The sequence below is a fragment of the Campylobacter hyointestinalis subsp. hyointestinalis genome (assembly GCF_013372145.1).
Lineage (GTDB): Bacteria > Campylobacterota > Campylobacteria > Campylobacterales > Campylobacteraceae > Campylobacter > Campylobacter hyointestinalis.
On sequence record NZ_CP053827.1, the window covers coordinates 455414 to 513084 of the forward strand.

Consider the following 57671-nt stretch of genomic DNA (forward strand, 5'->3'; position numbering starts at 1 on the left):
GAATATAACTTTTAAATTTACAATAAGGTTAAGTAATGATAACAGCTATTGCAAAGAAGATCTTTGGTACTAGAAATGATAAAGAAGTTAAAAGATATTTTAAGCGAGTTGCTCTGATAAATGCTCTTGAGGGTAAGTATTCAAATTTAAGCGACGATGAGCTAAAAGCAGAGTTCGATAGACTAAAAAGTGATCTGATAAGCGGTAAAGTAACAAAAGACGATATTTTAAATGACGTATTTGCAATAGTAAGAGAAACAGGAAAAAGAACTTTAAATATGCGTCATTTTGATGTCCAGCTAGTCGGCGGTATGGTTTTAAATGACGGCAAAATAGCTGAAATGAAAACAGGTGAAGGTAAGACCTTAGTCGCAACTCTTCCTGTTGTTTTAAATGCTATGGACGGTAAAGGCGTGCATGTAGTTACCGTAAATGATTATCTTGCAAAAAGAGATGCTGAGCAAATGAGCGCTATATACAACTTTTTAGGTCTTAGCGTTGGTGTGATACTTAGTGGAGAGTATGACGATGAGAAGAGAAAAGAATCTTATAATAGCGATATAACTTATGGAACAAATAATGAATTTGGCTTTGACTATCTGCGTGATAATATGAAATTTGAGTTTAGCCAAAAAGTTCAAAGAGAGCATAACTTCGTTATCGTCGATGAGGTAGATAGTATTTTGATCGATGAGGCTAGAACTCCTCTTATCATCTCAGGACCTACAAATCGTACTCTTGATGGCTATATAAAAGCAGATGAAGTAGCTAAAGCTATGACAAGGGGCGAAGCTGCAGATCCTAAAATTCCAAATTCAAAAGCCACAGGAGACTTTGTAGTAGATGAGAAAAATCGTACTATAATGATAACTGAAGCGGGTATCGCAAAAGCTGAGAAACTTTTTGGGGTTGAAAATTTATATGATTTAGAAAATGCTATTCTTAGCCATCACCTCGATCAAGCTCTAAAAGCACATAATCTTTTTGAAAAAGACGTTCATTACGTAGTAAGAGATAATCAAGTTGTTATCGTGGATGAATTTACCGGACGACTTAGCGAAGGTAGAAGATTTAGCGAGGGACTTCATCAGGCTTTAGAAGCAAAAGAGGGCGTAAAAATTCAAGAAGAGAGCCAAACTTTAGCAGATATAACGTTTCAAAATTACTTTAGAATGTATAAAAAACTATCTGGTATGACAGGAACTGCACAAACTGAAGCTACAGAGTTTTCTCAAATTTATAAATTAGATGTTATAAGCATACCTACAAACGTTCCTATTAAAAGAGTTGATAAAGATGATCTTATATACAAAACTGAAAATGAAAAATTCAAAGCCGTTATCGAAGAGATAAAAAAGGCAAATGCAAAAGGACAGCCTGTTTTAGTCGGTACGGCTAGCATAGAAAAAAGTGAAGTTTTTCATAAAATGCTTGCTAAAGAAAAGATCCCTCACTCTGTATTAAACGCTAAAAATCACGAGAAAGAAGCTGAGATCATCGCAGAAGCTGGTGCAAAAGGCGCTGTAACTATAGCTACAAATATGGCTGGACGTGGTGTTGATATACGTATAAATGATGAAGTTAGAAGTCTTGGTGGGCTTTATATCATAGGAACCGAACGCCACGAAAGTAGACGTATAGATAACCAGCTTAGGGGTCGTGCAGGACGCCAAGGCGATCCAGGGCTTAGCCGTTTTTATCTTAGTCTTGAGGATAATCTTCTTAGGATATTTGGTAGTGATAAGATAAAAGCTATTATGGATAGATTAGGAATCGAAGATGGTGAAAGTATAGAAAGCAGGCTTGTCACAAGAGCAGTAGAAAATGCTCAAAAGAAAGTAGAGAGTCTTCATTTTGAAAGTAGAAAACATATACTTGAGTATGATGATGTAGCAAACGAGCAAAGAAAAACTATCTATAGATATAGAAATGAGCTTTTAAATCCTCAGTATGACTTGAAAGATAAGATTATATCAAATAGGGAAGATTTCGTAAAAAGCCTTTTAGATCAAGCCCTTATATATGAGAGTGGCATAAGTAGTGAATTTAATATAGAAGCACTTATAAACACTGTTTATAGTAATAGCGGAACAATGCTAACAAGCGATGAGTTAAGTGGGCTTGACTATGCTACTCTTATCAAAACTATCTGTTCTAAGCTTCAAAAAGATTATGAGGACAAGATGTCTGTGATAGATGAAGAGCAAAGAAAGAACATCGAAAAAGTTTTATATCTACAGATAGTAGATAATGCTTGGAGAGAGCATTTATACCAAATGGATATCTTAAAAACAGGTATCGGACTTCGTGGATACAATCAAAAAGATCCGCTAACAGAGTATAAAAAAGAAAGCTATAATCTTTTCATGGAGCTTGTAAGTAGGCTAAAAAATGAAAGCATAAAAACGTTGCAGATAGTAAGATTTAAAACAGAACAAGACGAAGCTTTAAATAACTCTATAGAAAAAATAAAAAAGAGCGAAGAAAGTCAAATAAGCGAAGTCCCAAAATCAAAAAAACCTACTAGAAATGAGCCGTGTCCTTGCGGTAGCGGAAAAAAATATAAAGATTGTTGCGGTAAGAGCGGTCCTAAAAAAGGAATGTTCGCCTAAATGGTAAAATATTTACTCTTAAAATATCTAAGGTTCGATAAAAGTCAGCCATTTATAACGCTTTGCTCGGTACTTGCTTTTTTAGGCGTTAGTATAGGGCTTATGGTTCTTATCGTGGCTATGGCGATCATGAACGGTTTTGATAAAGAATTTGAGAGAAAACTTTTTACTATGAACTATCCTATAACAGTGCTTAGTCATCTAAAAGGTAGTATATCAAGCTGGGAAGTTGATGAGCTTAGAGAAAAATTTCCAGAGCTTAAATTTAGCCCTTTTATCAGCTCTCAAACTATCATAAAGGGCGAAAATGCTATGGAGGGTGGACTTATTTTCGGCGTTGATTTTAATGATGAAGTGCTCATAAACTCAGTCGTAAATGAAGCTCTAAAAGGCAAAAGTATAAGTGGCTTTGAGATACTTGTAGGAAAAGGTATAAAAGATGAATTTATGCTAGGAAACAGTGAAAAAGTAACCTTGATATTTATGCAAAGCGATCCTACTGGATTTTCACTAGTTCCAAAAATGAAGAGATTTACTGCTGTGGCAGACTTTAGTTCTGGGCTTATCGCTTATGATAAAGCATATAGCTACACCGATGTCAATGCTTTGCGAAAGATACTTGGATATGAAGATGATAAATTTGATGGCATACACATATACTCGGTGACACCAAAAGAAGATATAGCTAGGATAAATGCAGTTTTGCCAGTTGGCAAAAAAGCCATAGGCTGGTGGGAGCAAAATGGGAATTTTTTTAGCGCTTTAGCTTTAGAAAAAAGAGCATTGTTTATAGTTTTGATGCTTATTATTTTAGTTGCTAGCTTAAATATCATAAGTTCGCTTCTTATGACCGTGATGAATCGCAGACAAGAGATAGCTTTACTTCTAGCCCTTGGAGCAAGTAAAAGTGAGATAAAAAAGAGTTTTTTTGCTCAAGGACTTAGCGTGGGTGGGAGCGGTATAGTATTTGGGCTGATCCTTGGACTTTTTGTGGTTTGGTTACTTGGAAGTTTCGATATAGTAAACTTACCAGCAGATGTTTATGGAAGCTCTAAATTGCCTATGGAGCTATCTTTCATAGATCTTTTTATGATAGTTGTAGGCGCTATCTTTATAGTAGGTTTTTCATCGTATTATCCTGCTAAAAAAGCTAGCAACGTAGATATCTTGACAACGCTTAGAAATGAGTAATCGCTAAGTTTATTTATAAATTTAGATAAATTAAATTTGATTTTTTGATTGATATTTTTTAAAATTGATATTTGATTAAATTTGAATTGCTTTGATAACTAATTTATACTAATTACTACCGCAATCTCTTATAGTAACATATCCTGTTTCTGGCTCTACGTTTATAGTGCAAGTTGAGTTATTTTTATGAGTAAGGATTATTGTGCAAGGCGATACTTTTCCAATTTCATTAACAAACCATTGTCCATATGGGATATCTGGATTTCCATTATATGGACGTCCAAGCTCATCAAATCTAATTTTTATACCAACGTTGTTTCTAGATGCCTGGCATCCATTTCTAAACTCTATTGTGTTTATATTGTATGTATACGTCAAATTTAGTTTTAAATTTAATTTCTTTAAAGCATCTTTAGTAAGAGAGCCAGGAGAGAAACCAGCGGTTAGTCTTTTTGATGAATTTTCGGGATCTTTTGCGGCTTGATCTATAGAATTTAGATTTGTACTACCACTCTCATCAGAGTATACGTTATATCTCCAACAATTAGTATTTTCACATACACCTTTAATTTTCTTTTGTGTATTTATATTTGTAAACTCAAAAATCCATCTTTTTTTATACCAATATGCATTTCCTGGATCGTATTTATCATCTATCATAGCTAAATGTTGGGTGTATCTGATGTGTGCGGCTATTTGATCTGCTGCGAGTCTTAAATCGTCCCTACTAAATTTTGGAGCAACAAATGCCGCCATGATACCTATAACAATGATAACGACTACTATCTCAAACAATGTAAATGCTTTTTTCATAGGTGTAAGTATATCATATTTATTTTATTTTACAGATATAATATCTATCTATTATTTTTTTAAATTTAACTATTCTTATCGCTTTATTTTCACAGTTTTGTTTTTTAAATTTATTTAGTTCATACTCATCTCCACTGCTAATACCGTAAAACTTAAGCCTTAAAGCCAACTCTTTGCTCGTTTTTACAGATGAGATACCAAATTTTTTTAGCCTATCACTAAGCTCTTTAGCGACGTCGTATTTGTATGCGAAGTGGCTTTGGGACTTGTCCAAAAAAAGATACAAAAACGTATGAAATATAGATGCTAATGAGTTTAAGAAAAGGGTGGATAAGATAAGAACGGCTGCTATCTTATGTTTTGTTCTAAACATAGGTAGCCTTACTCTATACGAGTTTAACATCACTTTTACGATAAGTGGCATAAATATGACGCAATATGGTAAAAATAGTTCTAAACTGAGCTTTTGTCTCATAGATAGTCCAAGCGCGAAAAAAAATGCCGTTATGCTGATAAACCAGAGTAAATTTTTCTCTTCTTTTATCCAAATTCTATAAGCGCTATATATAAAACATAAAAATACCAAAGGCGAAAAAACAGCCGCGAAAACACCTAAGGCGTCTATAAAATGCCCTTTTGGCTTTCCGTACGTTTCAATACCTTGCATATAAAACCATAGTAAGCAAAATATCACTCCGCTTATCTTACAATTTTTATCTTTTTTATATAGCCCAAACAACAAAATGGCTATATATAAATTTATAAATGATTCGCTTAAAAATAGTGTAGCTATCAGTGTAAAAACGCCTTTTAACGGCATTTTATTTTGTTCAAAAAATATAAATAAAAGCGTTAAAAATATGATAAATCCCGCCTCATTTACTAAGATTGCGCTTGCAAGGACACCAGGTAGATACATGTATAAAGTAGCGCATATCATTCTATCTATCTGTTTTCTGAGCATCGGTTTTGAAATTTTATAGATCAAGATAGTATTTAAAGAGTGTATAAATAAAAAAGGCAGTCTAAGTGCGTAGTCGTTTTGTCCAAAAACTCGCGTAGAAAATGTTATCACATTGTGTAAAAATCCACTACTTTCATAGTAGATCTTAGCTTCATCGTAGCTTATACTAAGGCTAGATATACTAAAACTAAGAAGAGCTAAATTTAAAAATATCAGTATAAACAGTAACACACGTTCGTTAGTACGCAGCTTTATCATTTTTTAGTACCAAAACCGATATAAGCGATATTATGCTTATCACGGTTATCAAGCTTAAAAATAGCCCCCAACCGCCAAGCATATATGCAAATCCGGGCACGAAGCTGCCTAAAGCTCCCCCTGCGTAATAAAAGCTCACATAAAGTCCGTTTGATATGCCTTTGTGAGATTCTGCCATTTTGTTTATAAATCCGCTTGCTATAGAGTGTGTTAAGAAATTTCCAAGGCAGAAAAGTAACATAGCCATAAACATTATCATAAAGCTTTCAAATCTAAAAATTTGAAGTGCTACTATCAAGATTATGATGCCGACTATCATAGCATTTACTTGTGTCCCCAAAAATGCAATTATCTTTTTTGAATTAAACGATATCAAAACGCCGATTATATATCCAAAATACATCATACCGGTTTTACTACCGCTAAACTCTTTCCCTAAATTTGTTAGTTCAAACGGTATAAAATTTAAAATAGCTTGAAATGAGAAAAATATACCAAATATCATTATATAAATGTGGAGATTATGCTTTATTTTTAGTATATTCAAGATATCGTTTAGCTTTGGTTTTATGAAACTTGCGCTTATTGTTTGGCTAAATTTAAATACTAAAAAAGTAGCCAAAAGCAAAAGCAAGCCAACCATAAAAAAGAAAAATCGCCAACCAAATAGATCTGTAAAAAATCCGCTAAGAAATCGTCCTAAAAATCCGCCTATTATAGTGACGCCTATATACGCTCCTATCGCGCTTGCTACGTTTTCTTTGCTTGAAATTTGAGATATATAGCTCATTATCCCAGTAAGTACGGTAGGGACGATAAGCCCTTGAAATCCGCGTATATTTAAAAGCCAAAAATACGAATCCGTAAAGCTAAATACTATCTCACTTATCCCAAGTAGTAAAAAAGCTACTATGAGTAGTTTTTTGATCTCTATTTTTTCTAGTAGATAGCCATAAATTATACTTGCAAATGCTAGGGGCGTCATTATCGCTGTAGTAAATAACGTTGCCTCGGTCCTTGTAATACCTAGCTCGCTTTCAAACAATGGAGCTATGGGTTGAGTTGCGTAAAGCACGCAAAGAGTAAGTCCGGTACAAAAATACATAACCAAAAGTTCTATTTTATTCATTTTATTTTCTTAAATTTAGTCTATTCTTTCCCAAAAAAACTCTATCCAGTCATAAGCTTCGGTAACGCTGTATTCTGGTAAAAGAAGAGCCTTTGACTTATAAAAGATAGTAGCGATCCTAAGCTCTAAATCTGGATATCTTTTCATAATTTCTTTTTTTATGGCGACTATACTTTCGCCGCTATCTATCATATCATCTACTAGTAAAACTTTTTTAAATTTACTAAGATCTGGAATATTAAAAATATTTATCGTATCTAGCTTTTTTGTATCTTCGTAATGGATCGAGTTTAAGCTAAAGCAATTTCTATTATTTAATCTCATACTAATGGCGTGAGCTAAGCTCAGCCCACCCCTAGCTACTGCTAAAATGGCTTCTGGATCAAAGTCTTTTTGAATTTTAGCAGATAAAATCTTAACATCTTTCGCAAAAGATGCGTAACTATAAAATACCATTCTAACTCCTTAATTTACGCCTAAAAGCTGTCCAAAGAGCTCTGGTGCAGATATGACTAAAAATGCTAATAAGCTTATAATAGTTAAGGTTATTATGCCCGAGTTTATATCTTCCAATTTTCTCAAAACCAACTTAACGATAAAGTATGAAATAAATCCTATGCTAAGTCCGACTGTTATAGAGTAAGTAAGTGGCATAAAGATAACTGTTAAAAACGTAGAAACGCAGATCGCAGGATCACTGTAATTTATCTTGCCAAGCTCGCTAAACATAAGTACGCCGACCATAACTAGTATAGGATATATTGCATTTGACGGGATTGAGTTAAATAATGGAAGTAAAAATAGCGTAAGTATAAAAAATATCCCTGTAAATACAGCTGTAAGCCCTGTGCGACCTCCTGCCTCTACTCCACTAGCACTTTCAGCAAAAGCTGTTATAGTACTAGTTCCTACTATAGATCCTGCGACGCTAGTTATAGCATCGCTTTCTAAATTCTTTGTTAGTTTGTGAGTCCCTTCTTCGTTATGTTCGTCAAATAAATTTGCTCTATTGCAAACTCCAGTTAGAGTTCCAATAGAATCAAAAAGGTGGGTAACGAAAAATGTGATGATAGCAGGAAGCAAAGCAAGCTTTAATGCCCCCATAATATCAAGTTCCATAAATATAGGCGACAAAGATGCAGGTGCTGAGAAAAACTCGCTAGGAGCCGGATACACTCCAAAAATCCATGCGATAACTGAAGTCGCTGCTACAGCTAAGATAAATCCGCCTTTTAAATTTAAAGACCAAAACGCTACTATAATGATAAGCCCTAAAGCTCCTATAAAGACTTTAGGATCAGATATATTTCCTATGCCGACAAGGGTTGCTGGATTATATGTTATTAGCCCCATTTGTTTAAGTCCTACAAAGCAGATAAACGCTCCTATACCAGCACTTATCGCGCGCCTAAGATCTATAGGTATGTTTTTTATTATCCATATACGGAAATTTGTAAAACTAAGTACTACAAAGATGATAGCACTGATACAAACAACACCAAGAGCTGTTTGCCAAGGTATCTTCATACCTATAACAAGCCCATAAGTGAAGTACGCATTTAGTCCCATACCTACGCTAAGAGCTACTGGCGTATTTGCCCAAAAACCGTTAAATATACATGAGATTATAGTTATAACGGCAGTCGCGGTGAGCAGGGCGTCTTTTGGCATTCCTGCGTCACTCATAATGAGCATATTTACAGGGACTATATACATCATTGCTAAAAATGTGGTAAGTCCTGCGTTGAATTCATTTTTTACAGAAGTATTATTTTCTTTTAATTTGAAAAAATTCACGCCTTCTCCTTAATTATAAATTTTGATTTCATTATATAAACTATCTCTTTGTACTGGGACAAGTCCACTAGTTTGGATAAGTTCTATAAAGTCGCTTTTGCTTTGTCCGTTTTTACTCTTTGCCCCAGCGCTACTTTGTATACTTTCGTTTTCTATGGTTCCATCTAGATCATCAGCTCCAAATTCTTGAGCTATGAGAGCTAAATTTAAAGTAGAAGTCGCCCAGTAAGCTTTTATGTGTGGGATATTGTCCAAAAGCAGTCTAGATATAGCTATCGTTTTTAAAATTTCTTGTGAGCCTAAAATCCCATCTATTTTTAGATAGTTATTATCTCTTTGATACACCAAAGGTATAAAAGCGTTAAATCCGCATTTTAGCTCATTTTTACCCAAACTTACTCCTTGCTTTGCACTTGTATCACTTTGCTTGTTTTGTAAAGAAATATCTTGCAAATTTCTTATACGCAATATATGATCTATCCTATGGCTGCGATCTTCTATATGCCCAAAAAGCATCGTAGCGTTGCTAAAGCGTCCTTTTTTATGCCAAAGCTCGTGGATTTTTAGCCAGTTTTCGCTACTTACTTTTCCTTTGCAAATTTTTTCTCTGATACTCTCGTCAAATATCTCGGCTCCACCACCTGGCATACTATCTACGCCGTAATTTATCATCAAGTCTATCGTCTGCTCATAGCTTAGAGCGTGTTTTCTTTTTAGATAGTCTATTTCTGCTGCTGTCATTGCTTTGATATGTAAAAATGGATATTTTTGTTTTATCATTTTAAAGATCTCAAGATACCACTGCGGGGTAACAAAAGGATTATGAGATGATACTATGTGTATCTCTTTTGTCCCGTTTTTTACGGTATCATCTACTATTTTCATTATTTCTTCGTGACTCATCGTGTAGGCGTTGTCGTTTTTACGATGAGCCGAGAATGCACAAAATTTGCAAGTATCGGCGCATAAATTTGTAGGATTTATATGTCTGTTTATATTGAAATATACTTTGTTTGAATTTAGTTTTTGGCGCACTTTGTTTGCATATTTGCCTAGCGTAAAGAGATCTAGATCATACAGAGCTAAGCCTTCATCATATCCTAGTCTTTGTCCATTTTCTAATTTATCTATCAAGCTCATTTTAGTATAACCGCCATTTTTAAAAATTTGAAAAAACAATTATATGCTAATGCCACTTAAAAAAGCTTTTTTTTTGAATTTTTTTGATAATATTTTGCTAAAGGAAATAGGTATGAGTAGAATAGGTGATATCAAAAGTTTAAAACATAAAAACGAAGACGAAATGCTAGAGTTTTGCAAAGATGGTGTTTTAAAATGTAAAAAATCTCTCAAACACCAGTTTGGCAAACTAGCTGGAAAGAGCTTTGGAGCGTATCAAAGTAAAGAGATAGATAAATTTATAAAACATGCATTTTTGGCTGTAAAATTAAAGTATTTTGGTGAGTTTGATCCTGATGATGATAAAATTCCCTTGTCTGTTATAGCGCTTGGGAGTTACGCCTTAAGCGAAATGAGCGTAAAAAGCAGTATAGATCTTTTAATTTCTTATAAAAATATTCCTGGATACAATATCAAAGAGATAGTGGATCATTACGCTCTTTTTTTGAAAAATATAAATTTAGATATAAATTGTATGATTTTTGAAGTAGGCGAGATATTTGATAAAGTTAAAGATGATATAGAGTTAAAAACTATGTTCTATCAAATCAGATATATCTGCGCTTCAAAGCAACTGTATAAGCTAAGTAGAGACGAGGTCGGTGAGCTAAAAAACTACAAAAAAGATGAATTTATAAAATGGCATTTAGATAAATTGATGCCTTATGATACTATAGCGCCACTTAGTCAAAAACCAGATATCAAAAATGGTTATGGTGGGTTTTATGATTATAAGAGAATTTACTGGCTTTTAAACGGGTTAGATAAAAATAGTCCTAAATTTCATGCTTTAAAAGTTATGAGCGAAAAGGAACTTAGCGAACTAAATTTAAGTGTTGATTTTATCAGTTCACTCAGATCTGCTTTACAGATCAGCGGCGGCGAGGACGAACTAAAGAGCGAGTATCTAAGTGGCGTGGCTTCCGTGATGCAAATAAAAGAAAAAAAGATGCTTGAACCAGAAGTTTTACTTGCAGTCAAAACGCTCTTTAGTATGCATACGATAGGGCTTTATAGTAGATATTTAGCTAAAGCTTTGTTTCCTGCTTTTTTCAAAAGCGATCTAAGCTTTAAAGACAAAAAACTTTGTAGGTTAAGATCAGGACTATATAATATCTCAAATATCATCTATGTTCCGCTTAAAAAAAAGCCAAAGCAAATTTGTGATATCATCAAAGATCTAAACTCTTTACCAGATGTTCCGCTTAAATTCGATATAACGACTATATTTTATCTCAAAAAAACGATTATCAAAAAAGATAGTATAGACGCAAATCTCGCAGCATTTAAGAAGATATTTAGCAAGGATAATAGCTCACAGATTTTAAAAGCGCTTTTAGACTCGGAGCTTCTATTTTTGTTTATGAAACCTATGGAGCATACTAGGCATTTAGCTGCGATAGATGGATACCATAGTTATAGCGTTGATGAGTATAGTTTGCTTTGCGTTAATGTCCTTGAAAATATCAAAGATAAATTTATCAAAAGCTTATATGACGAGCTTTGTCCTGCTGGAAAAACCGTCCTCAAAATGGCTCTTCTTATGCACGATGTTGGCAAAGGATTAGTTGGCGATCACCTTAATATGGGTGCAAATATTTTTAGAGCTTATGCAAATAAACTAGGATTTGATACAAAAGCTGTAAATTTAGGCGTAAATTTGATAAAAAATCACACTCTTATGAATAACGTCGCAAATAGAGAAGATATCTATAATCAACAAGTTATTTTGAATTTCATATCATATATAGGCGATGCTCAGTCTTTAAAGCTACTTTATGTGATAACTTATTGTATGAATAACGCAACGAGCGACGGTTTTTACAACTCATACACGGCAAAACTTTTAAGAGAGCTTTATGAGATCGGTATGAAAAGCTTTGAAAATAGTGATGAAAACTTACTAGATGAAGCTGCACGTCGTGTAAAAAAAGAGAATGCTATCAAAAAATGTAAAGATTTCTTAGAGCTTAGTAAAGACGAGCAAAATATGATATTTGATATAGGATCAAATTTGATGTTTATAAAATACCCGCCAAGCGAGATAGTTCGTATAGCTTTGTGGGCAAATAGCTGCTCGAATATATCTATAAATATACAAAACAAAGATAGTTTTTGCGTGGAGATCATCACTAAGCGTGGCTGGAATATTACTATGGTGCTTGGCAAATTGTCTGATTTAGATCTTGCATATATGGAAATTTTTGAACTGTTTGATAATAAAGTTTTTATAAAATTAGAGTATAATCACGTCGCTTCAAAAGAGCAGATGAAAAATATGGAGACTATGATAATAGGAGCGCTTTGTGACAAGCAAAAAGCTAAAACGGCTAAGCCAATTATCTATGAAAATGAGATCAGTTTAGATAAAGATCATAGCAAAATTTATGCTAAAATAAACATAAACGCTAAAGACCAAAGAGGGCTTATGGCGTATGTTCTTAGCATTTTTGAAAAATTTGATATAAAAGTTGCAAATGTGAGAGCTCAAACGATAAAAAACAGAACTAGAAATTTGTTTTTGATACAAAAAGATAATAATTTGGACAAAAACTACGAAGCTATCTTAAATTTAATAGTTACAAGAAACAAAAAGGACGAAAAATGTGCGGAATAGTAGGCTATATAGGTAACAAAGAAAAAAAATCCATAATAATAAGCGGACTAAAAGAGCTTGAATATAGAGGCTATGATAGCGCTGGAATGGCTATTATGGGTGGTAAATGTTGCAATGATATAAACTATTTTAAATCGGTTGGAAAATTAGAAAATTTGGCAAATAAAATGGAGGGTTTTACAAGTGAGGGGCTAGGCGTAGCCATAGGTCATACTAGGTGGGCTACTCACGGTAAGCCTACTGAGATAAACGCTCATCCGCATCTTGGCGAGTATAGCTTTGTCATACACAACGGTATAATCGAAAACTATAAAGAGCTAAAAGATGAGCTAGAGGCAAAGGGTGTTAAATTTGTAAGTCAAACCGATACCGAAGTCATCGTCCATCTTTTTGAATACTATAATAAAACTGAGAAAACTCCATTTGATGCCTATAAAAAGACTATTTCAAGGCTAAGGGGAGCTTATGCGACTTTGCTAATCACAAAAGCGTGTGAAGGCGAGATATTTTTTGCTAAAAATGCAGCGCCTCTTATCATAGCTAAAAACGGAGATGAGATATATTTTTCAAGCTCAGATGCGCCTCTTATCGGTCTTGCAAAAGACGCTATGTATCTTGAGGACGGTAGTTTTGGTGTAGCAAAACTAGGCGAGATAAAGCTTTTTGATAAAGAAGCAAACGAGCTAAGCCTTAGTTTTTCACCTCTTCCAAAAGATAAAGGTTACGCTAGAAAAGACGGTTTTAGATTTTTTATGGAAAAAGAAATTTATGAGCAAAGCCAAGTTATCGCAGAATGTTTGATGGGTAGGATCAAAGATGATGATATAAACTTAGACATAAAAGAAGATCTGTTTGATGGCATAGATGAGATACTTCTTTGCGCTTGTGGAACTAGCTATCACGCCGCGCTTAGCGCTAGTTATCTGTTTGAGAGAATTTCAAAGATAAGGGCTAAGGTCGAGATCGCAAGTGAGTTTAGATATAAAGATCCGCTTTTAAGTAAGAAGTCGCTTTTTATCGTTATATCCCAAAGTGGAGAGACTGCAGATACGCTTGAGGCGCTTAAAATAGCTAAAAATGCGGGGCTTAAAACTATGGCGATTTGCAATGTAGATAACTCAAGCATAGTCAGACTTGCTGGTGATGTTATCTTAACTAGAGCAGGTATAGAAAAAGGGGTAGCTAGTACAAAAGCATTTGCTACTCAAGTAGTTTGCCTATGGCTCTTAGCTTTAAAACTCGCAAAATATAGAAAAGCTATAGATACAAAAACATTAGAAGCTGAGATAAAAGCGCTTAGAAACATTCCTAGTATTGTGCATTTTGATACAAGCTTACAAGAGAGAATTCATCGTTTAGCTAAGCATTATTTACACGGTCATGGATTTTTCTTTATCGGTAGAGATATATTTTATCCACTTGCTCTTGAGGGGGCATTAAAATTAAAAGAGATTAGCTACCTACACGCTGAGGGCTATCCAGCTGGCGAGATGAAGCACGGTCCTATCGCTCTAGCAGATACGGGGCTTTATACTATAGCTTTGCTTCCAAAAACTCTGCTTTATGAAAAGACGAAGTCAAATGTCGAAGAGTTAGCCGCGAGAGATGCATTTATAACAGCTATCAGTCCGTTACCATTTGAGCTTAGTGATGATTTTATCCAAACGAATTTGTATGAGCATCCTATGAGCGAATTTTTTGAGATGATGATAGTTTTACAGCTTTTTGCTTTGGAAATTTCAGTACGTTTAGGAAATGACGTAGATATGCCAAGAAACCTTGCAAAGAGCGTTACTGTTGAGTAATAAATCGTGTTTAGGCTTTTTAAATTTAGTAAAATAGTGATAGTATCTAAAAATTTGGAAGATGAATTTGAATAAAGTTTTTAAACTGTTTTTGCTTTTTATATTTGTCTGCTTACTCATCTTATGCGGATTTTATTATAAATATCTGCAAACTCAAAAAGATCAAAATATCAAAAAATATTTTGATCTAAATGCTGAGCTTATGATAAGCGCACTTGAAAATGAGCGTTTAAACGCACTTGCTATATCTATACTTCTTTCTAAAAACAGTGATATCAGAACTTGTTATGAGAGCGGAGATCATAATTATTGTATGAATAGCGCAAAGGAATTTGCTAGTATCTTAAGTCAAGTTCCTAACTATAAAAATATCCGTATTCATATGCACGATGCTAATACAAAAAGCCTTGCAAGGAGCTTTGACGAGACTAAATTTGGTGATAATCTAAGTGGGTTTAGATATATGCTAAATGACGTCAAAAAAAATATGCAGCCTATAGCCGGTATCGAAGTTGGAAGATGCGGTATGTTTATACGCGGAATTTCTCCTGTATTTTTAGATAATAAATTTGCTGGAAGTATCGAAGTATTGTTGGATTTTTCCCGTCTTGAAAATATAGCTTGGTCGCAAGGACTAAATATATTTATCCTTTTAAATAAAAGCTTTGATAGTGATTGTATAACAAATATAGATAAGAGCTTGCTAAAGAAATACTACATACTAAATCAAAATATCGCAAATATAAATTTACTTCCGAATTTACGTAGGTTTGATTTTGAAAATTTAAATTTTATGAAATCCGGACAAGATTATTTTTACTCAAAGCTTATTATTGATATATTAAATAATAAAGTCGGTTACGTAGTGCTACACTATAGCGATAATGCCGCTTCTAGGCTAGGTTTGACTGAGTATTGAGCTTGTCTATGAGCTTTTCTTTAAAAGCTGGGATTTTGTATGTAAAAGTGCTACCTTTACCAAGCACTGAGCTTACGCTATAAATGATATTATATTTATTGCATATATTAGCGACGATGTTAAGTCCTAGTCCAAATCCGCCTGCAGATAGATCTTCTCTAGCATATCTTTGCCAGATCGCTTTTGTATCTTTTATCCCTTTACCATAATCCTTTACGCTAAAAACTACAAAACCGTCTTCTTTTGTCAAATATATCTCTATATCATTACCACTTTTTGAGTATTTTATAGCGTTTGATATGTTGTTATCACTTAGTCTAGTAAGCTCTATTTCGCTCATAAATATCTCTAAATTTGGCTCTATTTTGGATATTATTTTTATATCTTTTGAGTTTGCTATAGTTGTTAAAAACCTTACTCTTTGCTCTAAAAAATATGAAAAATTTATCGGCTTTTTCGGGAAATTTTCATAAGAATGTTTTATGAAGAACTCGACATCTTCGTAAGTCATTTTCATCTGTTTTAAAGCTGATTTGATGCGATGAGTGTTTTTATTGCGAATTTCAAGCATATCTAAATTTAAGGTTGCTACGCCAAGTGGAGTTTTTAACTCGTGCATAGCGTCGTTGAAAAACGAATTCATCATCTTTTTTTGTCTTTGATGAATTTTAAGCGTGCTTTGATATATGAAATAAATCGATATAAAAACAAGTATTATAGTGCCTATAAAAATAAGTGTACTGATAAGCCCTATCTTGTACCAATTTTGCTGTTTAGCTACTACTAAAAAGTACGTTTTTTGATCTTGCAATATAGCTGTTTTATAGTATATAAAGCCATTTTGTACTAAAACTTGAAAGTTTAAGTTCGGTGGATTTTTGCTGAGTTTTGACGTGATGATGCTCTCGTTGCTATCATAAAGTGCAAATTCATATATCAAGCTATTTTGATTGTCTAAATTTGACAAATTTTTGCTTAAAATCGCGCTCTTTTTTGCAAGCATCGCTATGTCTTTGTTTTGTTCACTTTTTATGTTTAATTTGATAGTCCAAAAACCTTGCGCTATAAAAAGAAGCATCAAGATCACAGTGGCTAGAAACGGTATTTTTACTTGATCAAACATTTATTTTATAACCAAGCCCTCTATGTGATACTATAAAATCATCGCTTGTTTTATAGCGAATATTTCGTATATGTACTCTTATACCTGCGTCATCTATATCTTTATCGTCCCAAATTTCGTATTTTATCTCGTCAATAGTGGAAAATGATCCTACTTTGCTAAGCAAAAAATCTATCAAATTTATCTCTTTTTGGCTTAAATTTATAACCGTATCGTCTTTTTTTAGCTGTTTTAATGCCGTATCGTAGTCAAATTTAGTCGCTACTTTGATGATATTTTTATCGTTTTTTGCGTAATATTTTCTCATAAGCTCATTTACGCGAAATTTAAGCTCTGCTAGATTAAACGGTTTTTTTAGATACTCGTTACAGCCGAGTTCGTAACCAGTAGTGATATCTTCTATATTTGTCAAAGACGTCATTATCATTATGGGGGTTTGTAAATTTAGACTTTTTGCATATTTTATAACATCAAATCCGGAAATTTCTGGAACTTTGATGTCCAATATCAGCAAATGATATCTGTTTGCGGATATTTTATCGCATGCTTCTACGCCGTCATTTGCTGCGTCTACCACGTATCCTAAGCTTTGTAGATACTCTTTTATGCTTATTTGGTACTCAAAATCATCTTCTAAAAGTAAAATCTTCAAAGTCGTCTCCAATTTGGCGAATTAAAATATATTCGCCAAATTTTACTGAAAAATACTAAATCTCACATAAGTGCTTGTCCAGCATACACTATATAATACCTTAGCACCACGACTCCTATCAAAACTACTACTGAGTTTATGATGATATAAAGCGGCTTATAAGCATGGTTTTTAAGAGCAGTTGCGGCTATGATGACTGGGATAAAAAGCCCGATACTTACGACTCCTATCCAAAATATCTTACCGTATAGAGCGTCACTGAGTGCCATATTTGCAAACTCTGCTGATCCACCTAGATATAATCCTAAAAATAGTATTATAAGAAGTGGTATTTCAAATAAAATAGCTCTTAGATCAAGCACTAGAAGATATTTTATACTATCTTTATTTAATGAGCCTTTGAAAAACATCATTCCGATAAGTATATTTGCTGCGATTCCACTAGAAAAACCAGATACTAAAAAGAGTATCGGCAAAATAGGAGTGTTCCATAGCGGAATTTTTTCTATAGCGCCAAGCAAAAATCCAGTATACATAGCAACGCATATAGCTAAGAAAAAAAGCATATACTCGATATTTTTTGATATTTTTGCAAAAGAACGGATAAATTTAGTAAGAGGTCTTAGAAAAGCTAAAAACTTCCATTCGTTTATCTCTTTTTCAAATATCATCATTGTAAATAAAAACGCAAACGGAGTATAAAGTAAAAGACAGATAACACCTATACTCATCACTGATTTTATATTGTAAGCTATCAAAAGCCAGTAAAAGCTTAGCGGTTTGCCAAGATCGATTATCAAAAGTCCGAGTCCAAGGCATATCGTGATAGGTCCTATTAAGGCTCCTGCTTTTACCATTGCGTCCCAGATAGAGTTTGTATTGTCTTCGTGTTTATTCCATTTGACAAGCAAGGAAACTATGATGCTTCCAGCGCTTAGTCCAGCTAAAAAAAGATAAACCGCGATCGGCCACGGCCAGTAGATCGTCTCGTATTGCGCGATGCTTCCCCACATATTATTCATAGCGTCCTCCTTTTGTGTTTTTTATAAATCCAAGGCTAGGTTTTGTATTTAAATGAGCTTTTGGATACTGGATATTTTTTCTAGCTATGAGTTTGCTAACTTCACTTTCTTCGTCTCTTGCATCTCCAAATACAAGTGCGTCTGTTGGACAGACGGTTACACAGGCTGGCTTTTTGCCCTCCATTAGTCTGTTTTCATAGCAAAACGTACATTTGCCTATGGCTTTTGTGATAGGATCTACAAATCTGGCGTCATAAGGACAGGCTAAAATGCAGTATTTACAGCTAACACAAAGTCGCTCATCTATGAGTGTTATGCCATTTTCTGTTTTAAAACTAGCTCCTGTAGGACATACACTCACGCACGGGCTATCTTCGCACATCACACAGCTTTGTCTTACAAAGTCTGTTTTGAGTTTTGGAAAAACGCCGCTCATATTTGCTCTAACTTGAAGTCTAAAAACGCCGCTAGGGACGTTATTTTCATTTCTGCATGCAACTGAGCAAGCCTGGCAGCCTATACATAAATTTTCGTCATGAACCATTACGAATTTTTTCATTTTTTACTCCTAAGCTTTGATTATATCTACGCCGACGTTTGTGACCATGGTCCCGCATATAACGCCATCATCTGGATTTAAGATAACGCTTTGGTTAGTTCCTACGCCGTTTATATTATCTAAATCTGGCGTTGCGTGACCAAATCCGTGATAGATAAACAGTGTGTCTTCTCTAATGCCCTCAGTCACCATCAAAATTGCTTTTACTTCCGCAAATTTGTTTTTCAAAATGACGTTATCACCGTTTTTTAAGCCTTTTCTCCCTGCTGTTTTTGGATTTATCCATACAGGAGAATAACTCATCAGATCATTTAGTATAGGCAGACTTTGAGTATGTCCGTTTGTATGGATAGGTGTTTTTCCGCTCATCAAACATAGCTCGTGCCCGCCATATACGTCCATATTATTTGCATTTAAGCAACCTTCTCCTGGAAATTTAGCTTCGATATTGGGTAAAAATAGTTCTATCTTGCTGCTTGGAGTTTTAAATTTGACTTGTGAGCTCATAAGCCCATCTTCATCAACAAATTTAGCGGCGTTAGGATAAGCTTCTACAAATTTTTTGACGAATTTAGCTTCTCTATAATAAACTTGAGGAACTTTCCAGCTAACGTATCCGTTTTTTATGAGATCTGCTACTAATTTGTCGTTTCCTTTTGCTTGAGCCATTCTGTATTCGCTTATGTTGTTCCAAGTATAGTCTTTGTCTATTTTCATAATGCGAGCCAACTCTCTAAATATCTCGTAGCCGCTTTTTGTACCTGCTATCGGCTCTACTGCTTTATTTCTCATATAATATCCAGGAGCTGTGCCGGATTTATTTTGTATACTCTCATCTCTTTCTAGATATGTAGCTTCAGGCAAAACGACGTCTGCTAAATTTGAAAAATCGTTTAGATATATATCTATAGAAACGACAAAATCTAGCTCATTTATAGCTTTTATCGTTTCGTTTGTACCAGCTACGTTTATGAGATGATTAAATCTCGTATTTACCCAACCTTTTACCGGATATGGTTTTTGAGATAAGATCGCAGGAGTTATGTCCATCAAAACACCGTGTTTTCGTGAGATAAACTCGTGCTTATGACCTTCCTCGCCACAACCATCTATCCTTTGTCCTTTTGGTATTTTAAATCCAGCATCTGGATTTGCTAATGTAGGAAATAGCTCTTCTTCGCAGAGTTTATTAAATGTTTTTGCATCTTTTGAGAAGTAAATTCCGCCGCGTTTTTCGAAATTTCCCATTAGTGCGTTTGCTATAGCAATGGCTCTTGTTCTTTGGTATTCGGCTCTTGTAGTCGTGGTTTTGTGTCCCCAGTCGATTATGACTTGTGGTGCTTTTTGCCAAATTTCATCGGCTATTCTTTCGACGTCTTTCGCTTTTATACCAGTTATATTTTCTTGCCATTTAGGAGAAGTTTGCTTGACTGATTTTGCTACTTCTTCAAAGCCTATCGTGTATTTATCTATAAAATCTTTGTCGTATTTAGAGTCTCTTATCCATACGTGGATGAGCGCCATTAAGAATGCTAGATCGGTTCCTGGTTTTACTGGTAACCATTCGTCCGCTTTAGAAGCCATCACGCTAAATCTAGGCTCCAAAACTAGTAGTTTAGTATCTTCTCTATTTGCAAATTTTGCGACTTTTTTCGTGTCTGAGATCACTAAACCCTCAAAAAGATTATGCCCGAAATTTACTATGTATTTTGAATTTGCAAAGTCTCTACTAAGTCCGCTTCCATAAGTATGGCTTAAGACCATATTGTATGTTATCGGACAGCAAGACCAGTGAGAAAATATATTTGGACTGCCATAAGCACAGGCGAAATTCATCATTTGAGTATGACTTTCTCCTGATTTAGAAGTAAATACTACGCTTTGGGGACCGTATTTATCTTTTATCTCGCCAAGCTTTTTAGCACATAAGTTCAAAGCTTCGTCCCATGACGCTTCTCTCCATCTGTTTTCACCTCTTTTACCGACTCTAATGAGAGGTTTTACTATACGTTTTGGGTCATAAAGTTGATTTACTCCAGCTCCGCCACGCGCACAAACAGATGTCTTGTTGGCGCCAAATTTTGGATTGCCTTGAATGAATCTGCATTTATCATTTACTACTTCTGCTTCAATAGGACAGCGAGTAGAGCACATCTCGCATACGCTTGGAACAAATTTAGAGTTTGATTTTGAAAATGTCAAATTCGCACCTAAATTCGCCTCAAACGCTGCTAACGTTCCAACGGCGGCACTCGTTTTTAAAAATGATCTTCTAGAAATTGCCATCGCCTCTCCTTTACTTAAAATATTATGTAATTGTAGAATTCGTGCGTAAAATTAACGTAAAACTATGATAAATTTGATATTTTGTTCATCATAGCTTTCATCTATGATGACACTTTAATCATAATAATAAGCAGATATGCGGATAAAATAAACTCGATAGTGAGATAAAAATATAGAAATTTAGTCCAAACTAAGGCTAAATTTACATCCTTTGCTTTTATATCAAATTTAATTATTTTCTTTAAATAATATTAAATGTATTTTTTATTACAATTACAGCCTTAAAGTTGCCGGTTCGGCAAATAACAAATTTAAAGGTTAATCAATGATTTCTGCGTTAAATCAATTCAAACAAAAATATCTTGTGTATTTTTGGGACACTGCAAAATCTATGATAGCGCTTGCCATCATAGCTTCTATTTACTTTGGTTTTTTTGGTACTGGTTGGCAAGTCACTGGTGAGATGACGCGCTGGGGCGGTGAGTTTTTAGAGCTTTTTGGTCTTGATACTAGCAAATATAGCTATTATAACATGACAAATCTCTCAGGCAGTCCGCTTACTCGCTATGAAGGACTTGTGCTTATAGGTATGTTTATTGGCGCGCTGATTGCGGCTCTTTTTGCAAATAAGGTTAAATTTCGCCTACCAGCTAGCCGTATACGCATCTTTCAAGCTATAGTTGGCGGTATTCTTTCAGGATTTGGTGCTAGACTTGCTTTTGGTTGTAATCTGCTTGATTTCTTTACCGGACTTCCATATTTTTCTTTGCATACTTGGGAATTTGCTGTGTTTATGGTGCTTGGTATTTGGTGTGCCACAAAGGTTGGTAAGCTAAGAGTTTTTATGCCAAAAGCCACACTTGAAAAATGCGGTATAAATGGCAAAGGCATCGAGCATGATAAAGGACGTGCAAAACGCCATTTTAGATATGGTGTGGTGATTTTGATTGCCACGCTTGTTTGGCTTGTTTATCTTTTTGTCGTTACAGAGCCATTTAAACTTGGCGTAAAATCAAGCTTCCTTCCACTTGGACTTTTGTTTGGGCTTATTTTTGGTTTTATTATATCTCGTGGTCAAGTATGCTTTACATCATGCTTTCGCGATTTGTTTTTGTTTGGTCGTGATAATGCCGCAAAGGGAGCATTTTACGGAATGCTTATTGCTACATTTATAGTTTTTGTGCTTATGTTAAATGGCTACTCAGCTTTTGTTAGGAGCTTTTCAGTTGCCGTTGCTTTGGGTGCGTTTTTATTTGGTTTTGGCATCGTGTTTGCAGGAGGATGCGAATGCGGATGGACTTATAGAGCAGCTGAGGGTCAGATGCATTTTATGATAGTTGGTGTGGCAAATTTCGCCGGAACTGCTGTTTTAGCAGTTATTTACGATCATATTCCAGATTGGATTAAGGCTGGTCCAAAAATTCAGTTTTTAAATGAGTTTGGTTCTTTGCCAGGACTTACATTAAATGTTGGACTTTTATTGCTTTGTATTGCACTGATTTTTGCTTATAAAAAACGATTTTTTGCCAAAGGAGGTTACTAATGAAAACTAATTATGAGATAACTTATAGTCTTGATATCCAAGGCGAGGCTTGTCCTATGCCAGCAGTTGCTACTTTGGAGGCATTACCACAGCTAAAAAGAGGAGAGGTTTTAGAGGTACTTTGCGACTGTCCACAGGCGATAAACTCTATCCCTGTTGATGCAAAAAACCGCGGTTTTGAAGTTTTATCTATAGAGCAAGATGGTCCGACTCTTAGATTTATCATAAGAAAGCCATAAATCAATATGAATAAATTTGGGTTAGTTTTAGCCCAAATTTTTAAATTTATAAGTGTAGTTTTTTGCTATTTTGCATATTTGTAATGCAAATTTAGTTTATTTCTCTCATTATATCAAGTCTTTTTAGATAAGGCTCTATCTCTTTTATGTCTAAATTCTTCGTTGAAGATATATATCTTATAGAGTTTTTATCGCCAAATTTACTAATTCCACCTAGTCTGCGTATCATTTGATTTATCGTACCATTTACACCATCTATTATGCCGATTTTATCTGGTAAAATAGCTCTAAAACTATCTTTAAAATAGTTAAAATGAGTACATCCAAGCACTAGTAAATCTATGTTTGATAAATCAAATTTGGATATTTCATCTTTTAAATATTTAAAAACCTCTTCGCTATCAAATTCCATATTTTGGGCAAATTTTACGAGTTTTGGCAAGGCTAAGAGATGTGTCTTGCTCTGCAAATTTACTTTATGGATTAGGTCTGATAATTTATTTCCGTTTATGGTAGCTGGCGTAGCTACTACAAGTATGTCACCACCGGTGTTTGCTCCTAGTTTTATAGCAGGTTCCATTCCTATTATAGGCACTGAAAAACTACTTCTAAGCTCAGTTATAGCAGCACTTGTGGCTGTATTACAAGCTATAGTTATCATATCTGCTTTTTGATCTACTAAAAATTTCACGCATTTTTTTGTTAGGCAGATTATCTCATCTTTGCTTTTTGTGCCATAAGGCGCATTTTCGTTATCGGCAAAATATATAAACTCTACGCCGCTAAAGCGCTTCAAAGCTTCATTTAAAAGGCTAAGACCGCCAAAGCCTGAGTCAAAAATCGCTATTTTCATCGTCTATCCAAATATCTCAAATTTTTCAAACAGTTCTTCATCGCGTTCCAAAACGCCTTTTTTGATAAGATTTTCTATGACTTCTCTTGAACAGTTCGTCTCTTTTGGCCATTCGCGAGTGTAGCCATCAAGCTCAAATTTGCTAGTAGCGTCTATGCAAACAAGCTCGTTTCGTATGAAAATATCGCGCTTTGCATCTATATTGTTTGTTATTCTCCAAACAAGCATATATAGATTTTCAAGCCTTGAGCTAACATCTACAAAAATCAGTATTTTAAAGTGCTCATCAAAGGGTTTAAGCTTATCAAATACCTGTTTTACTAGCCTATCTTTATCAAATTTAATAAAACAAATAGGGTTTTTCGTATCTAAAAAATACTGTTTTAACTCTAAGATATTTTTATTTACGCTTTTAAATTTATGTAGCAGCTCATCATCGCTTATCAAATTTGGTGCGCTTGATGAGTTATCATTACTTGCGTCGATCCCTAGTTTGCCGCCAAAGCAAGCATTTGGACTAGCATGGTCAAGCTGGTCGCAAATGCCACTAGTTATTAGCATACTTTGTGGTGAAAAACGGTTTAAAATATATTTCGTAAGATTTTCGTAGTCATCAAGACGAGGCGCGTTTGATGGCACAAAAATAGCGTGTTTTACAAAACTCATCTGTCCAACTCCCCAAAACGCGTGCATAAGCTGCGTAGCGTGAGCAGGATAAAGCGCATTAAATTTAGCTAAAATCAGATTATGAAAAACCCCATTTTCAGGCATTTTATAATCGATCAAATCAGGCACACTAGTCTGTAAAAGTGGCAAAAATATCCGCTCAGTTGCATATCCCATAAATTTATCTTCAAGTGGCGGTTTTCCGACGACTGTTGCGTGAAAGATAGGATTTTTCTTATGAGTTATTTTTGTAACTTCCATAACCGGAAATGGTTCTACTGGCGTGTAAAATCCTGTATGGTCGCCGAATTTTCCTTCGTCTTTTAGTCTATTTGTATCTACAAATCCCTCTATAACATAGTCTGCGTCATGCGGGATAAAAATATCGTTTGTAAGAGATTTAACTAGTTTTGCCGGAGTTTTTCTGATGAATCCATAAAGCATCAGCTCAAAAATATTTTTTGGAAGTGGAGCTTGACCACACCATATATATAGCGGATCGCCCCCGATCGCTACGCTTACTGGCATTTTAATACCCGCTTTTTTATATTTATGAAAGAAATGAGCAGCGTCTTTGTGAATTTGCCAGTGCATTCCAAGTTCGTTTTTGCTATGGACTTGCAAGCGGTACATACCTAAATTTTGTGTATTTGAATCTAGATCTTTTGTATAAACTTGCCCCATCGTGACAAACGCTCCGCCATCTTCTTCCCAAGTTTTAAGTATCGGCAGATCATATAAATTTGGCTCTTTAAATTCACACTCTTGAGAAGCGCCTTTAGTTTTTAAACGTTTTGGAAATACCGATCTTAAGCTTAAAAGATAGGTGAAAAAATCTATTTTTTCTTTAAATGTAGAAGGTTTTGTCGGTTTTAGTAGTTTTTCTATCTCTTTTGCTATTTCGTTGCTATCTTTTTTAAGTATTAAATTTAAAGCTTTAAAGCTTCCAAAAGTATTTGTTAAAACAGGGTCAAATTTTTTCCCGTTTTTATCGGTAGGATTTCTGAAAAGTAGGGCTTTTGAGTTATTTTTTTTAACTTCTATATAGCTTAGATGAGCTATCTCAAGATCTATATCGCAAGGCTTGTCTATTATCTTTAAAAGACCGTTTTTATCTAATAAATCAATATATTTTTGCATAATTTTTTCCAAAATTTTATTTTGGATAATATCAAAAAAGAAATTTGAACTAGTTTAAATCGAGATCTAAACTCATCTCATTAGTATTAAATTTGGCAGAGTCGTATTTTTAGTGCTATACGACTCTTGCAAAACAAAATACTGCAAAAGTTATTTTGTTTTTATACCTATCCATTTATTAAAATCTCTCATAAAACATCCTTTATTTGAAAATAATTTTCAAATAGTAACCAAATTTGACTTAAATTTATATTATAAAATGATATCTATTATCATAAAAGAAAGTATAGCCTTACATTAATTAACATATTTTGACATCCCCCCCCAATAAAAAACCTAAAAAACTTCTCATCAATTGTTCAGTATATTTAATCTGTATTTAAGCTTCACTCTTGTATAATTCCAGCTCACGAAATGAGAAACACCTTTTAACTCTTCTAGTTAGAAATCATTTTTTTATTTTCGATGTTTTTTAAAATTATAAATGTTAAACTATTTTTTAAAGTCAATCTTTGAAATCTAAACAAGTGATCGATTGAGCCAGAACTACTTTTAAAGTTAGTTCTATTAGTATAAAATAATTATATTATCTTTATACTTTTTAATATATAAAAACATTAAAAAGTTTTTTAGATTAAAAACTTCATAATACGAATAATTATTTATTCAACTTTTATGGAGAGTTTGATCCTGGCTCAGAGTGAACGCTGGCGGCGTGCCTAATACATGCAAGTCGAACGGAGTATTAAGAGAGCTTGCTCTTTTAATACTTAGTGGCGCACGGGTGAGTAATGTATAGTTAATCTGCCCTACACTGGAGGACAACAGTTAGAAATGACTGCTAATACTCCATACTCCTTCTTAACATAAGTTAAGTTGGGAAAGTTTTTTCGGTGTAGGATGAGACTATATTGTATCAGCTAGTTGGTAAGGTAATGGCTTACCAAGGCTATGACGCATAACTGGTCTGAGAGGATGATCAGTCACACTGGAACTGAGACACGGTCCAGACTCCTACGGGAGGCAGCAGTAGGGAATATTGCTCAATGGGGGAAACCCTGAAGCAGCAACGCCGCGTGGAGGATGACACTTTTCGGAGCGTAAACTCCTTTTGTTGGGGAAGAACCATGACGGTACCCAACGAATAAGCACCGGCTAACTCCGTGCCAGCAGCCGCGGTAATACGGAGGGTGCAAGCGTTACTCGGAATCACTGGGCGTAAAGGACGCGTAGGCGGATTATCAAGTCTTTTGTGAAATCTAACAGCTCAACTGTTAAACTGCTTGAGAAACTGATAATCTAGAGTGAGGGAGAGGCAGATGGAATTGGTGGTGTAGGGGTAAAATCCGTAGAGATCACCAGGAATACCCATTGCGAAGGCGATCTGCTGGAACTCAACTGACGCTAATGCGTGAAAGCGTGGGGAGCAAACAGGATTAGATACCCTGGTAGTCCACGCCCTAAACGATGTATACTAGTTGTTGCTGTGCTAGTCACGGCAGTAATGCACCTAACGGATTAAGTATACCGCCTGGGGAGTACGGTCGCAAGATTAAAACTCAAAGGAATAGACGGGGACCCGCACAAGCGGTGGAGCATGTGGTTTAATTCGAAGATACGCGAAGAACCTTACCTGGGCTTGATATCCTAATAACATCTTAGAGATAAGATAGTGCTTGTTTACAAGAAATTAGTGACAGGTGCTGCACGGCTGTCGTCAGCTCGTGTCGTGAGATGTTGGGTTAAGTCCCGCAACGAGCGCAACCCACGTATTTAGTTGCTAACAGTTCGGCTGAGCACTCTAAATAGACTGCCTTCGTAAGGAGGAGGAAGGTGTGGACGACGTCAAGTCATCATGGCCCTTATGCCCAGGGCGACACACGTGCTACAATGGCATATACAATGAGACGCAATATCGCGAGATGGAGCAAATCTATAAAATATGTCCCAGTTCGGATTGTTCTCTGCAACTCGAGAGCATGAAGCCGGAATCGCTAGTAATCGTAGATCAGCCATGCTACGGTGAATACGTTCCCGGGTCTTGTACTCACCGCCCGTCACACCATGGGAGTTGATTTCACTCGAAGTCGGAATGCTAAATTAGCTACCGCCCACAGTGGAATCAGCGACTGGGGTGAAGTCGTAACAAGGTAACCGTAGGAGAACCTGCGGTTGGATCACCTCCTTTCTAGAGTACAATACTAGTACGTCTCACAACTACTAGTAAAAGAAAGATACGATAGCTCAATCACGCTTGTTTAGGTTTGAGAGATTGACAAGGGGGGAATTAGCTCAGCTGGGAGAGCGCCTGCTTTGCACGCAGGAGGTCAGCGGTTCGATCCCGCTATTCTCCACCATAGTTTAAATTTATATTATATTCTAAACTCTAATTAGAGAGCTTGATTTAATATCTAAACTTTCTAATTAGACTTTAGTCTAAAAGTTATTTAAAATATCATTGTTAAAGTCACAATCAAGTTTTAATAAAATAAAACAATTTTACAGGACTTGTTAAAGCTTTAAATAGAGACTACTTTAGCAAATAGTTAATTAAACAATCTGTTATCCCAATAACTAAACATATTAACTATTAAGTTTAACATCATAATCTATTAAGTTCTAAAACTTACTTAATGATGGTTAATGCTTTCCGTCTTATAAGTCAATATTTAAACATTGTAAATTTAATACCTATATTTTTATAAAAGATTTTCTTTTAGAAAGATTAGTTATTTATTTTTATCTTTAACAAGGAAGTGATGCAAATTAGAATAATAATCTAAACAAAAATATAAAATTCGTAACGATAATTTTTAATTAGTTTGATAGCAATCATAGGGTAACCCTACTTGTAGGGACTTTAGTTTGTTCAAACTTTTTTAAAGTTTGTCGTAAATCTGAGCTTTGCTCAGATGCGAACTAAAAAAGGTAAGCTACTAAGAGCAAATGGTGGATGCCTTGGCTAGTAGAGGCGATGAAAGACGTGCCAGGCTGCGATAAGTCTCGGGGAGCCGTCAAGGGGCTTTGATCCGGGAATTTCTGAATGGGGCAACCCAGTATATAGTGATATATACTACCGCAATGCGGAGCTAACGTTGGGAATTGAAACATCTTAGTACCAACAGGAAAAGAAATCAAAAGAGATTACGCTAGTAGCGGCGAGCGAACGCGTAAGAGGGCAAACCGTTAGTTTACTAACGGGGTTGTAGGACTGCAACATAGACTTGAACTAACTAATAGAATAACCTGGAAAGGTTGACCATAGAGGGTGATAGTCCCGTATATGAAAGTGCGTTCATACTTAGCAGTATCCTGAGTAGGGCGGGACACGTGAAATCCTGTCTGAAGCTGGGGAGACCACTCTCCAACCCTAAATACTACTACTAGACCGATAGTGCACAAGTACCGTGAGGGAAAGGTGAAAAGAACTGAGGTGATCAGAGTGAAATAGAACCTGAAACCATTTGCTTACAATCATTCAGAGCACGATTCTTTATGACGTGTGATGGACTGCCTTTTGCATAATGAGCCTGCGAGTTGTGGTGTCTGGCGAGGTTAAGGAAACCCGGAGCCGTAGCGAAAGCGAGTCTTAATAGGGCGTATAGTCAGATGCTGCAGACCCGAAACGATGTGATCTATCCATGAGCAGGTTGAAACTGGTGTAAGAGCCAGTGGAGGACCGAACAGACGGCCGTTGAAAAGGCTCCTGATGACTTGTGGATAGGGGTGAAAGGCCAATCAAACATCGTGATAGCTGGTTCTCTCCGAAATATATTTAGGTATAGCGTTGTGTAGTAACTTTGTGAGGTAGAGCACTGAATGGGCTAGGGCATACACCAATGTACCAAACCCTATCAAACTCCGAATGCGCAAAGTGTAATCACAGCAGTCAGGCGGCGAGTGATAAAATCCGTCGTCAAGAGGGGAACAACCCAGACTAACAGCTAAGGTCCCTAAATCTCATTTAAGTGGAAAACGATGTGGAGTTACTTAAACAACCAGGAGGTTGGCTTAGAAGCAGCCATCCTTTAAAGAAAGCGTAATAGCTCACTGGTCTAGTGATTCTGCGCGGAAAATATAACGGGGCTAAAATGAGTACCGAAGCTTTAGACTTAGTTTTTAACTAAGTGGTAGGAGAGCGTTCTATTCAGCGTTGAAGGTATACCGGTAAGGAGTGCTGGAGCGGATAGAAGTGAGCATGCAGGCATGAGTAGCGATAATCTAGGTGAGAATCCTAGACGCCGAAAACCCAAGGTTTCCTACGCGATGCTCGTCATCGTAGGGTTAGTCGGGTCCTAAGCAAAGTCCGAAAGGGGTATGCGATGGAAAATTGGTTAATATTCCAATACCAATTATTATGTGCGATGGAAGGACGCTTAAAGTTAGTGGAGCTAGCGGATGGAAGTGCTAGTCTAAGGGTGTAGGTTGAGTTATAGGCAAATCCGTAACTCTTTATCCGAGACCTAAAAGGCTCATGACGCTCTTCGGAGTAGATTGAGAATCCATGATACTATCGAGCCAAGAAAAGTTTCTAAGTTTAGTAATAATTGCCCGTACCGTAAACCGACACAGGTGGGTGGGATGAGTATTCTAAGGCGCGTGGAAGAACTCTCTTTAAGGAACTCTGCAAAATAGCACCGTATCTTCGGTATAAGGTGTGCCTAACTTTGTATTAAGATTTACTCCCAAAGCAAAGAAGGTTACAACAAAGAGTCCCTCCCGACTGTTTACCATAAACACAGCACTCTGCTAACTCGTAAGAGGATGTATAGGGTGTGACGCCTGCCCGGTGCTCGAAGGTTAATTGATGATGTTAGCTATGCGAAGCATTTGATCGAAGCCCGAGTAAACGGCGGCCGTAACTATAACGGTCCTAAGGTAGCGAAATTCCTTGTCGGTTAAATACCGACCTGCATGAATGGCGTAACGAGATGGGAGCTGTCTCAAAGAGGGATCCAGTGAAATTGTAGTGGAGGTGAAAATTCCTCCTACCCGCGGCAAGACGGAAAGACCCCGTGGACCTTTACTACAGCTTGACACTGCTACTTGGATAAAGATGCGCAGGATAGGTGGGAGGCTTTGATCCATAGACCCTGGTTTATGGTGAGCCATTGTTGAGATACCACTCTTCTTTATTCGGGTAGCTAACTAGCCTAAGTTATCCTTAGGTAGGACAATGTCTGGTGGGTAGTTTGACTGGGGCGGTCGCCTCCCAAAATGTAACGGAGGCTTACAAAGGTTGGCTCAGAACGGTTGGAAATCGTTCGTAGAGTATAAAGGCATAAGCCAGCTTAACTGCGAGACATACACGTCAAGCAGAGACGAAAGTCGGTCTTAGTGATCCGGTGGTTCTGTGTGGAAGGGCCATCGCTCAAAGGATAAAAGGTACCCCGGGGATAACAGGCTGATCTCCCCCAAGAGCTCACATCGACGGGGAGGTTTGGCACCTCGATGTCGGCTCATCGCATCCTGGGGCTGGAGCAGGTCCCAAGGGTATGGCTGTTCGCCATTTAAAGCGGTACGCGAGCTGGGTTCAGAACGTCGTGAGACAGTTCGGTCCCTATCTGCCGTGGGCGTAAGAAGATTGAGGAGAGTTGACCCTAGTACGAGAGGACCGGGTCGAACTGGCCACTGGTGTACCAGTTGTTCTGCCAAGAGCATCGCTGGGTAGCTAAGCCGGGATGTGATAAGAGCTGAAAGCATCTAAGCTCGAAGCCAACTCCAAGATGAATCTTCTTTTAAGAGCTCTAGTAGACTACTAGTTTGATAGGCTGGGTGTGTAATGGATGAAAGTCCTTTAGCTGACCAGTACTAATAGCTCGTTTGCTTATCTTTATATAAGCATCACTTCCTTGTTAAGGATATAAATACCTTACAAAGAACATGTTTTACTGCAATTAAAACCAAAAAGACTTTAACGATAAATAACACAACAGTGTTAAATAAGAGAATAGTTAAACTATTTTTATTCTTTTATTTAACACTGCCCGTGGCTATACAGATGAGGAAACGCCTTGCTCCATCTCGAACCAAGAAGCTAAGCTCATCATGGCCGATGATACTCTCCCTTACTGGGATGTGGAAAAGTAGGTCGCTGCGGGCTTTGTGTTTATGTTTTAACTCTTATTTCATTTAAATCAATTCCCACATAGCTAATTAATATTAATTAAACTTATTATTAAAAGTTTTATTTACATATCTAAGCTACTAAATTTATATCACTTTTTTTAAAGTATCTTTACTTATTTTATCTTTTATAATATTGTGTGCAATAAATAACTATTATAGTCTTAGTAAAACAAATACTGTAGATAATTGAATAAACATAGCTTAGATAAACTGTTCTATAGATATCTGCTATAAAACAAACTAACTCCATAAATAATACGTAAAATATGCAAATTTATATACTTTTTTAGCTTATTATAAATCAAACAGCTAGATTATAATTTAGCTGTAAATGCAATGGTATTAATCATTAGATTGATTTATACCTATTAATACTGCTTTCAAGCGTTAAAGTAGATAAATATTATGTATACTTGTTTATGACTTTAAACTAAAAAACTCTCGTATCTATCATTTATAAATTTATGCTTATAAATGATTATTCTTAGCTTAGATCAAGGCTCTATATCGCAATATGAAAATAGATAAAAATACACCTGATAAATGTAAAACATTTACCCCACATCTAATAAAACCTATAAAGTAAGTACTAAGTATAAAAGCATCTTTAAATACTGTGTATAAATATCTTATGGTATTTATACATTACTATGTATCTAAATTTATAAATATATAAAACTCGTTACTATTAAATATTTCTAATAAAATAGTACCAATTTATAATTAATGTAATTCTTTTAAAAGTAGTTTCTTTGACTACTTTACTATAAAGATATCTTTATAATATTTAAGATTAAGTTAGTAAAACTTTTAATATTTTTATAAAGAGTTTTTAAATATTTGCGAATTCTTTTAAATTATTATAAATATTGCAAACCTTTTTAAATTATTATGGGTATTCTTTAAAACATAACAATTCTTCCAAATTATTATAAAGATTTAAAAATATTTATGGTTATTATAAATTATACTATTATAATTATTTTTAGGTTATTATGAGTATCTCAAAATCATAAATTTTTTATTCAAATAAATTTATTTTATAGTATGGTTTGAATTTAGGGGGGCAAAGGTATTAAATCATTGAACTGTGTTACCATTATACTCTCTTATATAATTTTTATCATGTTTGAATTATATTTAAGTTTTATTTTTAGATTGATATCATATAATCCACTATATTACATTAAAAAGGGGTTAAGATGAGATTATTTGGTTTAATAGCTTTACTTGCTAGTTTAACTTACGCTGCAGTAAATTTAAATACTGCTACTAAAGAAGAGCTTATGGAGCTTCCAGGAATAGGAGAAGCTAAAGCTAATGCTATCATAGAGTATAGATCTAAAAACAAGTTTAACAGCATAGAAGATATCAAAAACATAAAAGGTATAGGGGATAAAAGATATGAAGCTATAAAAGCTGATCTTACTACTTCGGGTAATACTGACCTATCAAATTTAAAAACAAAAGCAAATAATAAAACAAAAGATATAAAAAAGAACTCAGATAAAATAAAAGAGCTTAAGAACAATAAGAACAAAGAGATAAATAAAGAAAACAGTAAAAATAAAAAAGAGATCAAAGATAAAAAAGTTAAAATTAAGAAAGATATAAATGATAAAGTAGATAGCTTAAAGGAGTAGGGAAAGATGCTTGTTATAACTTCTCGTATACCATCTAAGAATTTTTATATAAAAAGAGGGTTGGGTAGGTTGATCATACGAAATCTTTTAAATAGATATTGATTGTTATTTGTGAACGGCATAAATGGTGACCCCTACGAGACTCGAACTCGTGTTACCAACGTGAGAGGCTGGTGTCCTAACCGCTAGACGAAGGGGCCTAAAAAAATAAAATATGGTGCCCCGTGTAGGGCTCGAACCTACGACCCCATCATTAAGAGTGACATGCTCTACCAACTGAGCTAACGAGGCGTTTATCTATTAAAAATAAAAAAATGGCGCGGCGAACGGGGCTCGAACCCGCGACCTCCGGCGTGACAGGCCGATATTCTAACCAGCTGAACTATCGCCGCACCTAAAATGGTGGTCGCTATAAGACTCGAACTTATGACATCCACCTTGTAAGGGTGGCGCTCTACCAACTGAGCTAAGCGACCAAGAGCTTATAAAATGGCGACCCTTGTAAGATTTGAACTCACGTTTTCACACAGAGAATGTGACGTCCTGGGCCAACTAGACGAAAGGGTCAAAACCCTGATTGATAAATAAAAAAGTGGTGTCCCGCGTTGGATTCGAACCAACGACCCCCTCCTTAAAAGGGAGATGCTCTACCGACTGAGCTAGCGAGACAACGTAAATGGCGCGGCGAACGGGGCTCGAACCCGTGACCTCCGGCGTGACAGGCCGATATTCTAACCAGCTGAACTACCGCCGCACCTAAAAAATGGTGGTCGCTATAAGACTCGAACTTATGACATCCACCTTGTAAGGGTGGCGCTCTACCAACTGAGCTAAGCGACCAAGTGGTGTCCCGCGTTGGATTCGAACCAACGGCCCCCTCCTTAAAAGGGAGATGCTCTACCGACTGAGCTAGCGAGACAAAATAAATTTAAAATGTTACTTAAAGTAATAAAAATTGCAAAGTAATCTTTTTTAAAAATGAAGTGAAATTATACAAAAATTAATTATCTTTGTCAAGTGGAATTCCGCTTTATGTTAATTATTTTGCATGATTTCATGTAAAAATGAAATGGATAAAAAATAAACAAATGATTATTTATATTTTAAGTAAAATATTGCCGTTTTTATTTTTTATCATTTAAGTATATTTTATGTGATATTTGAATAAAATTACTATGTTTTGATTTTTGCGTTAAAAAAGGAATGAGGGGGGGGGTGGCGTATTAAAATGAAATATGCTGAGTCTACACTATTTGTTTGGAATAAAGACTTTGAAACAAACATACCTTTAGTCGATGAAGAGCATGTGCATTTAGTAGAACTCATAAATGAACTTATCTTAAAAATTTCCAATCAAGAAGCTTTAGAGATAGCCGATATCTCTTCTGTTTTTAACAAACTTTTTGATTATGCAAAGTATCATTTTGGTGATGAAGAAAGCATAATGATCGAAAGCAAATTATATCCAGATTTTATCAGAGAACACGCGTACAATCACAAGATGTTTTTGCAAGAAGTTGAAACACTATATAATGAGTTTTTAGATAGCAAAGATTATAAAAAAAATCTTAAGGATATGATCGATTTTCTTATAAATTGGCTTGCTTTTCATATACTGGGTCAAGATAAGAAAATGGCAAAACAGATAGAGCTTATGAATCAAGGATATAGTGCAAAGCAAGCCTTTGAGATGGTTGATCAAATTCACGAATCAAACGAAACCCAGCCTCTTGTTAATGCTTTAAATAATATGCTAAATACATTATCTAGAAGAAATAAAGAGCTTTTGTCTCTTAAGAAAAATTTGGAACAAAAAGTAGAAGAAAGAACGACCGAGCTTATGGAGGCAAATAGACATCTTGAGTATTTATCTACTACAGATCAACTAACTGAGCTAAAAAATAGACGTTATGCTATGGATGCTCTAAATATGCTTTGGTATTCTACTTGTAAATTTACGGATTCTATCGCTGTTTTGATGATAGATCTGGATCATTTTAAAGAAGTAAATGATAATTACGGTCATGATTGTGGCGATATCGTCTTAAAAACTGTAGCTGTAACGCTAAAAGATTCTGTAAGAAACGATGATATAGTTTGTAGGCTTGGCGGAGACGAGTTTTTGATAATATGCCCACACACGTTTTTACAAGGCGCTATAAAAGTAGCAAATAATATCTTAAAAGAGATAAAAAAGCTTAACGTTTCTATTGATGGCGGGTTTTGGAGCGGTAGTGCAAGTATCGGCGTAGCCTCAAGCGATCCTAAAATGCAAGGCGTAGAAGATCTAATAAAAAGAGCAGATGATCAAGTCTATAAAGCAAAAGAAGCTGGTAAGAACTGCGTTAAATTTTAAATCATTAGTATGCTAATAGCCGGTTTTATATTTATCATTACTCTTTTGCTTATTATCTTTAGGCCATTTGGATTAAAGATAGGAACTAGTGCTGTAATGGGAGCTTTGGTAAGTCTCTTTTTAGGCGTGGTTAGTTTTGATGATACTTTAGTAGTTTTAAGCGTAGTTTGGGACGCGACGCTAACTCTTGTAGGCATTATCATTATGTCTATGATCCTAGATGAGATAGGATTTTTCGAGTGGTGCGCACTTCATTTATCTAAGCTTTCAAAACAAAACGGCCATTTGATGTTCGTGTATGTTCTTTTGTTTGGTTCTGTAGTTTCAGCTCTATTTGCAAATGATGGCGCCGTACTGATACTCACGCCTATACTTTTAGCCAAGATGAAAATACTTCAGCTAAAAATCAAAACTATGATAGCTTTTCTACTAGCTGGTGGTTTTATAAGCGATAGCGCGTCTTTGCCTTTTGTGTTTTCAAATTTGACAAACATAATAACCGCAAATTATTTTAAGATAGGATTTAGTCAGTACTTTGCAAATATGGCTCTTGCTTATGTTGTAAGCACTGCGGCTTCTATAGTTGTTTTATGGATAGTTCTTAGAAAAGATATCCCGCCAAAGATAAATACAAATTTGCTAAAAGATCCTAATAGCGTCATCAAAGACATAAGTATTTTTAAGTTTTCATGGTTTTTTATAGCAATTCTGCTTTGTGGATACTTTGTAGGAGATATATACGGACTTCCGGTGAGTTTATTTGCTTTGAGTGGTGGCGTTTTACTTCTTATTGTAAGCTCACATACCAAAGTCATCAAAGCTAGCAAGATCATCAAAAACGCTCCTTGGCAGATAGTTTGGTTTAGCATAGGACTTTATATCGTTGTTTATGGTTTGAAAAACGGCGGAATGAGTGAGTATATAGCAAATTTGATATCAAAAGCTGCATTACATGGCGAGTTTTACGCTGTTATGACGACTGGGTTTTTAAGTGCTGCGATGTCTGCAATTATGAATAATCTACCTACAAATATGATAATGAATATATCGCTTTATGGCGCTAATGAAACTCTAGCTTACGCAAATATTATAGGTTCAAATTTAGGTCCAAAAATGACACCTTTTGGTAGTTTGGCAACTCTTTTATGGTTGCATGTTTTAGAGAAAAAAGGTGTAAAAATAGGATTTTGGGAGTATAGTAAATTTGGTATTTTAGTTACTTTGCCAGTGCTCTTTGTAACTCTTTTGGCTCTGATTTTTTAGTTTGGCATTTTTTAATAAAATAAGCAAATTTTACCCTATTTATAGCAATTTAAGATAAATTAGCATACAATTATTTACTACTTAAAAAGGCTTATAATGAAAAAAATATTTATATTTGTGACCTGCGTTTTGTTTGGCATAGAGCTTTATGGTGGCGTTTGGTGCAATAACGATGAAGGCAAAAGTAGCGTAGAGCAAACAAATGGAACTAAAAATATAAATTCTTTCGGAACAGATAAGGAAGATATTATAGTGCTAAATAACGTAGGTGCATATAAATTTAAGTTAGTGGGCGATAATATAAATACGCAACACGGTATTAATCATTGGGATCAATTATCTTTGCGTATTAAAACAGGTTTTGCAAGTAAAATTTCTGTAAAAATCACGAAAGTATATGAATATAATAATAGGTATTTTGATACTATCAAAGGCGAAACGGATATCAGAAATATATGGTTTAAATTTATAAAAAGCAATGTAACTAACTATGATAAAAAAGAAAGAGGCGGATTATGCTTCAATAGAATGCTAAATAATGTAGAAGTAGGAGGATATGCTAAATTTGAAAATGGGATAGCATATCTGCCTAAAGATGATACTGTAAATATTATTTTTGAGGCATCAAATCCTCAGTCAGATAAATATAAAAAATTTAAATTTGAAGCTGAGATTACAGTAGAACCGGATGATCGAAAATCTTCTTTGGGCAAGAATGGATTTCTAATAGTAAATGATCAATTTAATAAAGACGGTGATAGCGAAAATTTATATACTCAAATCGTTAAAAAACCTTTTAATGTCAAGCTTATAACAAATTTTAATAGGGATCTTATCGAAAGAGATATAGCCTCTATAAGCATCACATTACATTCTAAAACAAGCGGCGATGCATTAAATGATGCTATAGAAAAGATAGATTTAAGTAAAGATGATATAAATAATCTAAATAATAAAAAAGATGATAGCTTGAAGATTATAAATCTTGATAATAAATTTAGCGTAGATAATTCTAAGAAAAAGTCGATAGATTACTCAAATTTATATTTTATGGTAAGAGTTGATTTAGAAAAATCATTTAAATCAGATACATTTGCTGCTAGACCAGCTAAGTTTAACAAAAGAGCTAGTTTTAATAAAAAAGATAGTCTGATAGGCGGGAAAAAGTATTATCCGCAAGCCGGTGATAGAAATGATTTCGTGTTTGTAGAGGCTTTAGATAATGAAGACAGAGTGATAGATGATTATAATGTTATTTTAAAAGATCAACATTTGGAATTTGATAGAAGTGCAAATAGAACAAAAAATGAAGATGAGTTTTGCACTTACTACTACGATGAAAATGGAATAAAAACCCTGCAAAAGATGGAGCCAAACAGTTTAGAAAACGTGTGGATTAAATTTAGTGAAGGTATTGGCACTATATACACAAAATGCGAATATGACTCAGAAAATGAAAAAGAATTCAGTCAAGATAATATAAACAATGAATCTTGTTATTTTGTATATCCAGACATAGGACATACAAAAATAAGTATAACAGACAATAAAACAACTATTATTGACGAAGAGCAAGATGATTGCATATCTGGTAGTTCTTCATCAAAAACTACAAACGGAAAAATAGGTTGCAATGTCCAGTTAGAAAATGTAGGATTTCATACGTTTATACCATCAAGCATAAATTTCGTTTCGCGAGATATCTTAAATTATCACAATGATGATAAAAACAATATCGGATTGACGTATTTATCAAAAAACGGTGAGTCATATGCACTAAGCAAAACGGACTATAATAATATATCCATGGCTGCTACTTTAAATTTGAGCATTGAGGCTCGCTTGGCTGATGGAACTCTACCAAAGCTGTATTCTAAAAACTGCTATGCTAAAAGTATTAAATTTAGTTTAGAAGATAAAAAATCGAATAGTAGAGATATAAAGTTTTACGGTCTAAAACATGAAAATAAAGATGAAAATAAAGATGAAAACGCATATATAGCTATCAAATTTCCTACTGAAGATAATGACAAAGTATTTTGGATAGATGAAAACACTTTTTTAGAAGGTAAATCGCTTACTCAAGTAAAGATGTCTATTGACAAAACAGATAAAGGCATAAATCCTATCATCGTAAAAACAAGCGATATTGACATCAAAAATCCAGGTGAATTTAGCGGAGACATATCTAAGGTAGAAAATCTTACACAAAATGATAAGATCACTATAAAAGTAGATGATATAAAAAACGATAATGATAAAACGGGTAACTTTTTTTACGGTTCGCTTATCATTCCTGATGTTTCGATAGACGAAGAGAAACGAAAATCTGGTACTGAAGCGACTGCTACTGCTTATTACAGCGTATTTTGCGATGATGAGTGTATAAATGGCGTAGTCGCGTCTGAAGAAGATAAAGATATTTATAAAAATATCATAATAAAAATGATAGGCGAAATGGATGATAGGAGCAATGTGCCAGGTAATCAAGGATTTTATATAAGCAAATTTGTAGATGACAATATCATAAAAACCAAATACAAGCCTGAAGACAACGACGTCAGTGCCGTTATCAGTAAAATTGACGATAAAGAAACCAAAGATGGATGGGGACAAGTCGAGCTTACGTATAATCCAACTGCCTTTGTTCGGAAAAACATAAAATTCACTTCATATCTTGTTAAAGATGGTAAAGAAACAGATACTATCGCTACTTGGCTATATCCGATCGAAGATACTCCTGCAAAAGATACCTTTTATGTTGAATTTGCCCCTAACACTGCATGGTTTGGTACTGGAAAAGCCGGACAAGTTATGGGCATAGGAGAAGACTATGATGGCAAAAGTACAAATGAAAAACAAAAAGGCAAAAGACAGCAACGTATCGACTGGTAGATCCATAGCATAAATTTACGTAAATTCCGGCGCAAACTGTTTGAAGAACTTAGCTATTATATGCGGATTTCTATCCTTACATTCATAATTACTCAAGCAAGCTTGGATAGCTTCTTAAAAGCAAAGTGTAAGCGTGCAAGGCGCTTTGCTCTCTGATGTAGTCTCTATCGCCACTTAAGCTTAGTCTTTGAGTATAAATTTCTCCGTTTTTGTTCGTCACCGCAATATATACGGTTCCTACTGGCTTTTGCTCGCTTCCGCCATCAGGTCCTGCTATACCGCTGATAGCTATAGCAAAATCGCAGCTACAAAGCTTTATGGCTCCTAAGACCATCTGTCTTACGCATTCATCACTTACTGCGCCAAAGTTTTGCAAAACTTCATCGCTTACGTCTATCCAGCTATGTTTTATGCTATTTGCGTATGTTACTACTGAGCCATCAAACACAGAGCTTACTCCGCTCACGGATCCAAGTTTAGCCGCGCAAAGTCCAGAGGTGCAAGACTCTGCAAATGTTATTTTTAAGTTCTTTTGTATGAGTTTTTTTGCTACAAATACAACTATATCTTTTTCGTTTATCATTTTACCGGTAAATAAATTTGAAGCGCTTTCTAAAAATCCGTCTATCTGTCCGTATCTGTTTGCGCTTACTTTAGCATAAGTAAGACCGGGTAAAAGCTCGGTAAGACTGATATTCACGTTGTAAGTGGTAGATAATGGCTCTAAGAGTATCTTTGCACTTTCTTTATCGACACCTAGTATATGAAAAAACTTCGAGTCTTGTTTGGTGTTTTGTAAAAAACTAGGAAGCTCTTTTGTAGGCGTAGCTTTTATGAGATTTATAGAAGCGGTGTTTAAAGTGAGCAAAAAGCTGTTTTTGGCGTAATTTATGGCACGTGATGGGATGAGAGTATCTTCTTTTAGCTCTATAGTATCTACGCTAAGAGTTGCTAGGATCTTGCTTAATGTATAAAAGTTGCTGTCATTTGCTATGATCGTTATGCATTCGTAATTTTTAGAAATATTTTCTATGTAAAATGGGAGCTCTTTGTCACCACCACCGGCGTATGATATCATACCTAGCTCACCGAAATAGTTTTCGTATTTGCGAAAAACGTAGTCTAAAAACGGCTTATTTATCTGCAATTCTTCCCCGACTATCAAGATGATATGTTTCATATTTTGCTCCTAGTATTTTATTGTAAAATTCATATACGTGTTTTGTGACTCATCATTTGGCTTTGAATACATTATATTTATATTTAAATTTTTATTCAAAGACCAGTCTATATACGGACTGATTTCTTGCTCATCATTTTTTGATTTTATTATTGTACCAAATTTCGTATTATATAAAATTTCTCTGCTTATATCCAAATTTGGATACAGCACGGCTTCTTGTTCTTTGAGATTATAATTTGCATTTAGCTGAGTTTTTATAATGAAATCCACTATGGAAGTTTGATACTGTAAACTTAGATCGTTATTTGCGATGTAGTCTTTTTTGTTTTCGTTTTTATCTAGTTTGCTGCCCAAGTTTAGCTTGATGCCGCTTAAATATCTGTTTTCAAAACTTAGTGAGTTTATGCTTAAAATATCTATATTGTTTAAATTTGCACCGTTTTTATCAAGGTTTAAATTCGGACTTAGCAAGCTAACATCCTCTGATTTTATCCACTGGTTTTCTATGTATGTATCTGTTTTAAATGGGTTTATACTTATGGCGTTTCCGTTTTGTTTTATAAGATCGTCAAACGAGAAGATATTTGATATAAAAAATATCATTAAGAGACAAATTTTTATCATTTTTTCTCCTTATTATTTTATGAAATTATTGTATCATAAGCCGATAAATAAATCTTTTTTTTATCAAATTTTGGATAGAATCCATAAATTTAAAAAAATTCGAGGTTAAGATTATGGATTACAAAGATACACTGCTACTACCTACTACGGATTTTGCTATGCGTGGAAATTTAGGCGAACAAGAACCAAAACGCTATGCGAAATGGGATGAAGAAAAAGTTTATGAAAAGATGAAAGCCAAAAGGCAAAAAGCAAGCACTAGTTTTAATATTCACGATGGCCCACCATACGCAAACGGTCATCTTCACATAGGTCATGCACTAAATAAAATCTTAAAAGATATAATCACAAAAACCCATTATTTTTTCGGTGATAGCGTTAGATATACTCCTGGTTGGGATTGTCACGGTCTACCGATCGAGCAACAAGTCGAAGTCAAGCTTGGCGACAAAAAAAAGACTATGAGTAAATCGCAAATTAGGCAAGAATGTCGCGCTTGGGCTAGCGAATTTGTAAAGATCCAAAAAGAAGAGTTTAAATCTTTGGGCGTCCTTGGTGACTGGGACGAACCGTATCTTACCATGAAATATAAATTTGAAGCAAATATATATAGAACGCTTTGTGAAGTGGCTAAAAAAGGACTTCTTATAGAGAGAAGTAAGCCTGTATTTTGGAGCTGGGCAGCAAGAAGTGCGCTTGCTGAAGCTGAAGTAGAGTATGAGGATAAAGAAGATTATAGCTTGTACGTTGCTTTTGATCTAAGCAAAGAAGCGTGTGATAAACTTGGCGTGGGTAGCGCAAAAGCTGTCATCTGGACGACTACCCCTTGGACTTTAGTAGCAAATCAAGCCATTAGTTTAAATCCAAATGAAAAATACGCAGTAACAAAAGAAGGTTATATCATAGCTTTTCCTTTAAAAGAAACTTTGATAAATCAAGGCATAATAAAAGGTGAGATTATAAAAGAATTTGCTTCAATCGAGCTCGAGGGATTAAATGCGATAAACCCTTTGAACGGAAGATATTCTAAATTTATACTTGGAGAGCATGTTTTGATGGATGGCGGTACGGGGCTTGTACATACTGCTCCTGGGCATGGCGAAGATGATTATTTTGCAAGCTTAAAATACAATATCGAAGTTATAATGCCCGTTGATGAAGCAGGACTTTACGACGAGACTCTAAGAGTCAAAAAGCTACTACCAGAAGAGCTTTTGGGTGAGTTTATAGGACTTCATATATTTAAAGCAAATGAACGACTTTTAGATATCTTAGGCGATGCGGTCGTGAAAGTAAGTAAATTTGTGCATAGTTATCCATTTTGCTGGAGAACACATAAACCAGTCATTTACCGCGCTACAAAACAGTGGTTTATATCTATGGACGAGCCAAAATTGAACGGTAAAACACTGAGACAAACGGCGCTTGAAGCTTTAAATCAAGTTAAATTTTATCCAGAAGCAGGCATCAAAAGAATCAGCTCTATGATAGAAAATCGCCCTGATTGGTGTATTTCTCGCCAAAGAGACTGGGGCGTACCTATAGCGTTTTTTAGAGATAAAACCACAAAAGAAGTGGTATTTGATCCAGAAATTTTGGACAATATCGCTAGTATATTTGACGAAAAAGGCGCTGATGCGTGGTGGGATTTAAGCATAGAAGAGCTTCTTCCAAAAGGTTCAAATTTAAATCCTGCAAATTTAGAAAAAGTTAGTGATATACTAGATGTCTGGTTTGATAGTGGATCTACGTGGAACGCGGTTTTAAATAGCGGAGATTACGATGGTGGTGGATATCAAGCAGATATGTATCTTGAAGGAAGTGATCAACATAGAGGTTGGTTCCAAAGCTCACTTTTACTAAGCTGCGCGTTAAATCAAAAAGCACCTTATAAAAGCATACTAACTCACGGTTTTACGGTCGATGGAAACGGAAATAAAATGAGTAAAAGCAAAGGCAACGTCATAGCTCCAGCAGACGTAGCCAAAAAATACGGCGTAGAGATCTTAAGACTTTGGGTTGGGCTTAGTGATTATTCAAGCGATCTTAAAATAAGCGATGAAATTCTAAAACAAGTTAGTGAGCAATATAGAAAGATAAGAAATACGATAAGATTTTTACTAGCAAACGTCGGCGATTTAGATGATATATATACAAATTTTGGAATGCTTGATAAGTGGATACTAAATAGAGCTAGTAAGACTTTCAAAGAAGTATCGGTTTGCTTTAGAAATTACGAGTTTTCAAAAGGATTTAATATCTTGCTTAATTTCTTAAGTACGGATCTTAGTGGGATATATCTTGATATTTGTAAAGACAGACTTTACTGTGATGATAAAGACTCGGCTCGCCGTCGTTCGGCTCAATCTGCTATGGCTATCATCGCAAAAAGAGTCTTTGCACTCATAGCCCCTACGCTAACTTACAGCGTTGATGAGGCTATAGAATTTGCTCCGCAAATCATAAAAAAAGATTTTGGAGATGTTTTTGACATAGTTTATGATGATTTGGATTATGAATTTGATATAGATGATAACTTGTTATTAGCTAGCAGGGAAAAATTTAATGAGATAGTAGATACGCTCAAAAAAGAAAAAATTATAAAATCAACACTTGAGGTTATGCTAGAAACTAGCTCAAATGAAATACTTGCAAATGATCTTGATGAAGTCATAGACTGGTATATGGTAAGCTTTGTTAAAAGTATAGAAGACGGTGAGACTTTGGCTACTTTCGAAGTAGGAAATGAGCAGTTTAAGGTAGTAAAAGCATCTCGTTATAAATGTCCAAGATGCTGGAAGTATGACGCCAAAGAGGAAAACTGTTTGTGCCCTAGATGTTCAAAGGTTTTAAAAAATGTTTGATACGCCGGCTTCAAATGAGCTGATCATGGCTACTATTTTTGTTTTGATACTGATCGTAGCTGTAGGGATTTTTTTAGTCAATAGATTTAAGGAGAATAAGTGATAACTTTAAAAGAAGCGTTGAAACTAAGCCCGTCTGATATTTTGGCTTTACGCGCAGAACTAAAAGAGAAAATAAAAGCAAATAAACATTTGGGTGCTTATATAGAGCAACTTACTAGCACCGAGATAGGCGATGAGTACGCAGGTATTCCTATCGCTATAAAAGATAATATTCAAGTTAAAGGCTGGAGTATAACAAGTTGTTCAAAAATACTTCAAGGATACGTAGCGCCTTATAACGCAACTGTTATAGATAAACTTTTAAAAGCTGGACTTGCTCCGTTTGGTAGAACAAATATGGACGAGTTTGCTATGGGAAGTACTACTGAAAGCAGCTTTTATGGTAAAACGTTAAATCCTTTGGACAACTCAAGGGTTCCTGGTGGTAGTAGTGGTGGAAGCGCTGCAGCAGTTGCGTCAAATATCGCTATCGCCGCTTTAGGTAGTGATACTGGCGGAAGCATACGCCAACCAGCAGCGTTTTGTGGTTGCGTTGGGTTTAAACCAACTTATGGAAGAGTTAGTAGATTTGGACTAGGCGCTTACTCAAGTAGCTTAGATCAGATAGGACCTATAACAAGCTGCGTTGAAGACGCCGCATTGCTTTATGATATCATCGCAGGACACGATCCAAAAGATAGCACGAGTTCAAAATTAGAAGTTATAAGTACTGCAGATAAGTTAGATGCGAACAAAAAACTAACTATAGCAGTTATTAAAAACTATATCGATGAAGCAAGCGACGACGTAAAAAAAGCTCTGAATTTAACCATTGAAAAGCTAAAAAATAGCGGACATAAAATAATCTATAAAGATCTTTCAAATTCAAAATATGATATAGCTGCTTACTATATCATAGCTACAGCAGAAGCTAGCGCAAATTTAAGCCGTTATGATGGCGTGAGATATGGACGCAGGGCAGAGTGCAAAAACTTAGGTGAAATGTACGCAAAAACCAGAGGTGAGGGTTTTGGCGCAGAAGTGCAAAGAAGAATGCTTCTTGGAACATTTGTTTTATCAAGCGGATATTATGATGCTTATTATATAAAAGCTCAAAAAGCAAGAGCGTTTATAAAACGCGAATATGAGGGGATCTTAAGCGAATCAGACCTTATGTTTATGCCTGTTGCTCCAAGCGTTGCTTATAAATTTGGCGAGTTAAGTGATCCGTTAAAAGCTTATCTTAGCGATATTTATACTATAGGGGTAAATTTAGCAGGACTTCCTGCCATAACTGTTCCAGTCGCAAAAGATGATAATGGACTAAATATCTCAGCCCAGCTCATAGGCAAAGCGTGGGCGGAACAAACTGTTTTAGATGGTGCATATAGTTTAGAAAAATCAATAAAAGGAAATTAAGATGAAGATAGTTAAGAGAGCTTTGACTTTTGAAGATGTATTGTTGATGCCACAATATTCTGAAATTTTACCGAAACAAGTTGATGTATCGTCTAAATTTAGTAGAAATATCACTTTAAATATACCTCTTGTTTCAGCTGCTATGGATACTGTTACTGAGCATAGAACTGCTATTATGATGGCAAGGCTTGGAGGCATCGGAGTAATCCATAAAAATATGGATTTAGAAAGCCAGATAAAAGAGGTAAAAAGAGTTAAAAAAAGTGAAAGCGGCGTCATCATCGATCCTATATTTATAAACCCAAACGCTACTATAAGAGAAGCTCTTGAGCTAATGAGTGAGTATAGGATATCTGGTGTTCCTGTAGTAGATGATGATAATATCCTTATAGGGATTCTTACAAATAGAGATTTAAGATTCGAAAATGATTTTAGTAAAACGGTTGAGTACGCGATGACTAAAGCTCCTCTTATTACTGCCCCAAAAGGCTGCACTTTAGATGACGCCGAAAAGATATTTTCTACAAATAAGGTTGAAAAACTTCCTATTGTAGATGAAAACGGAAAATTAGAAGGGCTGATAACTATAAAAGATCTTAAAAAAAGAAAAGAATATCCAAACGCAAATAAAGATAAATTTGGACGTCTTAGAGTCGCTGCGGCTATAGGCGTAGGACAGATAGATCGCGCTATATCTTTAGCAAAAGTTGGAGTTGATGCTCTTGTTATGGACTCTGCTCACGGACATTCAAAGGGTATTATCGATACTTTAAAGCAGATAAAAGAGCAGATAAAAGATGTTGATATCGTAGTAGGAAACGTAGCAAATCCAAAAGCCGTAAAAGATCTTATAGCCGCAGGAGCTGATGCCGTAAAAGTAGGCATAGGACCTGGTTCTATCTGCACTACTCGTATAGTTTCAGGAGTCGGCGTTCCTCAGATCACTGCTATAAGTGATTGTTCTGAAGCCGCGCGTGGAAGTGGAGTACCTATCATAGCAGATGGTGGTATAAAATACAGTGGGGATTTTGCAAAAGCTTTAGCCGCAGGAGCTGATTGTATAATGGTAGGAAGCTTGCTTGCAGGGTGCGATGAAAGCCCTGGAGAGCTAGTTACTTTTCAAGGAAGACAGTACAAAAGCTACAGAGGTATGGGTAGTATCGGAGCTATGACAAGAGGTAGTAGCGATAGATATTTTCAAGAAGGAACAGCACAAGATAAACTAGTCCCTGAGGGTATCGAAGGCAGAGTTCCATACGCTGGAAGTATAAAACAAGTACTTCATCAGTTGGTTGGAGGTCTTAGAAGCTCTATGGGGTATTGTGGAAGCAAAGATATACGTACTTTCCAAGAAAAAGCTGAATTTGTAGAGATAACTAGTGCCGGACTTAAAGAGAGCCATGCTCACGATGTCATAATCACACAAGAAGCACCAAATTATAGAGTTAATTAGTGAAAATTTCTACTCACATTGCTCACTTTGATGAACCGCTTTATTTAGAAAGCGGTCGAATTTTAAGCGAGTTTGATCTCGCTTATGAAACATATGGTGAGTTAAATACCGATAAATCAAACGTAATCGTAGTTTGTCACGCTCTTACAGGAAGTCACCACGCCGCAGGGCGTTACGCAAATGAGAGTAAAGCTGGCTGGTGGGATGCACTAATAGGTGACTCTAAAGGCATCGATACGACTAAATTTTTCGTAATCTGTGTAAATATTTTAGGTAGTTCGTTTGGATCTACAAGCCCACTTAGCATAGAGCCTAGTACAAATAAAGAATACAGGCTTAGATTTCCAGTGCTTGTCATAAGCGACGTTGTAAAAGCCCAGATGAAACTTTTTGAGCGTCTTGGTATAAGGCAAGCCCACGCCGTCGTCGGTGGAAGTCTAGGTGGTATGCAAGCTTTGTGCTTTGCTATAGAGTTTCCAAATTTTGCTAAAAATGTCATAATGCTAGCTACGACTTATGCCACAAAACCGTGGGCTATCGCTTTTAATAAAATAGCTATAGAAGGCATAGTAAGAGATCCTGAGTTTAAAAACGGATATTATGATAAAGACGATATTGCTAAAAATGGACTTACTGGAATGGCGCTTGGAAGGATGGCTGGTCATATAAGCTTTCTTTCTCCGTACTCTATGGATGATAAATTTGGTAGAAATTATGTAGAAACGGATGGTCTTTACGAGCTTTTAGGAAGATATGAAGTTGATCGTTATATGGAATACAACGGACATAATTTTCCAAAAAGATTTGATCCGCTTAGCTATTTGTATATAACTAAAATGATGAATAACTTTGATTGTACAAGGCATTACAATACTCTTGAAGAAGCGATGAGTCTCATAAAGGCAAAGGTTCTTTTGATCTCATTTGACGGAGATATTTTATTTCCTTCTATACTTATGAAAGAGATGTATGATGCATTTTGTAATATAGGAAGAAAAGATCAGGTAAAATATATCTGCATAAATAGCAACTACGGTCACGACGCGTTTTTGGTCGAAGTAGATAAGATAGATATGTATATAAAAAAGGCTTTAGAATGCAATTAGAAACTTTTGAAGAGAAAATAGAAAAACTAGATGATCTGCTAAAAAAATTGAATGATGAAAATATAAATCTTGCTGATAGCGTAAATTTGTACAAAGATGGCATAAAACTTGTAAAAGAAGCTAGGCAGATCTTAGAGAGCTCAAAGCTCATTATAAAAGAAGTCGGAGAAATAGATGGCTAAAATTTGCGCCTTACAGCTCAGCACTTTGGCGATGAGTGATTCTAGGATAGATTATTATTTAAAACTAGCAAAAGAGCATGGAGCTTGCGTGGTTGTGTTTGGAGAATACGTTTTAAATTCTTTTTTTACAGAATTAGTTAAAATGCCAAGCTCAATGCTAAAAGAACAAAGTGAGCATAAACGAGCTTCGCTTTGTAATTTGGCTAAAAAATACGACCTCACTATTGTAGCGCCTTTGATCATACATAAAAATGCAAAGTTTTATAAAGTCATAGCTAAATTTACTCGGCAAAGCACAAAGTACGAAGAACAAAATATCCTTATAAATTATCCGCATTGGGACGAAGCAAACTTTTTTGCAAATCAAAGACAAAATGGACTAAATTTAATGAGCTTTACCTGCGATAAATTCAAATTTGGCGTAATCTTTGGTTTTGAAGCACATTTTGATGCTGTTTGGCAAGAGTTGGCGCATAAAAAGGTTGATTGTGTCATAGTTCCTACTGCTTGTACTTTGAACTCAAAAGAGCGCTGGAATGAGCTTTTAAAAATGCGTGCTTTTACAAATAACGTTTATATTTTAAGAGCAAATAGACTAGGAAAAGCTAAATTTGATAAAATTCAATCCGAGTTCTATGGAAATTCTCAGCTCATATCTCCGCATGGCGATATTGTGAGTAGTCTTGATGAAAATGAGGGAATGCTTGTTTGTGAGCTAGATAAAAAAGTTTTAAACGAAGCTAAGAATATATGGAAATTTAGAGAAACTTCCGCTCATATCGATAAATAGTTGCTTAAATTTACCAAAATTTATTTTTTTAGATAATTTTCATATAATCAAATTATAATCTTAGCTGTGATACAATCTCAAATTCTATAAAGTATTATTAGGAGATTTATATGAAAAAGTTATTTTATTTTGCTTTTTTTGTTTTTGTAGTTTCTGGAGTTTATCTTTTAGTTAGCTATAACCTTAAGATCGCAAAGTACAACTTTACGGCTCAAAGTACAGATGGTGAAGTAAGTATGAAGAGCTTTGATGGGATGTATAAAATAGTCTATTTCGGATATGTCTTTTGCCCTGATGTTTGTCCTACAACTCTTACTTTGGTTTCTAGCGTACTTGATGATATAAAAGCAAAAGACGTAAAGATCTTGTTTGCTACTTTAGATCTACAAAGAGACGATATAAAAACATGCGATGAATTCGCAAAATATTTTTATAGGGACTCATCTTGTATAAGATTGGAAAATGGCGAACTAGATAAAGTTATAAACAAATACGGCGCAAAATACAAAATAGTAGATCTTAATGATTCTGTTATGAAGTATTCAGTAGCGCACAGTTCTTCTATATTTTTATTTGATAAAAAAGGTAGATTTGTTTCAGAAGTCACGAATTTAACTTACGACAATGTTAAAAAAGAGATACAAAATTTACTGATAAATTATTAAAATTTGATTTTTATAAACCTATAAGTAGGATCAAATCTAAATGTAAGCAAGTTTTGTAATATCCCAAAAAGCGCCATAAATGTTATAAAACTGCTTCCTCCATAACTATAAAACGGTAAAGGGATCCCGACAACTGGGGCAAATCCGATAGCCATAAATATATTTACGCTCACATATACAAACACAAGGATAGCTATCCCGCTAGTAACCGTTTTTGTAAAATAATCTTTTTTCAACTTATAGTTCATACTAAGAAGGTGAGCTATTAAAAAACCATATAAAAGTATGAGAGCCATTCCTCCGATAAATCCATGGCGCTCGATAGTATAAGCAAAGATAAAATCACTAGTTGCGATAGGTAAAAACTTAAATCTAGTCTGCGTAGCTTCTTCAGCAGATTTTCCGGTGATTCCGCCGTTTCCTATGGCTATGATGGATTGTTTTACTTGATAACTAGGCTCTTTAGAGATAAAATCAACTATGCGTTTTTTTTGATAGTCGTGTAAGCTCTCATAAAGTATAGGAGCAGATATCGCCGTGCAAGCTATAAGAACTATCCAAATTTTTTTATTTACGCCCACTATAAACAGCACTCCATATCCTGTTATAAGAAGCAAAAGTGCGGTTCCAAGATCTGGTTCTACTAAGATAAGACCAAAAGGAAGTAGTATGAAAAAACTGATCTTAAGGAATTGCTTTAGATTGTAGCCTTTTATATCGGGCGGATTTTTCTTTATCAAATACGCAAGCATAAGTACAAACGCTGGCTTCATAATCTCGCTTGGCTGTATAGTAAAATGTACAAAAGGGATCTCAAGCCATCTTTGAGCTCCAAGTTTGCTAACCCCAAAGATATCTACGCTGATTAGTAAAATAATATTTATCCAATAAACTGCTGGTATCAGCCATTCGATTTTTCTAATGGGAAGTAAGAAAAAAAATATAAAAAATAAAGAGCCTACACCGAAATAGACAAGTTGTTTGTTTGCTAACATCGTGCTTGCTTCTGAAACCAAACCGTATGATAAAACTATGATCGGTATGATCAAGATCGGCTGAACAAAATCGAAATGCGTTAAAATACGCTTGTCTAATCGTATCAAATTTAAACCTAAGAATTTTTTGGTAAAATTATATTAAAAAAAGGATTAATATTGAATGAATTTATCTCTAGTCGCTTAGGCAGACTAGATCAAATTCTCTCTTTAGAACTTAAGACTTCTAGAAATCAAATAAGCGAACTTATAAAAAATTCAAATGTTTTAGTAAATGATAAAATTTCAAATAAGCCGTCTTTTAAAGTTTTAGTAGGCGATAAGATCTGTTTTAATCTTCCAAAAAGAGCAGAAGAGATAGCCAAACAAAAAGTTGATTTTGATGTAGAAATTTTATACGAAGATGATGATATACTAGTAGTAAATAAGCCTGCAAATTTAGTCGTACATCCGGCTCCAAGCGTAAAAGAAGCGACTTTAGTAGAATGGCTAAAATCAAAAAATTATACGCTTTCAACTATAAATGCAGATGTTAGGGCAGGTATCGTTCATAGATTAGATCGTGGCACTAGCGGAGTTTTAGCAGTAGCTAAAAACAATGCCGCTCACGCAGCGCTGAGCGCTCAGCTAGCAGATAAAAGCATGGGGAGGATTTACTTAGCTCTTAGCGATCTTAGCTTAAAAGAAAATATCATAGTAGAAAAGCCTATAGGTAGAAATGAACAAAACAGGCTAAAAAAAGCAGTTGTTAGTGGCGGTAGATATGCTAAATCGGCATTTGCAAATATTATAGACGATGATGGCGTAAATTTGGTTTGTGCTAAGCTATTTACCGGTAGAACTCATCAGATAAGAGTACATTTAGCAAGTATAAATCGCCATATTTTAGGCGATAATTTATATGGTTTTAAGAACAAGATTGCTAAAATTAATAGAGTTATGCTGCACGCATATATTTTAAATTTAATACATCCAAAAAGCGGTAAGAAGCTAGAATTTGTAGCTGCATTACCACAAGATTTTTATGAAATTTTAAATACCAAATTTAACGAGGAGACTATAAATGAAAAAATTAATCCTAAATTTGTCGGCGCTATGTTTGATGGTTGCGATCAGTGGGTGTGCTCCAAGCTCGCCAAGTAAAGTAAATCCAAATTTGCCTACCATAAATAGTCTCAAAACTATCAGCGATATGACGCAAATAGCTTTTGAATGGACTCCTATCAATGATGAAAGCGTTAATGGCTACTACTTATACAGATCAAACCCAAACGATAATAATAAAATGGGAATGGTTGCTAAGATAAAAGATAGATTTTCAACTCACTACGTAGATACTGGTTTAGCGCCTTCTACTGAATACAGATATGATCTAAGAACATACGATAAAAACGGTAATGTTTCAAACGCCGGACAAAGCGTAGTCGCGACTACAGCAAAGCTCATAGAGTCTGTGTCGTTTGCTCAAGCGATCTATGGTTTGCCAAGCAGAGTAAAGATACTTTGGAGGCCTCATCCAGATGCTAGGGTAGCGTCTTATCTTATAGAAAGAAATGACATATCAAGCGATAAATGGTATCAGATAGCAACCGTAAAAGGTAGGTTAAATGCCGAATATATCGATGATGGCTTAGATCCAAATCATAACTACAGATATAGGATATTTGTAAAGACTGTTGATGGCATAACATCAGGTCCAAGCCAAGTGATATCTGCTCAAACAAAGGCGTTGCCAAATTTGGTTACAAATGTGAGCGCGACGACGAATTTACCTAAAAAGATAACCTTAACATGGGATCCAAATACAAACGACGATTTTTCTCATTTCGTGGTTTACAGGTCGTCAAATAAGATATTTCCACTTATGAAGCTTGCTGAGACTACCGCTACTGAATATACTGATCTTATCAATGAAAATGGTGCTCAAATGTATTATAAAGTTACTGCTATAGACAAAGATGGATTAGAGAGTCCAAAACAGCAAAACGACGTAGTCGGAAGTACGCTAACAGCGCCAAAAGCGCCACATATTACAGGTGCAAATTTTAACGGTTTGAGTATAGATCTAAGTTGGGACTCTGGAAGTGACTCTAGGAGTGTGAAATACACCATACTAAAATCAGGTCCAAGCGGAGATGAGGTTTTACAAGATATAGTAAGCAACGAGTACAGCGACTCAAATATCCAAATGGGCGGTAAATATATTTATAAAATTATCGGCGTTGATGAATACGGTATAAACTCAGACGAATCAAAACAAGCTGTCGTAGAAGCTAAGTAATGCCAAATTTCATAGCCGCAAATTTAAAAGATACCCCTTATCCTTTCGGAGAAAAAAACGTTTCATTTATCTGGAGCGCAGATGATGAGAGTGAGAGTCTTGTCTATACAAAATCAAACGAAAGCGAATTTTTTCTAACTGTAAAAAAAAGAGAAAACGACTATGTTATAAAGGGCGAAAAGATAACTCGCCCAGCGTCTCTTGGGCTTTTGCAAAGTGCTTTGGTATGCTATAGAGATCTAAATACGTCTAACATAAAGAGCGAAGCCATTGCTATAAAAAATGATAAACAGTTAGAAAAAAAAGAGTATATTTTTAACGATAAAGAGTTTTTAGAATATCTTCGCACTTCTAAATTTAAAAAAATATATATAGAGATAGGTTTTGGTAGCGGCAGACATCTTTTATATCAAGCTAAAGAAAATCCGGGCGTCCTAATAGTCGGCATAGAAGTCTATAAGCCTTGTGTAGAGCAAGTAAATAATCTTGCGGCTAGTTTAAATTTAAAAAACGTGATTCTTTTAAATTTAGACGCTAGGCTAGTTTTGTCTTTAATAGGATCAAATCTAGTAGATAAGGTATTTTTACATTTTCCTATTCCGTGGGAAAAATCCGAAAAGAGAAGAGTAGTTAGCGCATCATTTGCTAGTGAAGTTCAAAGGATTTTAAAGGTGTCCGGTAAATTTGAGCTAAGAAGCGACGATAGGGGATATAGCGATTTTACTATATCTCATTTTTTAAATTTAGATGATAGCCAAATTCAAATCTATAAAAATAGATTTTTAGAAGTATCTAGCAAATACGAAGATAGATGGATAAGACAAAATAAAGATATCTATGATGTTATCTTTACGAATTCCATAAATTCGAAAATGCAAAACTTGGATGGGGATTTTGAATTTGGAAAAGTTGATGAGAGCTTTGTTTTGTCTAAATTTAAAAATACCATTTTCAAAGAAGATAATTATTTTGTGCATATCGAAAGACTTTATAAGAAAAAGTCAGGCGGTGTTCTTATAAGGGTCGCTTTTGGATCTTTTTATCGCCCTGAACATTGTTATATTTTAGTAGAAAATGATTTTGCGGATTACTTTATCAAAAAACCTCTTTTAACACCTGAAAATTTAAAAGCACACCAAAAAATAAGGGAGTATTTGACTTGCAAAACATTGTAGAGGCTAGAAATTTAACGATCTCTTATGAAAAAAATTTGAACGTTATAAATAACGTTAGCTTTGATATAGGCGTTAGCGATTTTGTATTTATAACTGGAAAAAGTGGAAGTGGCAAATCAACTCTTTTAAAATCTATGTACGGCGATATAGGCATAAATAGCGGTAGTATGAATATCTGTCTGAACGAGCTAAATGGTATAAGCCGTTCAAATTTAGCGCTTCTTAGACAAAAAATTGGCATTATTTTTCAAGATTTTAGGCTTATAAATGAGTGGAATGTTGAGAAAAACGTGATGCTTCCTTTGATCATCAAAGGTTATAATCAATCAGTATGCCAAAAACAAGCCGCGAAGCTTTTAAAACATGTAAATTTACTTCATAAAGCCGACAAATTTCCTTTAGAGCTTAGTGGCGGTGAGCAGCAGCGTGTCGCAATGGCAAGATCAATAGCTCATAATCCTCAGCTTTTGCTTTGCGATGAGCCTACTGGAAGCTTAGATGAGTATTCAAGTGATGTTATTTGGTCGCTTTTAAAGTCCGCAAAAGAAGGACTTGGAACTTGTGTTGTTGTAGTTACGCATAAAATTCCATCAAGTCTTAGGATGGCATATAGACATCTTGAACTGGTCGGCGGAGTGATAAATGAGATCGTTTAAAAATCATATCGGCGTTATATTCCCCTTAGTCATACTGCTTTTTGGAGTAGAGTTTAGCCTGATGGTAAATAAGATCGTGCAAAATTACGAATCGGCTATGGGAAATGATTATAACATTATCATAGTCAGTCAAAATGAGCTAAACGCTACTGTTTTAAAAGATGAAATAAATACATTTAAAGAGATAATTCCGCTTGATACAAAAAGTGTTTTAGATAGACTCAAAGAGGATATCTCGGCAAAAAATTTATCTATATTGGGTAATGCTTTACCAAAGTTTTATTCGCTTAAATTAAACAGCTTTCCTAGCTCAAAATATATGAAAACTATAAAAGATAAACTGCTTAAGATAGAAGGCGTAAAAAAAGTCGAAACGTTTTCTAAAACGCATGATAAAATTTATAAAATGCTTGTTTTATCAAAAAAGGTATTTGAATGCTTTATCGTCATTACCTCTCTTATGGGTATCGCGCTCATCTTTAAACAGATGAAAATTTGGCTTTATGAGCATAAGCGTAGAGTTGAGATTATGACGCTATTTGGAGCTCCATATTGGCTAAAATCAGCGATGCTTTATAAACTAGCTATTATCGATAGTGTGTTTGCAACTGTTTTAGTTATAGCGATATACGCTGTTTTACCAAATTTAGATATCGTAAATAGTACTATTTTTGGACTAGGTTTTGATATACCTAGTTTAGATCTAGCTACTGATAGCGCTATTTTATTTGGTGCTTCGATAATCGTATCTATAGTAGCAGTTAGTTTAGTAATGTTAAAATCAAGAGACAACTAGATGCTGAAATTTTTATTTTGTATCTTTTTTACGCTAAGTCTTTTTGGCGCTAGCGTGGCTGATAAAATTCAAGATAAGCAAGATACATTAAAATCGGCTAAAAAGCTTGAAACTCAGCTCAATAAAAAAATAGAAGAGCTAGCCAGTGATATCATAAAAGGCGAATCTAGTGTAAAAGAGACAGCAAAACAGATAGAAGAGCTCTCAAAGCAAGTTACCGAGCTAGAGAGTAAAGCCCAGAGTGCAAATAGCGAGCTAAACGAGCTAAGCGCACAAAATGAAGGTCTTGTAAAAAATCAAAAAGATATGGAAAAAAAGCTGATTCGCATCATCAGCGAGGACTTTGCTTATGATCTTATCGCCCCAAACGAGTATGAAGAGAGCGAAGAGAGCATCATAGCAAATGAGGTTTTAGATAAGTTAAACTCAGTTATGAAAGACGAGTTTAAAAAGCTCGCAAAAGACTACGAGAGTACTTTAAATTTGATAAAAACAAAATCAGATAAGATCGGAATCATAAAGTCAGATCTTAGAGAATTTAAGCTAAAAGCATTAAAACTTAAAGGATTGCAAAATAAGCAAAAAGATAATCTTGAGAGTCTAAAGCAAGACAAAGAGATATATTCCAAAAAATTAGCAGATATTCAAAATCAACAAGATGAGCTTAGAAAAACGCTTGAACAGCTTCAAATTTTGGCTAAAAAACAGAGTCAAAAAACAGAGTCAAAAACCGAGTCTAGTGCAACTCAAAACTCAAAAGGCGACATAAAACAGTTTGGCTCTAGCTACCAAACGAGCAATGTTAAAAAATATACGGGCGAAAAAACAATAGCCCCGCTTGATGATTTTATAGTTAAACAAAAATTCGGAGACTACGTCGATCCTATCTACAATATCAAAATCTTTAATGAATCAGTAGTCCTTCGCTCAAAACAAGGCGATGCAAAGGTCAAAAGCGTATTGCCCGGCACTGTTGTATTTGCTAAAGATACTGCTGTTTTAGATAAAGTCGTTATAGTAGAAAATAGCGGAGGTATACATACGATATATGCTCATCTTGATAAGATAGCTCCGACGATAAAAGTAGGCAGTAAGGTAAAACAAGGTTATGTTATAGGTAGAGTAAAGCAAGATCTTACGTTTGAAGTTACTCAAAAAAGTTATCATATAGATCCGCTTGAGCTTATAAGCCTTAAGTAAGTTAAAAAATATTAAAGAGTTTTTAGATATAATTAGCAATTTTCAGGAGATAGATATGGGCGATAAGAAAAGGGTTTTGGTCAAATTTTCAGGCGAAGCGTTAGCTGGTGAAAATGGTTTTGGTATAGATACACATATTCTTAAATTTATAGCAAGCGAGATAAAAGAGTTAGTTCTAAATGATGTCGAAGTCGGTATAGTCATAGGCGGGGGAAATATTATTAGGGGCGTGAGTGCTGCAAAAGATGGCATCATAAAAAGAACGAGCGGAGATCATATGGGAATGCTTGCGACTGTTATCAACGCCATAGCTATGAGAGAAGCTTTGGAGCATAGTGGGATTAGCGTAAGAGTTCAAAGCGCCATCAAAATGGAAGCTATATGCGAGACGTTCATCATGGGCAGAGCCGGACGTCATTTAGAAAAAGGTCGCGTTGTGATATTTGCTGCAGGAACAGGAAATCCGTTTTTTACAACAGATACGGCTGCTACTCTTAGAGCCATTGAGATAAGTGCAGATATGATCATAAAAGCCACAAAAGTAAATGGCGTGTACGATAAAGATCCGATGAAATTTATAGATGCGG

General features: G+C 35.2%; 41 protein-coding genes, 10 tRNA genes and 3 rRNA genes (1 of these 54 cut by a window edge). 29 read left to right on the forward strand and 25 right to left on the reverse strand.

Translation table 11 applies throughout. The features are described 5' to 3' along the window. The first annotated feature begins 35 nt into the window (after positions 1-35). Both secA and CHHT_RS02475 read left to right on the forward strand, forming a co-directional pair. Positions 36-2612, forward strand: coding sequence for a preprotein translocase subunit SecA (gene secA, locus CHHT_RS02470; RefSeq protein WP_034963524.1), 2577 nt, complete (start codon positions 36-38; stop codon positions 2610-2612). Beyond that, entirely contained in the window at positions 2613-3803 is a 1191-nt protein-coding gene (locus CHHT_RS02475) for an ABC transporter permease (protein ID WP_034963526.1), read from the forward strand. 108 nt (positions 3804-3911) lie between these two features. Here CHHT_RS02475 and CHHT_RS02480 read toward each other — a convergent pair whose 3' ends face one another. Genes CHHT_RS02480 through mqnE form a run of 6 tightly spaced genes read right to left on the reverse strand, consistent with a single transcriptional unit; the run spans position 3912 to position 9904 of the window. Next, positions 3912-4616 (reverse strand): pilus assembly FimT family protein, encoded by a 705-nt coding sequence (locus CHHT_RS02480; RefSeq protein ID WP_064019665.1) that lies wholly within the window; start codon positions 4614-4616, stop codon positions 3912-3914. A gap of 19 nt (positions 4617-4635) precedes the next feature. Then, positions 4636-5838, reverse strand: coding sequence for a glycosyltransferase family protein (locus tag CHHT_RS02485; RefSeq protein WP_034963531.1), 1203 nt, complete (start codon positions 5836-5838; stop codon positions 4636-4638). Further along, positions 5819-6967 carry an MFS transporter gene (locus CHHT_RS02490; RefSeq protein WP_034963533.1) on the reverse strand — a complete coding sequence of 383 codons (1149 nt, stop codon included), beginning with the start codon at positions 6965-6967 and terminating at the stop codon, positions 5819-5821. The genes CHHT_RS02485 and CHHT_RS02490 overlap by 20 nt, the downstream gene beginning before the upstream one ends. 15 nt (positions 6968-6982) lie before the next feature. Further along, positions 6983-7423, reverse strand: coding sequence for a phosphoribosyltransferase (locus CHHT_RS02495; RefSeq protein ID WP_034963535.1), 441 nt, complete (start codon positions 7421-7423; stop codon positions 6983-6985). Positions 7424-7432: 9 nt separating this feature from the next. Beyond that, positions 7433-8764: an NCS2 family permease gene (locus tag CHHT_RS02500; RefSeq protein ID WP_034963537.1), complete on the reverse strand. Its 1332-nt coding sequence runs from the start codon at positions 8762-8764 to the stop codon at positions 7433-7435. Between the two features lie 9 nt (positions 8765-8773). After that, the gene (mqnE, locus tag CHHT_RS02505) at positions 8774-9904 is read right to left on the reverse strand and encodes an aminofutalosine synthase MqnE (RefSeq protein ID WP_064019947.1); all 1131 of its coding nucleotides are present in this window, start codon (positions 9902-9904) and stop codon (positions 8774-8776) included. 112 nt (positions 9905-10016) lie between these two features. On the opposite strand from mqnE, the gene CHHT_RS02510 reads away from it, so the two are divergent. The 3 genes from CHHT_RS02510 to CHHT_RS02520 all read left to right on the forward strand — a co-directional run bounded on the left by CHHT_RS02510 (position 10017) and on the right by CHHT_RS02520 (position 15284). After that, the gene (locus CHHT_RS02510; RefSeq protein ID WP_159428484.1) at positions 10017-12560 is read left to right on the forward strand and encodes a [protein-PII] uridylyltransferase family protein; all 2544 of its coding nucleotides are present in this window, start codon (positions 10017-10019) and stop codon (positions 12558-12560) included. After that, positions 12548-14365 (forward strand): glutamine--fructose-6-phosphate transaminase (isomerizing), encoded by a 1818-nt coding sequence (gene glmS / locus CHHT_RS02515; RefSeq protein ID WP_034963540.1) that lies wholly within the window; start codon positions 12548-12550, stop codon positions 14363-14365. Before CHHT_RS02510 ends, glmS begins: the two co-directional genes overlap by 13 nt. Before the next feature lie 67 nt (positions 14366-14432). Beyond that, the gene (locus CHHT_RS02520) at positions 14433-15284 is read left to right on the forward strand and encodes a cache domain-containing protein (protein WP_051663790.1); all 852 of its coding nucleotides are present in this window, start codon (positions 14433-14435) and stop codon (positions 15282-15284) included. Here CHHT_RS02520 and CHHT_RS09100 read toward each other — a convergent pair. The 5 genes from CHHT_RS09100 to phsA all read right to left on the reverse strand — a co-directional run bounded on the left by CHHT_RS09100 (position 15259) and on the right by phsA (position 20926). Then, on the reverse strand, positions 15259-16407 hold the full coding sequence (locus CHHT_RS09100) for a sensor histidine kinase (RefSeq protein ID WP_034963542.1): 1149 nt from the start codon (positions 16405-16407) through the stop codon (positions 15259-15261). The two genes, CHHT_RS02520 and CHHT_RS09100, sit on opposite strands and share 26 nt — an antisense overlap. Beyond that, entirely contained in the window at positions 16400-17059 is a 660-nt protein-coding gene (locus CHHT_RS02530) for a response regulator transcription factor (protein ID WP_034963544.1), read from the reverse strand. Before CHHT_RS02530 ends, CHHT_RS09100 begins: the two co-directional genes overlap by 8 nt. Before the next feature lie 62 nt (positions 17060-17121). Next, positions 17122-18081, reverse strand: coding sequence for an NrfD/PsrC family molybdoenzyme membrane anchor subunit (gene nrfD / locus CHHT_RS02535; protein ID WP_034963546.1), 960 nt, complete (start codon positions 18079-18081; stop codon positions 17122-17124). Then, positions 18074-18640 carry a 4Fe-4S dicluster domain-containing protein gene (locus CHHT_RS02540; protein ID WP_034963548.1) on the reverse strand — a complete coding sequence of 189 codons (567 nt, stop codon included), beginning with the start codon at positions 18638-18640 and terminating at the stop codon, positions 18074-18076. Before CHHT_RS02540 ends, nrfD begins: the two co-directional genes overlap by 8 nt. Positions 18641-18649: 9 nt before the next feature. Then, positions 18650-20926, reverse strand: coding sequence for a thiosulfate reductase PhsA (gene phsA / locus CHHT_RS02545; RefSeq protein WP_034963550.1), 2277 nt, complete (start codon positions 20924-20926; stop codon positions 18650-18652). Positions 20927-21251: 325 nt separating this feature from the next. Here phsA and yedE point away from each other — a divergent pair, with 325 nt between their 5' ends. Further along, a complete protein-coding gene (gene yedE / locus CHHT_RS02550; RefSeq protein WP_034963551.1) occupies positions 21252-22469 on the forward strand; it encodes a selenium metabolism membrane protein YedE/FdhT in 1218 nt (405 codons plus the stop codon). After that, the gene (yedF, locus tag CHHT_RS02555) at positions 22469-22708 is read left to right on the forward strand and encodes a sulfurtransferase-like selenium metabolism protein YedF (protein WP_034963553.1); all 240 of its coding nucleotides are present in this window, start codon (positions 22469-22471) and stop codon (positions 22706-22708) included. Before yedE ends, yedF begins: the two co-directional genes overlap by 1 nt. Positions 22709-22799: 91 nt before the next feature. On the opposite strand, the gene murI is transcribed toward yedF, so the two are convergent. Together murI and CHHT_RS02565 are read right to left on the reverse strand one after the other, a co-directional pair. Further along, positions 22800-23561 (reverse strand): glutamate racemase, encoded by a 762-nt coding sequence (murI, locus tag CHHT_RS02560; RefSeq protein WP_034963554.1) that lies wholly within the window; start codon positions 23559-23561, stop codon positions 22800-22802. A gap of 3 nt (positions 23562-23564) precedes the next feature. Beyond that, positions 23565-25367, reverse strand: a complete 1803-nt coding sequence (locus tag CHHT_RS02565) for a menaquinone biosynthesis decarboxylase (protein WP_074898819.1) — start codon at positions 25365-25367, stop codon at positions 23565-23567. 672 nt (positions 25368-26039) lie between these two features. Between CHHT_RS02565 and CHHT_RS02570 the strand changes: the two genes are divergently transcribed. From CHHT_RS02570 to CHHT_RS09390, 5 genes are all read left to right on the forward strand, one after another. After that, positions 26040-27555, forward strand: a 16S ribosomal RNA gene (locus CHHT_RS02570). A gap of 93 nt (positions 27556-27648) precedes the next feature. Next, positions 27649-27724: transfer RNA gene (locus CHHT_RS02575), tRNA-Ala, on the forward strand. A gap of 569 nt (positions 27725-28293) precedes the next feature. Continuing rightward, positions 28294-31202: ribosomal RNA gene (locus CHHT_RS02580) — 23S ribosomal RNA — on the forward strand. 150 nt (positions 31203-31352) lie between these two features. Then, positions 31353-31470, forward strand: a 5S ribosomal RNA gene (rrf, locus tag CHHT_RS02585). The 16S, 23S and 5S rRNA genes sit together here with 1 tRNA gene alongside, the layout of an rRNA operon. Positions 31471-32698: 1228 nt before the next feature. Beyond that, positions 32699-33139 carry a ComEA family DNA-binding protein gene (locus CHHT_RS09390; protein ID WP_051663812.1) on the forward strand — a complete coding sequence of 147 codons (441 nt, stop codon included), beginning with the start codon at positions 32699-32701 and terminating at the stop codon, positions 33137-33139. Positions 33140-33264: 125 nt separating this feature from the next. Here the strand turns inward: CHHT_RS09390 and CHHT_RS02595 are convergent. The 9 genes from CHHT_RS02595 to CHHT_RS02635 all read right to left on the reverse strand — a co-directional run bounded on the left by CHHT_RS02595 (position 33265) and on the right by CHHT_RS02635 (position 34058). Continuing rightward, positions 33265-33339, reverse strand: a tRNA-Glu gene (locus CHHT_RS02595). A 15-nt stretch (positions 33340-33354) separates the two neighbouring features. Beyond that, a tRNA-Lys gene (locus CHHT_RS02600) sits at positions 33355-33430 on the reverse strand. A gap of 24 nt (positions 33431-33454) precedes the next feature. After that, positions 33455-33531: transfer RNA gene (locus CHHT_RS02605), tRNA-Asp, on the reverse strand. Positions 33532-33539: 8 nt separating this feature from the next. Further along, a tRNA-Val gene (locus CHHT_RS02610) sits at positions 33540-33615 on the reverse strand. 14 nt (positions 33616-33629) lie between these two features. Then, positions 33630-33706, reverse strand: a tRNA-Glu gene (locus CHHT_RS02615). Positions 33707-33732: 26 nt separating this feature from the next. Continuing rightward, positions 33733-33808: transfer RNA gene (locus CHHT_RS02620), tRNA-Lys, on the reverse strand. Positions 33809-33816: 8 nt separating this feature from the next. Further along, positions 33817-33893: transfer RNA gene (locus CHHT_RS02625), tRNA-Asp, on the reverse strand. Positions 33894-33903: 10 nt separating this feature from the next. Beyond that, positions 33904-33979: transfer RNA gene (locus tag CHHT_RS02630), tRNA-Val, on the reverse strand. Between the two features lie 3 nt (positions 33980-33982). Further along, a tRNA-Lys gene (locus tag CHHT_RS02635) sits at positions 33983-34058 on the reverse strand. A gap of 309 nt (positions 34059-34367) precedes the next feature. On the opposite strand from CHHT_RS02635, the gene CHHT_RS02640 reads away from it, so the two are divergent. The 3 genes from CHHT_RS02640 (at position 34368) to CHHT_RS02650 (ending at position 39653) form a co-directional block, all read left to right on the forward strand. After that, complete coding sequence (locus CHHT_RS02640; RefSeq protein ID WP_034962591.1) at positions 34368-35495, forward strand: GGDEF domain-containing protein; 1128 nt, start codon at positions 34368-34370, stop codon at positions 35493-35495. A gap of 9 nt (positions 35496-35504) precedes the next feature. Beyond that, positions 35505-36758: an arsenic transporter gene (locus CHHT_RS02645; RefSeq protein WP_034962592.1), complete on the forward strand. Its 1254-nt coding sequence runs from the start codon at positions 35505-35507 to the stop codon at positions 36756-36758. Positions 36759-36854: 96 nt separating this feature from the next. Further along, a complete protein-coding gene (locus CHHT_RS02650; protein ID WP_034962593.1) occupies positions 36855-39653 on the forward strand; it encodes a hypothetical protein in 2799 nt (932 codons plus the stop codon). 88 nt (positions 39654-39741) lie between these two features. Here CHHT_RS02650 and CHHT_RS02655 read toward each other — a convergent pair whose 3' ends face one another. Beyond that, entirely contained in the window at positions 39742-40833 is a 1092-nt protein-coding gene (locus tag CHHT_RS02655) for a CinA family protein (protein WP_034962594.1), read from the reverse strand. Between the two features lie 9 nt (positions 40834-40842). Continuing rightward, the gene (locus CHHT_RS02660) at positions 40843-41460 is read right to left on the reverse strand and encodes a hypothetical protein (RefSeq protein WP_051663746.1); all 618 of its coding nucleotides are present in this window, start codon (positions 41458-41460) and stop codon (positions 40843-40845) included. Positions 41461-41573: 113 nt separating this feature from the next. Here CHHT_RS02660 and ileS point away from each other — a divergent pair, with 113 nt between their 5' ends. The 7 genes from ileS (at position 41574) to CHHT_RS02695 (ending at position 49981) form a co-directional block, all read left to right on the forward strand. Then, on the forward strand, positions 41574-44324 hold the full coding sequence (gene ileS / locus CHHT_RS02665) for an isoleucine--tRNA ligase (RefSeq protein WP_034962595.1): 2751 nt from the start codon (positions 41574-41576) through the stop codon (positions 44322-44324). Between the two features lie 99 nt (positions 44325-44423). Beyond that, positions 44424-45785, forward strand: coding sequence for an Asp-tRNA(Asn)/Glu-tRNA(Gln) amidotransferase subunit GatA (gene gatA, locus CHHT_RS02670; RefSeq protein ID WP_034962596.1), 1362 nt, complete (start codon positions 44424-44426; stop codon positions 45783-45785). Position 45786: 1 nt separating this feature from the next. After that, positions 45787-47238: an IMP dehydrogenase gene (guaB, locus tag CHHT_RS02675; protein ID WP_074898799.1), complete on the forward strand. Its 1452-nt coding sequence runs from the start codon at positions 45787-45789 to the stop codon at positions 47236-47238. After that, positions 47238-48344, forward strand: a complete 1107-nt coding sequence (metX, locus tag CHHT_RS02680; protein ID WP_034962597.1) for a homoserine O-acetyltransferase MetX — start codon at positions 47238-47240, stop codon at positions 48342-48344. The genes guaB and metX overlap by 1 nt, the downstream gene beginning before the upstream one ends. After that, on the forward strand, positions 48335-48526 hold the full coding sequence (gene xseB, locus CHHT_RS02685) for an exodeoxyribonuclease VII small subunit (RefSeq protein ID WP_034962598.1): 192 nt from the start codon (positions 48335-48337) through the stop codon (positions 48524-48526). Before metX ends, xseB begins: the two co-directional genes overlap by 10 nt. Beyond that, on the forward strand, positions 48519-49316 hold the full coding sequence (locus tag CHHT_RS02690) for a carbon-nitrogen hydrolase family protein (RefSeq protein WP_034962599.1): 798 nt from the start codon (positions 48519-48521) through the stop codon (positions 49314-49316). The genes xseB and CHHT_RS02690 overlap by 8 nt, the downstream gene beginning before the upstream one ends. 110 nt (positions 49317-49426) lie before the next feature. Beyond that, positions 49427-49981 (forward strand): SCO family protein, encoded by a 555-nt coding sequence (locus CHHT_RS02695; protein ID WP_034962600.1) that lies wholly within the window; start codon positions 49427-49429, stop codon positions 49979-49981. On the opposite strand, the gene CHHT_RS02700 is transcribed toward CHHT_RS02695, so the two are convergent. Further along, complete coding sequence (locus CHHT_RS02700; RefSeq protein WP_034962601.1) at positions 49978-51084, reverse strand: FtsW/RodA/SpoVE family cell cycle protein; 1107 nt, start codon at positions 51082-51084, stop codon at positions 49978-49980. The genes CHHT_RS02695 and CHHT_RS02700 overlap by 4 nt on opposite strands. Before the next feature lie 51 nt (positions 51085-51135). On the opposite strand from CHHT_RS02700, the gene CHHT_RS02705 reads away from it, so the two are divergent. The 7 genes in view from CHHT_RS02705 to pyrH are tightly spaced (at most 55 nt apart) and all read left to right on the forward strand, a layout consistent with a single transcriptional unit that may run on beyond the window. Next, positions 51136-52119: an RluA family pseudouridine synthase gene (locus tag CHHT_RS02705; protein WP_034962602.1), complete on the forward strand. Its 984-nt coding sequence runs from the start codon at positions 51136-51138 to the stop codon at positions 52117-52119. Continuing rightward, positions 52040-53257, forward strand: coding sequence for a fibronectin type III domain-containing protein (locus CHHT_RS02710; protein WP_034962603.1), 1218 nt, complete (start codon positions 52040-52042; stop codon positions 53255-53257). Before CHHT_RS02705 ends, CHHT_RS02710 begins: the two co-directional genes overlap by 80 nt. Beyond that, the gene (trmB, locus tag CHHT_RS02715) at positions 53257-54432 is read left to right on the forward strand and encodes a tRNA (guanosine(46)-N7)-methyltransferase TrmB (protein WP_034962604.1); all 1176 of its coding nucleotides are present in this window, start codon (positions 53257-53259) and stop codon (positions 54430-54432) included. The genes CHHT_RS02710 and trmB overlap by 1 nt, the downstream gene beginning before the upstream one ends. Further along, positions 54417-55088, forward strand: a complete 672-nt coding sequence (locus CHHT_RS02720; protein ID WP_034962605.1) for a cell division ATP-binding protein FtsE — start codon at positions 54417-54419, stop codon at positions 55086-55088. The genes trmB and CHHT_RS02720 overlap by 16 nt, the downstream gene beginning before the upstream one ends. Continuing rightward, on the forward strand, positions 55075-55884 hold the full coding sequence (locus CHHT_RS02725) for a cell division FtsX domain-containing protein (protein WP_034962606.1): 810 nt from the start codon (positions 55075-55077) through the stop codon (positions 55882-55884). The genes CHHT_RS02720 and CHHT_RS02725 overlap by 14 nt, the downstream gene beginning before the upstream one ends. After that, positions 55885-57084, forward strand: coding sequence for a murein hydrolase activator EnvC family protein (locus CHHT_RS02730; RefSeq protein ID WP_034962607.1), 1200 nt, complete (start codon positions 55885-55887; stop codon positions 57082-57084). It begins immediately after the preceding gene. Positions 57085-57139: 55 nt separating this feature from the next. Then, positions 57140-57671 carry the 5' portion of a UMP kinase gene (pyrH, locus tag CHHT_RS02735; RefSeq protein ID WP_034962608.1) on the forward strand. 185 nt of this gene lie beyond the right edge of the window, so 532 of the gene's 717 nt are visible here — the first part of the coding sequence; its start codon is at positions 57140-57142; its stop codon lies beyond the right edge, outside the window.

Coding starts and splice junctions, on each gene's coding strand:
- secA (WP_034963524.1), top strand. CDS start 36: ATGATAACAGCTATTGCAAAGAAGATCTTTGGTACTAGAAATGATAAA.
- CHHT_RS02475 (WP_034963526.1), top strand. CDS start 2,613: ATGGTAAAATATTTACTCTTAAAATATCTAAGGTTCGATAAAAGTCAG.
- CHHT_RS02480 (WP_064019665.1), bottom strand. CDS start 4,616: ATGAAAAAAGCATTTACATTGTTTGAGATAGTAGTCGTTATCATTGTT.
- CHHT_RS02485 (WP_034963531.1), bottom strand. CDS start 5,838: ATGATAAAGCTGCGTACTAACGAACGTGTGTTACTGTTTATACTGATA.
- CHHT_RS02490 (WP_034963533.1), bottom strand. CDS start 6,967: ATGAATAAAATAGAACTTTTGGTTATGTATTTTTGTACCGGACTTACT.
- CHHT_RS02495 (WP_034963535.1), bottom strand. CDS start 7,423: ATGGTATTTTATAGTTACGCATCTTTTGCGAAAGATGTTAAGATTTTA.
- mqnE (WP_064019947.1), bottom strand. CDS start 9,904: ATGAGCTTGATAGATAAATTAGAAAATGGACAAAGACTAGGATATGAT.
- CHHT_RS02510 (WP_159428484.1), top strand. CDS start 10,017: ATGAGTAGAATAGGTGATATCAAAAGTTTAAAACATAAAAACGAAGAC.
- glmS (WP_034963540.1), top strand. CDS start 12,548: ATGTGCGGAATAGTAGGCTATATAGGTAACAAAGAAAAAAAATCCATA.
- CHHT_RS09100 (WP_034963542.1), bottom strand. CDS start 16,407: ATGTTTGATCAAGTAAAAATACCGTTTCTAGCCACTGTGATCTTGATG.
- nrfD (WP_034963546.1), bottom strand. CDS start 18,081: ATGAATAATATGTGGGGAAGCATCGCGCAATACGAGACGATCTACTGG.
- CHHT_RS02540 (WP_034963548.1), bottom strand. CDS start 18,640: ATGAAAAAATTCGTAATGGTTCATGACGAAAATTTATGTATAGGCTGC.
- phsA (WP_034963550.1), bottom strand. CDS start 20,926: ATGGCAATTTCTAGAAGATCATTTTTAAAAACGAGTGCCGCCGTTGGA.
- yedE (WP_034963551.1), top strand. CDS start 21,252: ATGATTTCTGCGTTAAATCAATTCAAACAAAAATATCTTGTGTATTTT.
- yedF (WP_034963553.1), top strand. CDS start 22,469: ATGAAAACTAATTATGAGATAACTTATAGTCTTGATATCCAAGGCGAG.
- murI (WP_034963554.1), bottom strand. CDS start 23,561: ATGAAAATAGCGATTTTTGACTCAGGCTTTGGCGGTCTTAGCCTTTTA.
- CHHT_RS02565 (WP_074898819.1), bottom strand. CDS start 25,367: ATGCAAAAATATATTGATTTATTAGATAAAAACGGTCTTTTAAAGATA.
- CHHT_RS09390 (WP_051663812.1), top strand. CDS start 32,699: ATGAGATTATTTGGTTTAATAGCTTTACTTGCTAGTTTAACTTACGCT.
- CHHT_RS02640 (WP_034962591.1), top strand. CDS start 34,368: ATGAAATATGCTGAGTCTACACTATTTGTTTGGAATAAAGACTTTGAA.
- CHHT_RS02645 (WP_034962592.1), top strand. CDS start 35,505: ATGCTAATAGCCGGTTTTATATTTATCATTACTCTTTTGCTTATTATC.
- CHHT_RS02650 (WP_034962593.1), top strand. CDS start 36,855: ATGAAAAAAATATTTATATTTGTGACCTGCGTTTTGTTTGGCATAGAG.
- CHHT_RS02655 (WP_034962594.1), bottom strand. CDS start 40,833: ATGAAACATATCATCTTGATAGTCGGGGAAGAATTGCAGATAAATAAG.
- CHHT_RS02660 (WP_051663746.1), bottom strand. CDS start 41,460: ATGATAAAAATTTGTCTCTTAATGATATTTTTTATATCAAATATCTTC.
- ileS (WP_034962595.1), top strand. CDS start 41,574: ATGGATTACAAAGATACACTGCTACTACCTACTACGGATTTTGCTATG.
- guaB (WP_074898799.1), top strand. CDS start 45,787: ATGAAGATAGTTAAGAGAGCTTTGACTTTTGAAGATGTATTGTTGATG.
- xseB (WP_034962598.1), top strand. CDS start 48,335: ATGCAATTAGAAACTTTTGAAGAGAAAATAGAAAAACTAGATGATCTG.
- CHHT_RS02690 (WP_034962599.1), top strand. CDS start 48,519: ATGGCTAAAATTTGCGCCTTACAGCTCAGCACTTTGGCGATGAGTGAT.
- CHHT_RS02695 (WP_034962600.1), top strand. CDS start 49,427: ATGAAAAAGTTATTTTATTTTGCTTTTTTTGTTTTTGTAGTTTCTGGA.
- CHHT_RS02710 (WP_034962603.1), top strand. CDS start 52,040: ATGAAAAAATTAATCCTAAATTTGTCGGCGCTATGTTTGATGGTTGCG.
- trmB (WP_034962604.1), top strand. CDS start 53,257: ATGCCAAATTTCATAGCCGCAAATTTAAAAGATACCCCTTATCCTTTC.
- CHHT_RS02725 (WP_034962606.1), top strand. CDS start 55,075: ATGAGATCGTTTAAAAATCATATCGGCGTTATATTCCCCTTAGTCATA.
- CHHT_RS02730 (WP_034962607.1), top strand. CDS start 55,885: ATGCTGAAATTTTTATTTTGTATCTTTTTTACGCTAAGTCTTTTTGGC.